The 57,671-nt window shown below is 33.9% G+C and carries 51 protein-coding genes and 1 riboswitch (2 of these 52 running past the window's edge); of the genes, 34 read left to right on the forward strand and 17 right to left on the reverse strand.

The features are described from left to right. A protein-coding gene (locus KHA90_RS02590; protein WP_213294891.1) for a sulfite exporter TauE/SafE family protein crosses the window boundary here: on the reverse strand, positions 1 to 708 show its 5' portion. It extends 75 nt beyond the left edge of the window; 708 of the gene's 783 nt are visible here — the first part of the coding sequence; the start codon lies at positions 706 to 708; its stop codon lies beyond the left edge, outside the window. 308 nt (positions 709 to 1,016) lie between these two features. Between KHA90_RS02590 and KHA90_RS02595 the strand changes: the two genes are divergently transcribed. The 18 genes from KHA90_RS02595 (at position 1,017) to KHA90_RS02680 (ending at position 21,950) form a co-directional block, all read left to right on the forward strand. After that, positions 1,017 to 1,919 carry a sulfite exporter TauE/SafE family protein gene (locus KHA90_RS02595; RefSeq protein WP_213294894.1) on the forward strand — a complete coding sequence of 301 codons (903 nt, stop codon included), beginning with the start codon at positions 1,017 to 1,019 and terminating at the stop codon, positions 1,917 to 1,919. A gap of 26 nt (positions 1,920 to 1,945) precedes the next feature. Continuing rightward, a complete protein-coding gene (locus KHA90_RS02600; protein WP_213294897.1) occupies positions 1,946 to 2,656 on the forward strand; it encodes a phosphoadenylyl-sulfate reductase in 711 nt (236 codons plus the stop codon). Between the two features lie 317 nt (positions 2,657 to 2,973). Continuing rightward, on the forward strand, positions 2,974 to 3,873 hold the full coding sequence (gene cysD, locus KHA90_RS02605) for a sulfate adenylyltransferase subunit CysD (protein WP_140508018.1): 900 nt from the start codon (positions 2,974 to 2,976) through the stop codon (positions 3,871 to 3,873). 154 nt (positions 3,874 to 4,027) lie between these two features. Continuing rightward, on the forward strand, positions 4,028 to 5,272 hold the full coding sequence (locus tag KHA90_RS02610) for a sulfate adenylyltransferase subunit 1 (protein WP_213294900.1): 1,245 nt from the start codon (positions 4,028 to 4,030) through the stop codon (positions 5,270 to 5,272). Positions 5,273 to 5,423: 151 nt separating this feature from the next. After that, entirely contained in the window at positions 5,424 to 7,577 is a 2,154-nt protein-coding gene (locus KHA90_RS02615; RefSeq protein WP_213294903.1) for a nitrite/sulfite reductase, read from the forward strand. Continuing rightward, entirely contained in the window at positions 7,570 to 8,346 is a 777-nt protein-coding gene (gene cobA / locus KHA90_RS02620; protein WP_213294906.1) for a uroporphyrinogen-III C-methyltransferase, read from the forward strand. The genes KHA90_RS02615 and cobA overlap by 8 nt, the downstream gene beginning before the upstream one ends. A gap of 253 nt (positions 8,347 to 8,599) precedes the next feature. Beyond that, entirely contained in the window at positions 8,600 to 9,181 is a 582-nt protein-coding gene (locus tag KHA90_RS02625) for a precorrin-2 dehydrogenase/sirohydrochlorin ferrochelatase family protein (RefSeq protein WP_213294909.1), read from the forward strand. Positions 9,182 to 9,331: 150 nt separating this feature from the next. Next, positions 9,332 to 10,384: an NAD(P)/FAD-dependent oxidoreductase gene (locus KHA90_RS02630; protein ID WP_213294912.1), complete on the forward strand. Its 1,053-nt coding sequence runs from the start codon at positions 9,332 to 9,334 to the stop codon at positions 10,382 to 10,384. Positions 10,385 to 10,500: 116 nt separating this feature from the next. Further along, positions 10,501 to 10,728 carry a hypothetical protein gene (locus KHA90_RS02635; protein WP_213294915.1) on the forward strand — a complete coding sequence of 76 codons (228 nt, stop codon included), beginning with the start codon at positions 10,501 to 10,503 and terminating at the stop codon, positions 10,726 to 10,728. Further along, positions 10,719 to 11,012: a type II toxin-antitoxin system RelE/ParE family toxin gene (locus tag KHA90_RS02640; RefSeq protein ID WP_213294920.1), complete on the forward strand. Its 294-nt coding sequence runs from the start codon at positions 10,719 to 10,721 to the stop codon at positions 11,010 to 11,012. The genes KHA90_RS02635 and KHA90_RS02640 overlap by 10 nt, the downstream gene beginning before the upstream one ends. Before the next feature lie 108 nt (positions 11,013 to 11,120). Then, a riboswitch (SAM riboswitch) is annotated at positions 11,121 to 11,234 on the forward strand. A 347-nt stretch (positions 11,235 to 11,581) separates the two neighbouring features. Further along, positions 11,582 to 12,586: a homocysteine S-methyltransferase family protein gene (locus tag KHA90_RS02645; protein ID WP_213294926.1), complete on the forward strand. Its 1,005-nt coding sequence runs from the start codon at positions 11,582 to 11,584 to the stop codon at positions 12,584 to 12,586. A gap of 101 nt (positions 12,587 to 12,687) precedes the next feature. Continuing rightward, positions 12,688 to 13,449: a hypothetical protein gene (locus KHA90_RS02650; RefSeq protein WP_213294930.1), complete on the forward strand. Its 762-nt coding sequence runs from the start codon at positions 12,688 to 12,690 to the stop codon at positions 13,447 to 13,449. A gap of 145 nt (positions 13,450 to 13,594) precedes the next feature. Continuing rightward, positions 13,595 to 14,401, forward strand: a complete 807-nt coding sequence (locus KHA90_RS02655; protein WP_213294933.1) for a BRO-N domain-containing protein — start codon at positions 13,595 to 13,597, stop codon at positions 14,399 to 14,401. A 68-nt stretch (positions 14,402 to 14,469) separates the two neighbouring features. Beyond that, positions 14,470 to 17,145: a methionine synthase gene (metH, locus tag KHA90_RS02660; protein WP_213294936.1), complete on the forward strand. Its 2,676-nt coding sequence runs from the start codon at positions 14,470 to 14,472 to the stop codon at positions 17,143 to 17,145. An 81-nt stretch (positions 17,146 to 17,226) separates the two neighbouring features. Further along, positions 17,227 to 18,183, forward strand: coding sequence for a methylenetetrahydrofolate reductase [NAD(P)H] (gene metF / locus KHA90_RS02665; RefSeq protein WP_213294939.1), 957 nt, complete (start codon positions 17,227 to 17,229; stop codon positions 18,181 to 18,183). A gap of 102 nt (positions 18,184 to 18,285) precedes the next feature. After that, entirely contained in the window at positions 18,286 to 18,939 is a 654-nt protein-coding gene (locus tag KHA90_RS02670; protein WP_213294942.1) for a class I SAM-dependent methyltransferase, read from the forward strand. A gap of 257 nt (positions 18,940 to 19,196) precedes the next feature. Continuing rightward, entirely contained in the window at positions 19,197 to 20,420 is a 1,224-nt protein-coding gene (locus tag KHA90_RS02675) for a dicarboxylate/amino acid:cation symporter (RefSeq protein ID WP_213294945.1), read from the forward strand. Positions 20,421 to 20,540: 120 nt separating this feature from the next. Continuing rightward, positions 20,541 to 21,950, forward strand: a complete 1,410-nt coding sequence (locus tag KHA90_RS02680) for a pyridoxal phosphate-dependent decarboxylase family protein (protein WP_213294947.1) — start codon at positions 20,541 to 20,543, stop codon at positions 21,948 to 21,950. A gap of 104 nt (positions 21,951 to 22,054) precedes the next feature. Here the strand turns inward: KHA90_RS02680 and gldA are convergent, their stop codons facing one another. After that, positions 22,055 to 22,951: a gliding motility-associated ABC transporter ATP-binding subunit GldA gene (gene gldA / locus KHA90_RS02685; protein WP_213294949.1), complete on the reverse strand. Its 897-nt coding sequence runs from the start codon at positions 22,949 to 22,951 to the stop codon at positions 22,055 to 22,057. A gap of 145 nt (positions 22,952 to 23,096) precedes the next feature. On the opposite strand from gldA, the gene KHA90_RS02690 reads away from it, so the two are divergent. After that, positions 23,097 to 23,678 carry an outer membrane beta-barrel protein gene (locus tag KHA90_RS02690; protein ID WP_213294952.1) on the forward strand — a complete coding sequence of 194 codons (582 nt, stop codon included), beginning with the start codon at positions 23,097 to 23,099 and terminating at the stop codon, positions 23,676 to 23,678. Positions 23,679 to 23,774: 96 nt separating this feature from the next. Here the strand turns inward: KHA90_RS02690 and KHA90_RS02695 are convergent, their stop codons facing one another. The 5 genes from KHA90_RS02695 to KHA90_RS02715 form a co-directional block, all read right to left on the reverse strand. After that, positions 23,775 to 24,410, reverse strand: coding sequence for a hypothetical protein (locus KHA90_RS02695; RefSeq protein ID WP_213294955.1), 636 nt, complete (start codon positions 24,408 to 24,410; stop codon positions 23,775 to 23,777). A 55-nt stretch (positions 24,411 to 24,465) separates the two neighbouring features. Beyond that, positions 24,466 to 25,275 carry a toxin-antitoxin system YwqK family antitoxin gene (locus KHA90_RS02700; protein WP_213294958.1) on the reverse strand — a complete coding sequence of 270 codons (810 nt, stop codon included), beginning with the start codon at positions 25,273 to 25,275 and terminating at the stop codon, positions 24,466 to 24,468. Further along, complete coding sequence (locus KHA90_RS02705; RefSeq protein ID WP_213294962.1) at positions 25,241 to 25,849, reverse strand: hypothetical protein; 609 nt, start codon at positions 25,847 to 25,849, stop codon at positions 25,241 to 25,243. The genes KHA90_RS02700 and KHA90_RS02705 overlap by 35 nt, the downstream gene beginning before the upstream one ends. Continuing rightward, positions 25,803 to 25,982, reverse strand: coding sequence for a hypothetical protein (locus KHA90_RS02710; protein ID WP_213294967.1), 180 nt, complete (start codon positions 25,980 to 25,982; stop codon positions 25,803 to 25,805). Before KHA90_RS02710 ends, KHA90_RS02705 begins: the two co-directional genes overlap by 47 nt. A gap of 372 nt (positions 25,983 to 26,354) precedes the next feature. Then, positions 26,355 to 26,771: a helix-turn-helix domain-containing protein gene (locus KHA90_RS02715; RefSeq protein WP_213294970.1), complete on the reverse strand. Its 417-nt coding sequence runs from the start codon at positions 26,769 to 26,771 to the stop codon at positions 26,355 to 26,357. Positions 26,772 to 26,945: 174 nt separating this feature from the next. Between KHA90_RS02715 and KHA90_RS02720 the strand changes: the two genes are divergently transcribed. The 4 genes from KHA90_RS02720 to KHA90_RS02735 all read left to right on the forward strand — a co-directional run bounded on the left by KHA90_RS02720 (position 26,946) and on the right by KHA90_RS02735 (position 28,097). Then, complete coding sequence (locus KHA90_RS02720; protein WP_213294972.1) at positions 26,946 to 27,254, forward strand: hypothetical protein; 309 nt, start codon at positions 26,946 to 26,948, stop codon at positions 27,252 to 27,254. A gap of 53 nt (positions 27,255 to 27,307) precedes the next feature. After that, positions 27,308 to 27,493: a hypothetical protein gene (locus KHA90_RS02725; RefSeq protein WP_213294975.1), complete on the forward strand. Its 186-nt coding sequence runs from the start codon at positions 27,308 to 27,310 to the stop codon at positions 27,491 to 27,493. Positions 27,494 to 27,602: 109 nt separating this feature from the next. Continuing rightward, positions 27,603 to 27,800: a hypothetical protein gene (locus KHA90_RS02730; RefSeq protein WP_213294978.1), complete on the forward strand. Its 198-nt coding sequence runs from the start codon at positions 27,603 to 27,605 to the stop codon at positions 27,798 to 27,800. Then, positions 27,801 to 28,097 carry a type II toxin-antitoxin system RelE/ParE family toxin gene (locus tag KHA90_RS02735; protein ID WP_213294981.1) on the forward strand — a complete coding sequence of 99 codons (297 nt, stop codon included), beginning with the start codon at positions 27,801 to 27,803 and terminating at the stop codon, positions 28,095 to 28,097. Positions 28,098 to 28,195: 98 nt separating this feature from the next. On the opposite strand, the gene metE is transcribed toward KHA90_RS02735, so the two are convergent. Continuing rightward, on the reverse strand, positions 28,196 to 30,517 hold the full coding sequence (gene metE, locus KHA90_RS02740) for a 5-methyltetrahydropteroyltriglutamate--homocysteine S-methyltransferase (RefSeq protein WP_213294984.1): 2,322 nt from the start codon (positions 30,515 to 30,517) through the stop codon (positions 28,196 to 28,198). 157 nt (positions 30,518 to 30,674) lie between these two features. Here metE and KHA90_RS02745 point away from each other — a divergent pair, with 157 nt between their 5' ends. Next, entirely contained in the window at positions 30,675 to 31,136 is a 462-nt protein-coding gene (locus KHA90_RS02745; protein ID WP_089477889.1) for an Lrp/AsnC family transcriptional regulator, read from the forward strand. A gap of 299 nt (positions 31,137 to 31,435) precedes the next feature. Next, positions 31,436 to 32,782, forward strand: a complete 1,347-nt coding sequence (locus KHA90_RS02750; RefSeq protein WP_213294986.1) for a deoxyguanosinetriphosphate triphosphohydrolase — start codon at positions 31,436 to 31,438, stop codon at positions 32,780 to 32,782. 94 nt (positions 32,783 to 32,876) lie between these two features. Here the strand turns inward: KHA90_RS02750 and KHA90_RS02755 are convergent, their stop codons facing one another. The 3 genes from KHA90_RS02755 to KHA90_RS02765 form a co-directional block, all read right to left on the reverse strand. Continuing rightward, a complete protein-coding gene (locus tag KHA90_RS02755) occupies positions 32,877 to 33,878 on the reverse strand; it encodes a DUF3078 domain-containing protein (RefSeq protein ID WP_213294988.1) in 1,002 nt (333 codons plus the stop codon). A gap of 34 nt (positions 33,879 to 33,912) precedes the next feature. Next, positions 33,913 to 35,700 (reverse strand): 1-deoxy-D-xylulose-5-phosphate synthase, encoded by a 1,788-nt coding sequence (locus KHA90_RS02760; protein WP_213295016.1) that lies wholly within the window; start codon positions 35,698 to 35,700, stop codon positions 33,913 to 33,915. Between the two features lie 89 nt (positions 35,701 to 35,789). Then, a complete protein-coding gene (locus KHA90_RS02765) occupies positions 35,790 to 36,623 on the reverse strand; it encodes an energy transducer TonB (RefSeq protein ID WP_213295019.1) in 834 nt (277 codons plus the stop codon). 212 nt (positions 36,624 to 36,835) lie between these two features. Between KHA90_RS02765 and KHA90_RS02770 the strand changes: the two genes are divergently transcribed. The 3 genes from KHA90_RS02770 (at position 36,836) to pbpC (ending at position 45,642) form a co-directional block, all read left to right on the forward strand. After that, entirely contained in the window at positions 36,836 to 37,279 is a 444-nt protein-coding gene (locus KHA90_RS02770; RefSeq protein WP_213295022.1) for a nucleoside deaminase, read from the forward strand. Between the two features lie 179 nt (positions 37,280 to 37,458). Further along, on the forward strand, positions 37,459 to 43,140 hold the full coding sequence (locus tag KHA90_RS02775; protein ID WP_213295024.1) for an alpha-2-macroglobulin family protein: 5,682 nt from the start codon (positions 37,459 to 37,461) through the stop codon (positions 43,138 to 43,140). Between the two features lie 126 nt (positions 43,141 to 43,266). Continuing rightward, a complete protein-coding gene (pbpC, locus tag KHA90_RS02780; RefSeq protein WP_213295028.1) occupies positions 43,267 to 45,642 on the forward strand; it encodes a penicillin-binding protein 1C in 2,376 nt (791 codons plus the stop codon). Positions 45,643 to 45,767: 125 nt separating this feature from the next. Here the strand turns inward: pbpC and KHA90_RS02785 are convergent, their stop codons facing one another. The 3 genes from KHA90_RS02785 to KHA90_RS02795 all read right to left on the reverse strand — a co-directional run bounded on the left by KHA90_RS02785 (position 45,768) and on the right by KHA90_RS02795 (position 49,088). Then, the gene (locus KHA90_RS02785; RefSeq protein WP_244860234.1) at positions 45,768 to 46,559 is read right to left on the reverse strand and encodes a hypothetical protein; all 792 of its coding nucleotides are present in this window, start codon (positions 46,557 to 46,559) and stop codon (positions 45,768 to 45,770) included. Between the two features lie 305 nt (positions 46,560 to 46,864). Beyond that, the gene (locus KHA90_RS02790) at positions 46,865 to 48,409 is read right to left on the reverse strand and encodes an Rne/Rng family ribonuclease (RefSeq protein WP_213295031.1); all 1,545 of its coding nucleotides are present in this window, start codon (positions 48,407 to 48,409) and stop codon (positions 46,865 to 46,867) included. 388 nt (positions 48,410 to 48,797) lie between these two features. Continuing rightward, complete coding sequence (locus KHA90_RS02795) at positions 48,798 to 49,088, reverse strand: HU family DNA-binding protein (protein ID WP_007805026.1); 291 nt, start codon at positions 49,086 to 49,088, stop codon at positions 48,798 to 48,800. A 140-nt stretch (positions 49,089 to 49,228) separates the two neighbouring features. Here KHA90_RS02795 and mutY point away from each other — a divergent pair, with 140 nt between their 5' ends. From mutY to gldD, 4 genes are read left to right on the forward strand one after another with little or no spacing between them, the layout of a single operon-like run. Then, on the forward strand, positions 49,229 to 50,275 hold the full coding sequence (gene mutY / locus KHA90_RS02800; protein WP_213295034.1) for an A/G-specific adenine glycosylase: 1,047 nt from the start codon (positions 49,229 to 49,231) through the stop codon (positions 50,273 to 50,275). Positions 50,276 to 50,312: 37 nt separating this feature from the next. Then, the gene (locus KHA90_RS02805) at positions 50,313 to 50,753 is read left to right on the forward strand and encodes a single-stranded DNA-binding protein (RefSeq protein WP_213295037.1); all 441 of its coding nucleotides are present in this window, start codon (positions 50,313 to 50,315) and stop codon (positions 50,751 to 50,753) included. A gap of 23 nt (positions 50,754 to 50,776) precedes the next feature. After that, on the forward strand, positions 50,777 to 52,069 hold the full coding sequence (locus KHA90_RS02810; RefSeq protein WP_213295039.1) for a gliding motility-associated protein GldE: 1,293 nt from the start codon (positions 50,777 to 50,779) through the stop codon (positions 52,067 to 52,069). After that, a complete protein-coding gene (gldD, locus tag KHA90_RS02815; RefSeq protein WP_213295042.1) occupies positions 52,070 to 52,630 on the forward strand; it encodes a gliding motility lipoprotein GldD in 561 nt (186 codons plus the stop codon). 86 nt (positions 52,631 to 52,716) lie between these two features. On the opposite strand, the gene KHA90_RS02820 is transcribed toward gldD, so the two are convergent. Both KHA90_RS02820 and KHA90_RS02825 read right to left on the reverse strand, forming a co-directional pair. After that, on the reverse strand, positions 52,717 to 53,178 hold the full coding sequence (locus KHA90_RS02820) for a VOC family protein (protein ID WP_213295046.1): 462 nt from the start codon (positions 53,176 to 53,178) through the stop codon (positions 52,717 to 52,719). Positions 53,179 to 53,303: 125 nt separating this feature from the next. After that, the gene (locus KHA90_RS02825) at positions 53,304 to 53,681 is read right to left on the reverse strand and encodes a heavy-metal-associated domain-containing protein (RefSeq protein ID WP_213295049.1); all 378 of its coding nucleotides are present in this window, start codon (positions 53,679 to 53,681) and stop codon (positions 53,304 to 53,306) included. A gap of 102 nt (positions 53,682 to 53,783) precedes the next feature. Between KHA90_RS02825 and KHA90_RS02830 the strand changes: the two genes are divergently transcribed. Together KHA90_RS02830 and KHA90_RS02835 are read left to right on the forward strand one after the other, a co-directional pair. Further along, positions 53,784 to 54,650: a DMT family transporter gene (locus KHA90_RS02830; RefSeq protein ID WP_213295052.1), complete on the forward strand. Its 867-nt coding sequence runs from the start codon at positions 53,784 to 53,786 to the stop codon at positions 54,648 to 54,650. Positions 54,651 to 55,308: 658 nt separating this feature from the next. Continuing rightward, complete coding sequence (locus KHA90_RS02835) at positions 55,309 to 55,542, forward strand: hypothetical protein (RefSeq protein ID WP_213295055.1); 234 nt, start codon at positions 55,309 to 55,311, stop codon at positions 55,540 to 55,542. 571 nt (positions 55,543 to 56,113) lie between these two features. On the opposite strand, the gene KHA90_RS02840 is transcribed toward KHA90_RS02835, so the two are convergent. Then, a protein-coding gene (locus KHA90_RS02840; RefSeq protein WP_213295058.1) for a M16 family metallopeptidase crosses the window boundary here: on the reverse strand, positions 56,114 to 57,671 show its 3' portion. 491 nt of this gene lie beyond the right edge of the window; only the last 1,558 of its 2,049 coding nucleotides appear in the window; its start codon lies off the right edge, out of view; its stop codon occupies positions 56,114 to 56,116.

A 57,671-nucleotide genomic window follows, 5' to 3' on the forward strand; every position in this document is an offset into this window, starting at 1 on the left:
TCCGCTTAACATACTTCCTATAAAAATCCCTGGAAGCGATCCCATTAATAATTGGCCTAATAAAAGTAAATCTAAATTTCCCATTGAGGCATGTCCAATTCCCGCAACAAGAGTTAAAGGAACCGCATGAGCAATCTCAGTTCCTACCAAACGTGGCGTTGGCAAAAGCGGATAAAGAAAAAATAAAGTAACGGTACCTAAAGCACCAGCGCCTATAGAAGTCAATGTTACTGTTGCGCCTAATAGCACGCCAATTCCTATAGTTAGCATATTTTGAGTATGGCTCTCACTATGAAATCGATCTCCGGCATGTTTTTGAGAAAGAACTAATAATTTCTTTTTAAATAAAATTGCAATCGAGGTAAAAAGTAATGCCCAGCCCAAACTGTATTTTATTACGGCATTTATAGTCGAAATATCTGTTTTAATACTATTCAAAATCCATAAAGTCAGTAAAGCTGCAGGAACACTTCCTAAAGTAAGCCAGCCTGTGATTTGCCAATTGATATTACCTTTTTTATGGTGTACAAATACACCTCCCATTTTAGTGAACGCAGCATATAATAAGTCTGTACCTACTGCTGTTGTTGGCGGAATTCCAAACCATAATAAAATTGGAGTCATTAAAGAACCACCTCCAACACCTGTCAAACCTACTATAAAACCTACGAGCAAACCTGCAATGACAAGACCTATTTGAAAATCCATGTATAAATATTTGCGGTAAAAATAACAACAATTTTATAATTATCCTATGGATGTGGTAGACATTAAAATTGTATTTTAATAATCAAGACAATTATAAGGTTATGTGGTTGTATTATAGGTATTTACGTATTTTAACTTATTAAAGTAATTTGTGAAATTACTTCAAGTACTTTTTAAGTCAAATGAAAGAGCACCAGAGATGTAAAAAAATTAAATATTACTTTGATATTTAGAAATAAGTAGTAATTTTGCGTAGTAATCTATTAAGCCGATAGGGTAATGGTTTAAAATAAAAGAAACATTATGATATGGAGAAGGAATTAAAAATAAACAGTATTGATTTTAAGTCTGATACAGCACTAAAAGAAAAATTATGGGTGGCAATACCTGTTGTTTTATTGGTGGGCTTGTTGACGGTATTAATATACAATCATTATGCTGATTTTTCCTGGAACGGACTTATTGAAGGTCTTAATGAGGATTTTTTAGCCTTTTTCCTGATAGGTGTTTTTGCGCAATTAGTAGATGGAACATTAGGAATGGGGTACGGAGCAACTTCTACTTCATTTTTATTAGCTTACGGAGTTCCACCGGTTATTAGCAGCACAGGAGTTCACGTTGCTGAAATGTTTACTACAGGTGCATCGGCAATTTCACATCATCGATTTGGGAATATCAATAAAAAACTGGTAAAAAATTTACTAATTCCAGGAGTTTTAGGTTCAATTATTGGAGCTTATTTATTATCTGATGTTATAAGTGGAGATGTTATAAAGCCATTTATTGCAGTTTACATGATTGTTTTGGCAATTATAATTATCAGAAAAGCATTAAAAAAAACAATTGTAAAAAAGAAAACTAAGAAATTAGGAATTCTTGCCACTTTTGGAGGTTTTATGGATGCTGTTGGCGGAGGAGGCTGGGGACCAATCGTAACTTCGACATTATTAGGAAGAGGAAGAAATCCAAGATATACCATAGGTTCTGTAAATGCTGCAGAGTTTGCAGTTTCATTTGCAAGCGGAATCACTTTCATGCTTTTTGGAGGAATCCACGGTTGGCAGGTAATTATAGGATTAATTGTAGGAGGTGTAATTGCAGCGCCGGTTGGAGCTTATTTGGTAAACAAAATCCAAAGAAAACCAATGATGATTGCAGTTGGAATTTTAATTATATTATTGAGTTTAAAAACATTATCTAAATTATTGTAATAGATTTTTTTAGGGAGGAGAATAACATGAATGCAAAAGATATAAAAGTATTATTAGACATAACAAAGGATTTTTCGCTTGACGAAACATTAGTTTTTTTAGCCAATCAATATCCGGGGAAAGTAATTTTTTCTACTTCTTTCGGTCAGGAAGATCAGGTGATTACGGATTTTATTGCAAAGAGTAATACTGATATTACCATATTTACTTTAGATACGGGAAGATTATTTCAGGAGACTTACGATGTTTTTCATAAGACATTAAAAAAATATAAAAAACCAATTGAGGTTTATTTTCCGGAAGCAACAGCTGTAGAAAGTTTACTGAAAGAAAAAGGACCAAATAGCTTTTATGATTCGGTTGAGAATAGAAAAGAATGTTGTTTTATTCGTAAAGTAGTTCCGTTACGTAAAGCTTTAGCAGGAAACTCAGTTTGGATTACCGGTTTAAGAGCCGAACAATCTGAGAACAGAAACGATTTACAATTGTTTGAATACGATGGCGGTTTCGAAATTATAAAGTTCAACCCATTACTAAAATGGACTTTAGAAGAAGTTGAAACGTATTTGTCAGAAAATAATGTTCCTCAAAATGCTTTGCACAAACAAGGCTTCGTAAGTATAGGATGTGCGCCGTGTACAAGAGCAATTTTTCCCGGTGAAGATATCAGAGCCGGAAGATGGTGGTGGGAATCAAGTCATAAAGAATGTGGTTTGCATAGCGCTAAGAAGGAGTAAAGAGTAAAGATTAGAAAAGCAAGAGTGACGAGGCAAGAGAATAGAGTAAAGAATATAGATTCAAGACAATAGATTTAAAGTTCCGGAGGAACGATTTATATTGTAGCGCAGGATTTTAATCCTGGGGATTAAGATTCATATTGTAGCGTCGGGTTTCAACCCGATGATCGCAACGCCGGGATTTAGCGACGGAAATGTTACAAAAACGGATTTCGATCTGTTGACAAAAAATAAAGAGAATAGAATAAATAGTTGAAGTGTTAGAGTAACTCACATAACTTGAAACCTGAAACTAAAAAATATCAAACAAAAAAACAATGAGTTCAGTATTAAAAACAAACGCTTTAGAGAGTGAAGCAATATACATTTTCAGAGAAGTAATTTCACAGTTTGACAAACCGGTTTTGCTTTTTTCTGGAGGAAAAGATTCTATAACATTAGTGCGTTTAGCACAAAAAGCCTTTTTCCCTGCAAAAATTCCGTTTCCTCTTTTGCATGTTGATACAGGACATAATTTTCCTGAGACAATTGCTTTTAGAGACAAATTGGTTGAGGAATTAGGATTAGAGCTAATCGTTCGTAATGTTCAGGATGCTATTGATGAAGGAAAAGTAGTTGAAGAAACTGGGAAATATTCTAGTAGAAACAGCTTGCAAACGATCACACTTTTAGATGCAATTGAAGAATTTAAGTTCGATGCTTGTATTGGTGGTGCGCGTCGTGATGAAGAAAAAGCAAGAGCAAAGGAACGTATTTTTTCAGTTCGTGATGACTTCGGTCAATGGGATGAAAAAAATCAACGTCCTGAGTTATTTGATATTTTGAACGGAAAAATAGAAAATGGTCAAAACGTTCGTGTTTTCCCAATTTCAAACTGGACAGAATTAGATGTTTGGAGTTATATCGAAAAAGAACACATCGAAATTCCATCGATCTATTTTTCACATAAAAGAAAAGTTTTTTTGAGAGACGGTTTAATCTGGTCGCATTCTCCTTTTGTGTATCAGGAAGAAGACGAACAAATCGAAGAAAGAATTGTTCGCTTCAGAACCGTTGGAGATATGACTTGTACTGCTGCAGTTGATTCTTATGCTGAAACCATTCAGGAAGTTGTTGGAGAAATCAGAACTTCGACTATTTCTGAAAGAGGAGCCAGAATAGATGACAAACGTTCTGAAGCAGCAATGGAGAAAAGAAAACAACAGGGGTATTTTTAATTATTAATTGTGGATTGTTAATTATTAATGCAATTCGGAATGTAATTAAAAACGAAATCAGAAAAACAAAAAACATACAGATTTAAACTTTAGTTCAAAGGGAAGCAACTTGAAACCTGAAACTAATTTTTTAAACCTGAAACAAAATAACAGAATGGAAGTTTTAAAAATAGCAACAGCAGGAAGTGTAGATGACGGAAAAAGTACTTTGATTGGAAGATTATTGTACGATACAAAATCATTGACAACTGACAAAATAGAAGCAATCGAAAAAAGCAGCAAACAAAAAGGGTATGATTATCTTGATTTCTCTTTGGCAACTGACGGATTAGTAGCCGAAAGAGAACAAGGAATTACGATTGATGTGGCGCATATTTATTTTTCGACTGCAAAGAAAAGTTACATTATTGCCGATACTCCGGGTCACGTAGAATATACCAGAAACATGGTTACAGGAGCTTCGACTTCTCAGGTTTCTATTATTTTAATTGATGCCAGAAAAGGTGTAATTGAGCAAACATACCGTCACTTTTTTATCAATAATTTATTGCGAGTAAAAGAAGTAATTGTAGCAATCAACAAAATGGATTTAGTTGATTATTCTGAAGAAGTTTACAACAAAATCAAAGCCGATTTCCAGGCATTAAATGCTAAAAGTACATTCAAAGAACAAAATGTAAGTTACATTCCATTAAGTGCAATCAATGGCGGAAACGTAGTGGATCAATCTAAAGATATGCCTTGGTATACAGGTCAAACTGTTTTAGAGCATTTAGAAGGATTACATTCTTCAGATGTTTTCGAAACAGGAAAAGCACGTTTCCCGGTTCAGACCGTAATTCGCCCAAAGACCGAAGAATACCATGATTTTAGAGGTTACGCGGGAAAACTGTATGGAAACTCAATTAAAGTAGGAGATGCTGTAACAGTTCTGCCTTCTTTAACAGAATCCAAAGTGTCAAAAATTCACTTTTTCGATAAAACATTTGATGAAGCCGTTGCAGGTTCTTCTATTACAATCGAATTAGAAAATGACATCAATGTTACGAGAGGCGATATGATTGTAAAATCATCAGAACTTCCAAAAATTGAAAAAGAAATAACCACAACAGTTTGCTGGATGGACAGTAAAAAACTGGTTGCGGGTACAAAATACATTGTACAACACAACACAAACTCGGTTTTGGCAAAAGTAGAAAGTATCAAAAATACGATCTCAACAGATTATTCAGGAACAAAAGAAGCATCACAATTAGCCATAAACGAAATTGGAGAAGTAAACATCAAATTAAGCAAGCCTTTATATTTTGACGCCTACAACGACAATAAATCAAACGGAGCTTTTATCTTAATTGATACCGCAACAAACACAACAGCAGGAGTAGGATTCATTAGATAGTTTCACTGCTGTAAGCAATAAGCTTTAGGCTGTAAGCTTTTAGCAAAAAGTGTATAATCAAGTTATGTAATAAGCTTAAAGCTTAAAGCATGAAAAGACAAAGTTTAAAAAGCTTATAGCCTAAAGCTTAAAGCCTAAAGCGTAAATAAAAATGGAAAGTTTTAGAACAGAAATAGAAAATCCGATCGTTCAGAAAGAGATCATCGATTTAGAAAAAAAGATTCATTTATTCCGTGGAGGAAAAATTGATGAGGAGCGTTTTCGTAGTCTTCGTTTAGCGCGTGGAATCTACGGACAACGTCAGGAAGGCGTTCAAATGATTCGTATTAAATTGCCGTATGGTAAAGTAACCAGCGAGCAATTGGTACGTATTACTAAAGTTTCTGATGAATATTCTACAGGACGTTTGCATATTACAACACGTCAGGATATCCAGATTCACTATGTGAGTTTAGACCGAACTCCGGAACTTTGGGCAAACCTGGCGAAAGACGATGTTACCTTGCGTGAAGCGTGTGGTAACACGGTTAGAAATATTACAGGAAGCGAATTGGCTGGTGTAGATATAAACGAACCATTTGATGTTTCGCCTTATGCACACGCTTTATTTCAATACTTATTAAGAAACCCAATCTGTCAGGAAATGGGGCGTAAATTCAAAATTTCGTTCTCATCATCTGATGAAGATACCGCTTTGAGTTATTTACATGATTTAGGATTTATTCCAAAAATTGTTGACGGCGTTCGTGGTTTCAAAATCATGTTAGGTGGAGGTTTAGGATCTCAACCGGCGCATGCAGAATTGTTAACCGAATTCGTTCCGGCAAATGAAATCATTCCAACCGCAGAAGGTGTGATTCGTATTTTTGATAGATACGGAGAACGTGCAAAAAGAATGAAAGCGCGTTTGAAATTTTTAATCAAAGAAATAGGAAGAGATGTTTTCATGGATTTGGTTGAAAAAGAGAAAAAAGCAATCGCTTTTGAAACATACGAAATTAACACGACAGCATTTGATGCGCCAATTCCAGAGCCATTATTAGAAGTTCCAGCCGTTACTATTGAAGATGCTGCAGCTTATGAAGCGTGGAAAAAATCAAACGTAATTGCTCAAAAGCAAGAAGGTTATTCGGCTATTGGGATCAAAGTTTTATTGGGAGATTTTTATACAGATAAAGCGAGATTATTAGCTGCTTTAATTAAAAATTACGCAGCAAATGAATTACGTTTTACATTACGTCAGAATATTGTAATTCGTCATGTAAAAAATGAAAATTTACCCTTCTTTTACCAAGAATTGGCAAAACTAGGATTTGTAGATTTAGGATATAATTCTACTGCAGATATTACGGCATGTCCCGGTACAGATACTTGTAATTTGGGGATTGCAAGTAGTACCGGAATTGCAGAAGAACTAGAAAAAGTTTTAAATGCAGAATATCCTCAGTATTTAAACAACCGCGAAATCGAAATCAAAATTTCTGGTTGTATGAATGCTTGTGGGCAACATAATATGTCAGCAATTGGTTTTCAGGGAATGTCGATCAATTCAGGAAAATTAGTCGCTCCGGCATTGCAGGTTTTACTTGGTGGAGGAAGATTAGGAAATGGATCAGGACGTTTTGCTGACAAAGTTATCAAAATTCCAAGCCGTAGAGGACCAGATGCTTTGCGTACAATCTTAAATGATTTTGATGCCAATGCAAACGGAGAAAAATTCCTTAATTATTATGATCTAAAAGGAGAGAAATATTTCTATGAAATATTAAAACCTTTCGCAGATGTAACCAATTTAACAGAAGCTGATTTTGTGGATTGGGGAAATGCCGATAATTACGTAAAAGCAGTTGGAGTTGGAGAATGTGCCGGTGTTGTGATCGATTTAGTAGCGACTTTATTATTAGAAGCCAAAGACAAATTGACTTTCGCGCAGGAATCTTTCGACGAAGGAAAATGGTCAGATGCAATTTATCATGCTTACGCAGGATTTGTAAATGGTGCAAAAGCATTGTTGCTATCTGAAAATGAGAAAACAAATAATCATGCAGGAATCGTTGATTTATTTGATACTGTTTTCATCGCAACTGATAAAATTCAATTGGCAACAACATTTACAGAGGTCTCAGATAAAATTAATGGAGCTGTTACTTCTAAAGATTTTTCGCCTGCATCATTTAAAGAATTAGTGTACCAAATTAATCAAAATGATCCTTCAGAAGCATTTGCAAAAGCATACATTCAACAAGGAATTTCATTTTTTGATATCATAGAAAAATACAGAGCTCAAGAATTAGCAAATGCATAATACCATAAAACCCAAAGTAACTTTAGTTGGCGCAGGTCCCGGCGATCCGGATTTGCTTACGCTAAAAGCCGTAAAAGCCCTTGCTGAAGCGAATGTGGTTTTGTACGATGCATTGGCCAATGACGAAATATTAGCACACGCTCCTCAAAATGCCATCAAGATTTTTGTTGGAAAAAAAATAGGAAATCACGCTTATACACAAGATCAAATCAATCAGTTGATTGTTGATAATGCATTGACGTACGGAAATGTCGTGCGTTTAAAAGGTGGAGATCCGTTTATTTTTGGACGTGGAAGCGAAGAAATAGAATTTGTCGAAAGTTTCGGAATCCCAACAGTTGTCGTTCCAGGAATATCCTCAGTAGTTGCAGTTCCGGCAAGTCAGGGAATTTCGATTACAAAAAGAGGAGTTTCGGAAAGCTTTTGGGCGATTACAGGCACAACTTCTGATAGAAAATTATCTTCAGATGTAGCTTTGGCAGCACAATCATCTGCGACAGTCGTAATTTTGATGGGAATGCACAAATTGCCTCAAATTATCGATTTATTTCAAAAAGAAGATAAAGGCAATTTACCCGTAGCGATCATTCAAAACGGAACAACTTCTGATGAAAAAGTAGGCGTTGGAACAGTAGATTCGATTTTAGAAGTTGTAAAACAAAATAAATTGACTTCGCCCGCAATTATTGTTCTAGGAGAAGTTGTTAGAGAAAGCAACAAATTAAAGGGTTTTTACGAAGAATTTCTATCAAACGAAATTACAAGATAAAGTTCCGGAGGAACGATTTATATTGTAGCGTCGGGTTTCAACCCGATGTTGACAAAGATGATCAATAAGTCAATAAAGTTCCGGAGGAAAGATCCATATTGTAGCGCCGGGTTTCAACCCGGGGAACGCGAGATTATGATTCCGGATTTCAATCTAATGATGCAAAGAATTAAATTTATTAGGTTAAAAACGACCGAATTTAATTCGATAAAATAAAAATCATCTAATTTTGATTGGATGAAAATAAATTAAAATGGAACAAAACGAATTATATCCAATATTCTTAAAACTTCACAATCTGAATGTTTTAATTGTTGGAGGAGGAAATGTAGGATTAGAAAAGCTTTCTTTTTTACTAAAGTCGAGTCCAAATGCAAATGTTGAGGTGGTTGCGCCAAATTTCCATTTAGAGATAAAGGTTTTAGCCGAGAAACATCCTTCGATTACATTAACAAAATCGAAGTTCAAAAAGAAAATGCTCAAAAAACGCCATATGGTAATCGCTTGCACCGATGATTTAGAAGTCAACAAAAGAGTATATGATTTGTCCAGAAAGCGTTATTTGATTTGCAATATTGCCGATACGCCAAATTTATGTGATTATTATTTAGGCGGAATTGTAACGAAAGGAAATGTAAAAATTGCCATTTCGACCAACGGAAAATCACCAACAACAGCCAAAAGGCTGCGGGAGTTTTTTGAAGAAGTAATTCCGGAGGATATTAATCAAATGGTTGAGAACCTCAATGAATACAGGAAAACACTGAGAGGCAATTTTGAAGATAAGGTTAAGAAAATGAACGAAATCACCGCTTCATTAAAAAATAAAGAATAACAAAAAGTCCCGGAGGGACGATTCATATTGTAGCGTCGGGTTTAACCCGATGAAAAATTACACAAAGAAATCAATGATAAAAATCATTGGCTATCGAATAAATTATTCGTTTCTTTGTATTATTAAGAATGATTATAAATAAATACCATAATGATTAAAACAGATATACTTATAATTGGAGCAGGACCAACAGGTTTATTTGCCGTTTTCGAGGCAGGATTATTAAAATTAAAATGTCATATTTTAGATGCTTTACCACAAGCAGGAGGACAACTTTCAGAATTGTATCCAAAAAAACCTATTTATGATATTCCTGGTTTCCCAGAAGTTTTAGCAGGAGATTTAGTTGATAACTTACAAGAGCAAATTAAACAATTTGAGCCAGGTTATACATTAGGAGAACGTGCTGAAACAATCGAAAAACAAGAAGACGGAAGTTTCATGGTAACATCAAATAAAGGGACTAAATTTCACGCACCGGTTATTGCTATCGCTGGAGGTTTAGGAAGTTTTGAGCCACGCAAACCACTTATTGAAGATATCGACTTTTATGAAGATAAAGGAGTAAAATATTTTATCAAAAATCCGGAGAAGTTCAGAGACAAAAGAGTTGTAATTGCCGGAGGAGGAGATTCAGCATTAGACTGGAGTATTTTCCTTGCAAATGTAGCTTCAGAAGTAACTTTAATTCACCGTAGAAACGAATTTAGAGGCGCTCTTGATTCGGTAGAAAAAGTACAGGAATTAAAAACATCCGGAAAAATCAAATTGATTACTCCTGCAGAAGTAATCGGAATTAATGGTGCTGAACACGTTGAATCATTAGATATCGAAGAAAACGGAGCACACCGTAAAATCGAGACAGATTTCTTTATTCCACTTTTCGGATTAACGCCAAAATTAGGACCAATTGGAGACTGGGGATTAGATATCGAGAAAAATGCCATTAAAGTAAATAACGCATTAGATTATCAAACCAATATTCCGGGAATCTTCGCCATTGGAGACGTTAATACCTATCCAGGAAAATTAAAACTGATTCTTTGTGGTTTCCACGAAGCAACTTTGATGTGTCAGGCAGCATACCAAATCATCAATCCGGGTAAAAAATATGTCCTTAAATATACAACAGTTTCAGGAGTAGACGGTTTCGACGGAACTCGTAAAGAAGCTCCAAAAGCGGTTGTTAAGGCGATAGTCTAAGTTGCTAAGGTTCTACGATACTAAGTTGCTAAGATTTTTATATATTAAGCTCAAACTTGTAATACAGTTTGAGCTTTTTTTATTTGTATCTTTGTAATATATAAATTTTGAGTATCATGAATTTAGAAGCTAGAAAATATCAATTTATTCAAGAGCTGGTTAAGGTTGAGGATGAAAGCGTTTTAGAAAAACTGGAATTAATTCTGAAAGAAAATCAAAACAATTGGTATGATGAGTTATCCGAATCTGAGAAAGCTGAAATTCAAATTGGACTAGATCAGGCTGAAAAAGGCGAATTTACAAGCCATGAAGATGTTATGAAAAGATTTTCTAAATGGCACTAAAATTTATATGGACAGCGCAAGCAGTTAAAGGTTTTAATAAAGTTGTTGATTATTTGGAAGCAAAATGGACGATAAAGGAAATTTTAAACTTAGAGAATAAAATTCAACAAGTTATTAATCAAATTAGTCTTAATCCAGAACAATTTCCAAAATCTGTAAAAAGCGAATCTTTGTATAAAGCAATTGTAGATAAAAACAATTATTTGGTTTATAGAATAAATAAGGAATCCAATCTTATTGAGATTATCAATTTTAGAGGAACAAAACAAAAGCCGAAACACTAAAGCCAATTTCTAAGTTAGAACATACGACTTAGCACCTTAGAAACTTTAAAAAACACTTGCAATTGTTGAGTCTATGTCTTTACTTTGCACTGTTCTTAAATTTATTGAAAGTTATCACGAAAGGCGGAGGGAAAGACCCAATGAAACCTTAGCAACCCTTTATCATAAAGAAGGTGCTACATTCTACTTTATACTATTCTTAGTATCAAAGATAGATAACACAAATACATAAAACGTATTTCCCTAAACACTTCCTGACAACCATACAATATTATTTTACTGAATTCAGTATCATGAGCGAATCATTGACGCATTTTTGCTGTCAATCGTTCCCGCTTTTCGTTGCAATCTTTTGCTTTTTAAAGAAAAAAGCAAAAGGATTTCCACTTCAATCGGGGCTAGATAGCCATCAATAGTGAATTTTTTGGAATTAATGTGAATAAAAATAGCGTATCCTAACAGGTTTCAAAAACCTGTTAGGTATTATATATTCAAGATAAAGATTATAATTAAATAAAAAACTTAGCATCTCAGCGCCTTAGCGTCTTAGTAGCTAAAAGATGAAAGTCATGGCAATAACAATTCAGGAAGCAATCAAAAAAAATATCCTAATCCTTGACGGAGCAATGGGAACCATGTTGCAGCGCTATAATTTCTCCGAAGAAGATTTTCGGGGAGAGCGTTTCAAAGATTTTCCGCATCCCTTAAAAGGAAACAACGATTTACTATCCATAACACAACCACAGGCAATTCGCGATGTCCACGCCGCTTATTATGAAGCCGGCGCTGACATCGTAGAAACCAACACCTTTTCAGGAACGACAATCGGTATGGCCGATTATTTCCTGGAAGATTTGGTTTACGAATTGAACTACGAATCGGCTAAACTTGCCAGAGAAGTAGCCGATGAATTTACAGCCAAAAACCCCAACAAACCACGTTTTGTAGCTGGGTCAATCGGACCAACAAACCGTACGGCAAGTATGTCACCAGACGTAAACGATCCCGGTTACAGAGCCGTAACGTTTGACGATTTACGAATTGCCTACAAACAACAAGTAGAAGCGTTAATGGACGGCGGATGCGATTTACTTTTGGTAGAAACCATCTTCGATACATTAAATGCCAAAGCAGCACTTTTTGCCATTGAAGAAGTAAAAGACGACCGAAATATCGAAATTCCAATCATGGTTTCAGGAACGATTACAGATGCTTCAGGAAGAACACTTTCTGGGCAAACTGTTGAAGCGTTTTTGATTTCAGTTTCGCATATTCCGCTATTAAGTGTAGGATTCAATTGCGCCCTTGGAGCCGATTTGTTGAAGCCGTACTTGAAAACATTGGCACAACATACGAGTTTTAATGTTTCGGCACATCCAAACGCAGGTTTGCCAAACGCATTCGGACAATATGATGAAACACCGGAACAAACTCAGGCTTTCATTAAAGAATATTTAGATGATAATTTAATCAATATAATAGGTGGTTGTTGCGGAACAACTCCGGATCATATCAGATTAATTGCAGAAGTAGCGAAAGATTATAAGCCACGTGTGGCACCGGTTTTGGTGTAACGTTACGTTTCCTGCAAGGTTTCAAAAACCTTGCAGATTGAATTGAGAAGACAGTTCAATAAGAACGAAAAATATAATAGTTTTAAAGACTAAAATTTAATATGACATTCTTAACTTATCCAATTATAGTACTTGTATTGTTTTTATTAGCGAAAATATTTCCCTATAAAAAGAATGACAACTTGTTACAGATTGATTTTGCGACTCTGAAAAATAAATATCAGAAATGGGATTTATTATCTGTTGTTATGGTTTTTATACTAATTCCTGGTATAACATATTTAGTTGGATCATTGTTTTCAATTGTTTTTTATTCAACTGAAACTAAGGATCCGCAGATTATTTATCATATAGGAACAAGCAGATTAATGTGGTTTATGCCTGCTTTAATTTTGTCTTTTGGATTAATTAGATTTCCAATAACATTAATATATAAACTTATTTTTAAAGATAAGTATAAAGAATTTATGATGTATTCCGATATAAAAACGGGAGCTGATGGTATGAAAATATTAAATTATATGACATGGATATCAGGTGCTGGATCGATTGTGTTTTTGGTTTTTTTATCTGATTATTCAGTTGACATTCATAAAGAAAAAATTGTTCTAAATGATTTTTTAACTTTTTCAGATAAATCATATTCGTTCTCTGAAATTCAATCTATAAATTATATTAGACCTTTAAATCCAAATACGGGAGAACCTGAAAAATCTTCATATTTTATTAAATTTAAGGATGGAGGACATTGGGATACCGCACGAGGTCTTGAAGATGATAATAACAGACAAAGTGAAATAATTAATTTTTTATCTGAAAAGTCTAAGTTAAATATAAACGAATTGCAAAAAAATCCTGAATGATATTTAGTTTCTCCGCTAGCGTGAGCTTCTAGCTCGTGCCCACGATCATTATAATATTTATAGAAATGTGCACAAGGTTAGCGCGCGCGTGTAAAAGGAATATAGGTATAAAAAACCGCAATATTGTTGATCAAAAAAAATAATTATGGACAGTATAAAATTATTTGAGGATAAAAAAGTACGTTCTCTTTGGCATGAGCAGGAAGAGCAATGGTATTTTTCTGTTATTGACGTAATTGAGGTTTTGACAGAAAGTAGTATCCCAAAAAGATATTGGTCAGATTTAAAAAAGAAATTAACAAACGAAGGAAGTCAGTTGTACGATAATATCGTACAACTGAAATTTGTCGCAGCCGATGGGAAAAAATATGGAACGGATTGTTTAAATACAACTCATTTATTCCGATTAATACAATCAGTACCATCTCCAAATGCAGAACCTTTTAAGCTGTGGCTAGCCAAAGTTGGAAGTGAGCGACTGGACGAAATAGCAGACCCGGAATTAGGAATTGACCGATTGATGGAAACATATCTTAAGAAAGGATATTCGAAAGATTGGGTAAGTCAACGTTTGAAAAGTATAGAAGTCCGTAAAGATCTTACTGACGAATGGGAAATTAGAGGAGTAAAAAAAGGTCAGGAGTTTGCTATTCTTACAGATGAAATTACCAAGGCTTGGAGTGGACTTTCAGTTAAAGAATATAAAAACCTGAAGGATTTAAAAAAGGAAAACCTTAGGGACAATATGTCTAATTTAGAATTGGTTTTGAATATGTTAGCGGAGGCTACCACAACAGAAATTAGTAAAGAAAAAAAACCTGAAACATTTCAGGAAAATAAGATTATTGCTAATCAAGGTGGGACTATTGCAGGGAATACCCGAAAAGAAATTGAAGAAAAGACAGGAAAAAAAATAGTAAGTCCAACTAGTGCAAAAAAACTTTTGGAATAAACTTTAAAAACAAAGAATAAAAAACTCAGAACCTAAGCAACCTAGGATCTTAGTAACTTAAAAAGAAAATGGCAGAAAACAGAAGAGACCTTGTATTAGCAGGATTAGAACCGTTAATTATTACGCCAACCAGTGTTTTTGTAAACATTGGAGAGCGTACAAATGTAACAGGCTCAAGAAAATTCCTTCGCCTAATTAAGGAAGAGAAATATGACGAGGCACTTGATATTGCAAGACAACAAGTAGAAGGAGGAGCACAGATTATCGATATAAATATGGATGAAGGAATGCTTGATGGTGTTTACGCCATGACAAAATTCCTGAATTTAATAGCATCAGAACCGGATATTTCGAGAGTGCCGATTATGATCGACAGTTCGAAATGGGAAATCATCGAAGCAGGTCTTAAAGTAGTACAAGGAAAAAGCGTTGTAAACTCGATTTCGTTGAAAGAGGGTGAAGAAGCCTTTATTCATCACGCTAAATTAATCAAACGATACGGAGCTGCGGCCATTATCATGGCTTTTGACGAAGTAGGTCAGGCTGATAATTTTGAGCGTAGAGTCGAAATCTGTCAGCGTTCGTATGATATTTTGGTAGATAAAGTTGGTTTCCCTCCACAAGATATTATTTTCGATTTGAATATTTTCCCGGTTGCAACCGGAATGGAAGAACATCGCTTGAATGCTTTGGATTTTTTTAGAGGTACAAAATGGGTTCGTGAAAACTTGCCTCACGCACATATTAGTGGTGGAGTAAGTAACGTTTCGTTCTCTTTTAGAGGAAATGATCACGTTCGTGAAGCGATGCACTCGGTGTTTTTATACCACGCAATTCAGAACGGAATGACAATGGGAATCGTAAATCCGGAAATGCTTTCGATTTATGATGATATCCCTAAAGATTTATTAGAACACGTTGAAGACGTAATCTTAAACAGACGTGACGACGCAACTGAAAGACTTTTGGATTTTGCTGAGAATGTAAAAGGCGAAGTAAAAAGTGATGAAAAAGCGATTCAGGAATGGCGTTTAGGAACGGTTCAGGAACGTATTACACATTCATTGGTAAAAGGAGTTGATGCTTTTATTGAAGAAGATGTTGAAGAAGCACGTTTGGCTGCCGTAAAACCAATTGAGGTTATCGAAATCAATTTGATGACGGGAATGAATGTCGTAGGAGATTTATTCGGAAGCGGAAAAATGTTCTTGCCTCAGGTTGTAAAATCGGCTCGTGTAATGAAAAAAGCCGTGGCGTATTTATTGCCTTATATTGAAGCAAGCAAACAAGCTGGTGACAAATCCGGAAACGGAAAAATATTGATGGCAACTGTAAAAGGTGACGTTCACGATATTGGTAAAAACATTGTTTCGGTAGTTTTGGCCTGTAACAACTACGAGATTGTAGATCTTGGTGTAATGGTGCCTCCGGAAAAAATTATTGCTGCGGCGATTGAACATAATGTAGACATCATTGGTTTAAGCGGACTGATCACACCTTCGCTTGACGAAATGGTCTATCTGGCAAAAGAATTAGACAAACAAGGAATTAAAATTCCGATTATGATTGGTGGAGCAACGACTTCGCGCGCGCATACAGCCGTGAAAATTGCACCTCAATATAGAGAAACTGTAATTCACGTAAACGATGCTTCTCGTGCCGTTACTGTGGCAGGAAACCTTTTAGATCATAACCGTAAAATATATGCAAGCGATATTCGTGCTGAATATGATGCTTTTAGAGAAACGTTTTTAAATCGTTCAAGAGATAAAAATTTCCTAACGATTGAACAAGCGCGTAAAAACAAATTACAATTGGATTGGGCTGAATATACACCAACTAAACCAAAATTTATTGGCAAACAAATCGTCGAAGTAGAATTGGATGTTTTGGTTCCATATATTGACTGGACGCCATTTTTTAGAACATGGGAATTGTTCGGGAAATATCCGGCAATCCTGACAGATGAAGTTGTGGGAACAGAAGCGACTTCTCTTTTCGCAGATGCTAAGGCAATGTTGAAAGTGATTTTAGAAGAGAAAAAACTGTCTGCAAAAGGCATTTACGGAATCTTTCCTGCGAATCAAATCGATGATGATGATATCGAATTGCGTGATGAAAACGGAAGGGTTTTGGAGAAATTCTTAACGCTTCGTCAGCAATCACAAAAAACAAAAGGAGCGCCAAACATCGCTTTGTCTGATTTTATCTTACCAAAAGATTCTGGAATTACAGATTATATAGGAGCATTTTGTGTAACAACAGGTTTTGGTGTAGATGAATGGGCTGCCGAATTTGAAAAAGATCTTGACGATTACAATTCAATTATGGTAAAAGCATTAGCCGATCGTTTTGCTGAGGCTTTCGCCGAATATCTGCACGAAAAAGTACGTCAGGATTTCTGGGGTTATGATCCTCAAGAATCACTTTCGACAGAAGATTTGATCGAAGAAAATTACAAAGGAATTCGTCCTGCACCAGGATATCCAGCTTGTCCGGATCACTTGGAGAAACCAACAATCTGGAAACTCTTAAATGTAGACCAAGAAATTGGAGTAACCTTAACAGAAAGTATGGCGATGTGGCCAGCTTCTTCAGTATCTGGATATTATTTCGGGAATCCAAAAAGTAAATATTTCGGGCTCGGAAAAATAAAAGAAGATCAGGTTGTAGATTACGCCAAACGCAGAAGCATTTCGACAGATAAAGCCATGAAATGGCTAAACCCTAATATAGCAGACTAAAAAATAGTCATAAAGTCAAAAGTCATAAAGTCTCAAAGGACGTGACTTTCGACTTTTGACATTCAAACTTTAAGACTTAAAATGAAAGTAACACAACATATAGAAAACGCCAAAGGAAAAACATTATTCTCATTTGAAATTATTCCGCCTCAAAAGGGGAAAAGCATTCAGGAATTATACGATAATATCGATCCGTTAATGGAGTTTAATCCACCATTTATTGATGTAACAACTTCTCGCGAGGAATATATTTATATTGATAAAGGCAACGGACTTTTAGATAAAAAGCTAACTCGTATGCGTCCGGGAACACTTGGAATTTGCGCTTCTATAAAACATAAATACAACGTAGATACTGTTCCTCACGTACTTTGCGGAGGATTTACGAAAGAAGAAACCGAATATCTTTTGGTAGATTGTAACTATCTTGGAATCGACAATGTGATGGCTTTGCGTGGTGATGCCATGAAAGACGAACAATATTTCATGCCAAAAGCAGGAGGGAACGATTATGCGATTGATTTGGTGAAACAAATTAGTTTACTGAATCAGGGGAAATACCTTCATGAAGTAATGGATGCTGATAACAGAGCCAATTTCTGTATTGGAGTTGCGGGTTATCCGGAGAAACATTTAGAATCTCCATCATTACAATCAGACTTAAAAAGACTGAAAGAAAAAGTAGATGCCGGAGCTGATTATGTGGTAACCCAAATGTTTTTTGACAATTCAAAATATTTCACTTTTGTAGAAAAAGCCAGAGAAATGGGAATCACAATTCCTATTATTCCTGGAATCAAACCAATTGCGGTCCAAAGACATTTACAGGTTTTGCCACAGATTTTCCGCATTGATTTACCCGAAGATTTGATTCATGCGGTTGATAAATGCAAGAATAATGCAGAAATCAAGCAAGTCGGAATCGAGTGGGCGATTCAGCAATCATTAGAATTAAAAGCTGCCGGAGTTCCTGTTTTACATTATTATTCAATGGGTAAATCAGAGAATATTCGCCAGATTGCGAGTCATTTATTTTAATATAAAATACCTGTTGTAATCTTTGTCTTGGTTTAAAACTTTGACAAAGATATCGCTAGTTTGGAATTTGGAATTTAAATTTTGGAATTTAATTGCACCATTATGAAACAAGAAGAATTGCAAGCAATAGCATCTCAGCTCAAACATCCAACAGGAGAAAAAGGAATTGAAATGGCAAACATGATGCATGAAACCAACATCAACATGACGCGCAATTCGATTCGAAATCTCAATATAGAAAGTAGAAATTCAATTTTAGAATTAGGTCACGGAAACGCGGGACACGTAGAATTTGTATTCGAACAAGCTAAAAATATTAAATATTATGGACTTGAAATGTCTGAATTAATGTTTCAGGAAGCCCGAAAAATCAATAGAAATTATGTTTCTCAAAAAAAAGCTTTCTTCTCACTTTATGATGGCAATGTAATTCCGTTTCAAGATGAATATTTCAATAAAGCATTTACAGTAAACACAATTTATTTCTGGCAGGAACCTGAAAAATTGCTTTCGGAAATCTATAGGGTTTTAAAACCAAAAGGTATTTTTTGTATCACTTTTGCCGATGAAAGCTTCATGAAGCAATTGCCATTTACCCAATTTGATTTTGAACTTTACACCACGCCAAAAGCTGAAAAATTAATGGAGAAAACATCATTTAAAATCATAAACAAAGAAACTTTAACCGAAAAGGTAAAAACCAAAACCGGCGAATTAGTTGATCGGGATTTTACCACTTTAGTTTTAGAAAAATAGTTTATTTGTGCCGTTTAGCATTAAATATTTGCAAAAAATCATAATCAAAATGCCAATACATTTCGAATTTAATGGTCTGCCAACATTTAGTACCTAGCGACACATTTAATTAGTAAAGATTAAAAATCATTTGAAATCCTCTTATTCCGATAGCTATCGGGAGTGGCATTAAAAAACAATTTTGCATTCAATTTTTGATTACTTTAATTGATTTTTATTTCACGTTTGTATTTTCCACATTCTTATACGATTAAATTATGGAGGTTAAAAAAATCAATTTTCTAAAAAGCTACAGCAGTATTTTACTACTTCTTGGTGGCATCACAGTTGGGAGTATATTTGGATTAGTTTTTAAAGAGAAAGTTGAGGTTGTAAAACCTATTGGGGACATATTTCTAAATTTGCTTTTCACGGCTATTATTCCTCTTATTTTCTTTACAATTGCTTCGTCAATTGCAAGTTTAGAAAGAACAGAAAAATTAGGAAAACTATTTGTTATTATGATAGCGGTTTTTTTAAGTACAGTTTTGATCTCAGGAATCGTAATGATTATTGCTGTTTATATTTTTCCAATTCATCAAAACGTTATTATTTCTAAGGTTCCTTTAGAGAATATTCAATCTGGGAGTATTGGCGATCAAATTGCGCAATTACTAACCGTAAATGATTTCTTCGAATTACTTTCCCGAAAAAGTATGTTGGCATTAATTATATTTTCTTTTTTAATAGGTTTTGCAAGTTTACAATCCGGTGAAAAAGGAAGTGCTTTTAGAAGTTTTCTCGATTCCGGAAACGAAGTTATGAAGCAGCTTTTGAATATGATTATGAAATTAGCTCCAATAGGTTTAGGCGCTTATTTTGCTTATCAGGTTGGTGTTTTTGGACCCCAATTATTTGGGATTTATGCTAAACCATTAGGAGTTTATTATGGAGCTTGTGTTTTTTATTTCTTTGTGTTTTTTAGTTTGTACGCTTTTGTAGCTGGAGGAAAAAGAGCTTTCAAAGTTTTCTGGACCAATAATATTACACCGTCCTTAACAGCAGTTGGAACTTGTTCAAGTATTGCAACAATACCGGCAAATCTGGATGCAGCCGAAAAAATGGGAATACCCAAACACGTTCGCAATCTGGTAATTCCGTTAGGAGCGCCATTGCATAAAGACGGTTCGAGTATGTCATCCATTTTAAAAATTACGTTTCTTTTTGCTATGTTCGGAAAAGATTTTACATCTCCGTCAACCATACTTTTAGCATTAGGAATTACAGTAATCGTTTCGATTGTAGAAGGCGGAATCCCAAACGGAGGTTATATAGGAGAAGTTTTGGCAATCACCGTTTACGGATTACCAATGGAGCAGGCTTTGCCGGTTGCCATGATTTTGGGAACTCTTGTTGATCCAATAGCTACATTATTAAATGCAAATGGTGATGTGATTTCCTCAATGTTAGTCTCGCGGTTTGCAGAAAAAACTAAATGGTAAAAGAGTTTTTTCCAGAATAAACTTCAATCAAATAAAATCAGTGTTAATCCGCTTAATCAGTATAATCTATGGGCAATTTTACAGCAATTGATTATACAATAAGCAAGTAAATAATATATAATGAATTCAGTACTTCAACACGATCTTCATGATCTGGAAAATATACTTAATCAGGCAAAACAACAGGGAATAGATTTTTTGAACAATCTCGAACACATTCCAACTTCAAATAAAAATACAATTGATCCAACAAGACATTTAAACGAATTAGGTTTAGGATCTTTAGCTACTTTAAAGGAATTTAATGAAAGATTAGCACCGTTAATGGTTGCTTCGCCCGGACCAAGATATTTAGGATTTGTAACAGGAGGTTCAACACCGGCTTCGATTGTGGGCGATTGGCTGGCAACAATTTACGATCAAAATACACAAGCAGTAAAAGCGCAGGGAGGAACTTCGGCTTTAATCGAGTTTGAAACCATCCATTTATTATTGCAATTATTAGACTTGCCAAATACATTTTTAGGCGGATTTGTAACGGGAGCAACCATGTCAAACTTTACCTGTTTAGGAGTTGCAAGACAATGGTTTGGAGTGCAATCAGGAAAAGATTTTGCCAAGAACGGAATATCTGAAACGATTAATATATTAACGTCAACACCGCATTCTTCTTCTGTAAAAACATTGTCAATGTTAGGTATAGGAAGTAATAATTACACGACAATTAAAACCATTGAAGGCAATCGTGAAGCAATTGATATAGATGATTTAGAAAAAAGCATTCAAAGTTTAAATGGCAAACCTTTCATTCTGATTTCAAGTGCGGGAACGGTAAACACGGCAGATTTTGACGATTTTAAAGCTATTTCAAGACTAAGAGAAAAATACAATTTCTGGTGGCATATTGATGCTGCTTTTGGCGGATTTGCAGCTGTTTCAGAAAAATTTAAACATCTTGTTGAAGGATGGGAAGGAGCAGATAGTATCACTATTGATTGTCATAAGTGGCTAAATGTGCCTTATGAAAGTGCTTTTTATTTAATTAAAGAAAAGCACATGAGCCTTCAGGTAGAAACTTTTCAAAATTCTAATGCACCTTATTTAGGAAACCCTTTAGAGAATTTTAATTACTTAAACGTATTACCGGAAAATTCACGGCGTTTACGCGCTTTGCCAGTTTGGTTCTCATTATTGGCTTACGGAAAAGAAGGTTTTCAGGATATTGTAGAAAATAGCACAGCATTAGCATTGCATTTTGCAAACGCAATTATAGAAAATGATAATTTTGAACTTCTTGCACCAATCCGATTAAATAATGTTTGTTTCACATTAAAAGGAGATCATAATCAGGAAAATGTAAGTCAGTTTTTAACTCATTTAAACGACAGAGGAAAAGTATTTATGACGCCAACAGTTTATGAAGGACGTAAAGGAATCAGAGCGTCGTTTGTAAACTGGCGCACAACCGAAAATGACATTAAAATTATAATAGAAGAGATGAAAGAATCTATTTTAGTTTTAGAAATATAATCTTAATAGAAAGAACTGAAAGCATATAAAAAAAGCCAATTCATCTATGTTAGAAGAATTGGCTTTATGTGTAAACTGTAAACTGAGAATGTAAACTGAAAAACTTACTTAGTAATTTCTCTAAAAACAGCTTCAAGATTTTTATTTTTCTGATTGAGTTGTAACGTTTTTAAACCGTTTGCATTGGCGAAATCAAAAATAGACGGACGCATATCTTTTTCGGCAACAAAAGTTAGTTCCCAAGTCATATCATGAATATTTCTATAAGAAGTAATATTTTCGAGTTTGGCTAAAAGTTGTTCTTCGATTTGATAATCAAATTCTACTTCAATTACTTGTTCTTTATTTTCGGATACCAGATGATCTAATTTTTTATCGGCAACGATTTCACCTTTGTCAATAATTATGACACGATCACAAATGGCTTCAACTTCCTGCATAATGTGAGTGGATAAAAAAACTGTTTTATCTTTTCCAACATTTTTGATAACGTTACGAATTTCCATTAACTGATTAGGGTCCAGTCCGGTAGTTGGCTCATCCAAAATTAAAACATCAGGATTGTGCAGTAAAGCATTGGCAAGTCCTACACGCTGGCGGTATCCTTTTGATAGCTGTCCAATTTTTTTATGACTTTCAGCTGTCAGTCCTGTCAGTTGAATAACCTCTTCAATTCTTGATTTTTCAACCTTATAAACATCGGCATTAAAAGCCAAATACTCACGAACATACAAATCCAAATACAACGGATTATGCTCCGGCAAGTAACCAATAGAAAGTTGAACAGATTTTGCATTTGTCATGACATCATGACCATTTACAAGGGCTGAGCCATCATCTGCCAATAAATATGTGGTCAAAATTTTCATCAATGTGGATTTTCCTGCTCCGTTAGGTCCTAGAAATCCTACGATTTCTCCTTTTTGAATAGAGAACGAAATTGAGTTAAGCGCTTTTTGCGTTCCGTAACTTTTTGATATGTTGTTTACTTCTATCGACATGAATATTTATTTGCTACAAAAGTAAACAGAAATAGTGTTCATTTCTAAATTTTTGTCTTTTAAAGAAATCATAAAAAAATCACAAAGCCCAACTGCAACGGCACCGTTATTGTTAAAGCAGTAGTAATTAAAAAAATAATTTATAATGAAAAAAATTTTACTTATTCTGGCTTTAGCTATGTTTAGCTTTGCAAATGCACAAAAAGGAACAATCTTAGTTGGTGGAAACATTGGATTTACTTCTGAAAAATCAGAATTTCAATTTGGTGAAGCAACAACAAATACCTTTAGCTTTTCTCCTAAAGTTGGTTACCAATTTAATGACAACTGGACTGTTGGGGGTGAATTCACAGTAGCTTCATCTAATGATGACAACGCAACTAGAGAAATTAAAGACAATAATTTCAAAATTGGAGCATTTGTACGTTATGCAGTGCCTTTGAGCCAAACTTTCTCTATTTTTGCTGATATGGGTGCAGGTTTTCAAAATGCAAAATCTAAAGTATACGGTCCTGGAAATGCTTACTCAAAATCTAAAGCAGATGGTATGTATGTAGGTGTTACTCCAGCTCTTTTTATCAACATGAAAAAAGGTTTTGGTTTAAACTTTAGTATTGGTGGTTTAGGATATGAAACACTTAGTTATGATAATAACGGTGCTGATTACAGTAAATTCTACTTCAACTTTGGACAAACATTTAACATTGGAGTTTCTAAAAACTTCTAATCTTAGTTATATTCAATTTCATAAAGCACTCCAATTGGAGTGCTTTTTTGTTTTTAATATTGAACCGTTCTAATGACTATGAGATCTGATGCTTGCTTAATTGACAATCACCTCAAAAATTTCTGTATAAGTAACAGAAGTTTTTTCTTTATCAGTAAATTCATAAGTAAGAACTGCTTCTATCGTATTAATTCCTTTTTTGACTAATACTTCTTTTACATCAATACCTATTTGAGACGTATTTTTTAATGTTCGTTTAGCTTTTTTATTATTTTCATTTTCAATCTTAAAAATACGTTTAGCATTAGGTACATTTGCTATTAAATAATGATATTTTAAGGTGTCTCCAACTTTCAAATATTGATTGACTTCTTGTTTAAGCCGTCTTTTTTTTGATATATTATTTTGATACGTTTCTATTAATGGATAACCTTTAAAGTTTACCACATTTTCATTTTCATCAAATAGAATAGTATAAGCTTGCACTCCTAAATCATCGTATGATGTATAACGCATAATTTTTCCTGATGGAAAATTATCGATCTTTTCTTCAAGAAGTTTATTTTCTTGGTGATTAGAAAGTAATAATTTATCATCAAAAACAGAATCTCCATTTTTAGGAACATATTCAGATGCATCTTTTTTTTGTTTTATATCAGAAGAATAAAAAAACAAGCCAATCAATCCAACTATCAAAGCGAATGCTATTGTTATAATATATTTATTTTTCATTAATTTTTTTTGTTAAGATTTGTAAATGCTATTCAATACTGATTATGAGATCGGGTTAATGAACCTCAACCTCAAAAGAAATCGTATCATTAATAACCGACTTTCCTTTATCATTAAATTCATATTTAACGATAGTTCTTATTTTATTGATTCCCTTTTTGATTAGTATTTCTTTTATTTCAAGACCAGTTTGAGATATTTTTTTGATTGTTCGGTGCACTTTTGTATTGTCAACGCCTTGATTTTCTATTTTAAGAGTACGTTTGGCATTTGGGATATTTGCTATTAAATAATGCTGTTTTAAAGTATCACCAACTTTAAGATATTGTTTAATTTTTGTCTTAAATTCTTCTTTGTTTGCGATTTTGTATTGATAAATTTCTAATATTGGGTAGCCTTCATAACTTTTCACATTGCTTTGTTCATCAAACCGAATGATAAAACCCGACATATCAAAATCATCATAAAATACATATCGTTCTATTTTTCCACTTTCATAATTGAAAATTGTTTCCGTAGATTTATTATTATTTTTATAATCGATACTTTCGATATTACCATTATTAAAAAAAAACGTTATTGGTCCTACAGACTTTCCATTTTTATATAATCCCGTTTTGATTTTTATTCCATTATAATTGCAAAGTTTATATTTTCCATCGACAATTGTATCGCCATTTTTTATGATATATTCCGTAAACAGTATTTCTTTGTCTTTTGGGAAATATGTTTTAAGTACGCCTTTTTTATCTTGTTTTTCGCAAGAATAAAACACAATTCCAAAGACTAAAAATAAAATAGGGTATTTATATATACTGGTTTTGAATGTTTTAGTCAATTTTTTCAATTTTAACAATTTTTCCATTTACTGATTTTTCTATCTTTTGAAGTGTGTTATTTTTACCGCCATAATGAAGAATGTCGGTAGTGTCACTTTTTAATCGTTTCGGTTCTTCTTTTTGCCCTTTCAAGACTTCTTTAAACGACTTTACACTATTCGCACCATTATCAAAAGTATTCATCACATCATCGTTTTTACTGTCTATTGTTCGTTTTCCTCCGTTTGTTCCTTTTCCTTTTGGGGTAGTAGTACTGCCGTTCTTTTCAAAAGCCAGCACAGTAATAAGATATTCAAATAAACCTCCAAAATCAATCCATGTCACATTTCTTCCGCCCTTGGGCAATAAGCCTGGATTTTGAAATGCCCCTCCGTCAGAAATTGCATATCCTCCACTAAAAAAAGATGATTTCTTTTTCTGGAAGTTATGGATGACTTCTCCGTTATAATATATTTTTTTCGTGTCTCTGTCGAGTAATATTCTGTTATTGTTACTAAAGGTTTTGCCCCATGTGTGTCCTAAATTAGAATAATGGTCAATTTGAGCTTTTCCGTCAAGCCAAATTATTTCCCCCGTTTTTTTTATTTCTATACCAATCAAATGGAGTTCGTCCGTAAAAATCAACTAAACGTAATAAATCGCTGTTATAAGATGAATATGAAGAATATTGTCCGAGATCTTCATCTATCTTAAAATCGTCAAAAGTGTGAAAGTTATCAAAGTTTTTAAACATGGCTAATAATTTTTTGTAAGCTATTACTTATTTTAAGTAATGATACATGGAAAACGATTCACCTGCAATACCCTGTTTTAGTGATTAACATAATTTTAAATAAAATAAAAAGAGACTCGTGATTTTCTTTTTTTTAAGCTTTAAAAAGGTTATTCTAGTTTTATTAAATTTTTTAAATGTTCAATTTCGCCTTTACCAGCGGGCGATAAAATTTTGTAAAGCATTTAATTATTAAGTTCATGATTCTTTTAAGCATATACGCAATAAAGTGGTATTATACAATACCGTGTTTTAGGGATTAACATAATTGCTGTAAAACAAAAAAGAGACTCGAAAGTCTCTTTTTTAAAATTAATATATATCTTATATCGTTTATTTATCTTTTAGAAAATTTTCTAAATATTCGATTTTATCTTTGTCAGCTTGTAACAAACGTTCGTATAATTTTTTGTTTTCTTCGTAGGCATCGATTAATTTATCCAACGGATTGAAGTTGCAAATATTTTGAGCGCCTATTGGTCCCTGATTAATACTATGATCGTTAAAACTATTGAAATAGTTAATAACACCTTCGTCACTATAATTTTTAATAGCATCAACACTAACACCTAAAACTTCGGCAATAGCATTTAATTTTTCGTCATCAACATTTTCGCTTCCTTCAATGTTAGAAACAGATTGTTGGCTTACACCAATTGCGACTGCAAGGGATTCTTGTTTCATTCCACGAAGTTCTCTGATTCGGCTAATATTTCTGCCAATGTGTTTTGGTTTTGTTGCTGTGCTCATAATTCAAAGATATTTAAAAATTCTGTAAAACTTTTCTGTTTTGGTAAAATACAATATGTATTTGTGGCATACAATTCTTGATAGTTCGTTACCTCAAAATCTATTGATTAGTTTTGGATCGTTAAACAAAAGTACGATTTTACTTATATATTAAATCAAAAAAAAGATACAATTATGGAAATCAATGAAATCAAAAAATTACAGCATCTTAGAAAAATACTTTCTTCGTATTTCAATACTTTACAAACTGTTAGTGATAAAGCGGAAGTTGATGAAACTCAAATAAAAAAGGTCGATTATTATGAGCTTGGTTGTTTAATTACCAATATGCTAAAAATGTGTGTTTTGGCGTTGGAGCAAGATGCAAACAAAAGTCAGTTAATAAATGTGTCTCTTATTTTAGAAATGATAATCGAAATGTTTCCTCTGGATGAATTTGAACTTTTAGGCGAACTCAATCAAATGTTGATAACAGATTCTTAAAATCGTGTTGTGTCGACATGATTTAATAAGTATATGCATTAAAATTAGTCAATATGAAAACTAAAGAAATTAAAACAGAGGATATTTGGAATGATAAAAAAATGGAAAATGCTAAAAAAGCAATATTATCTCATTCTGCGACTCAATCTAAAGAAAGATTGTTAGCTAATCAATTACTTTCTATTCAATATAAGTTAGCAGATTGCTCAAAAAAATATCATCCATTACTTAAAAAATAAAATTATGAGTATTTCAACATTTAGTAAAACACGAAATAAAAATATGAAACAAAATAATTACCTTTGAAAGACAAAAATATAATATGCTATGAACTTACAATTGACAAAAATGGAACTTATAGAAATGCTTCTAAGTACTAAAAAAGTGACAGTCTTGAAAAAAGTTAAAGCTATTTTAGAAGAAGAGCAAGACAGACTTACAGAGGCCGATTATAAAATTATAGATTCGAGAAGAGAAAAGCATTTAACCGGTGAAAGTAAATCTTTTACTTGGGAAGAAGCCAAAAAAATCATACAGAAGCTATAGATGAGGTATGAATTTGAAATTAAAGAAGAAGCAGTTTTTGACATTAGGCAAGCTTATCTTTATTATGAAGAACAAAGAATAGGTTTAGGAAATCGCTTTTTAGATACTTTGGAGACTTATTTTGAAAGAATTCAAAAATATCCGGAACATTACCAAATAAAAAGGAAACCTTATAGAGAAGCTTTTGTAAAGGATTTTCCATATCTTATTATTTATGAATTCGAGCTAAATAAAATAATTATTTATGCAATTTTCAATACATGGAGAAATCCAAATAAAAAACCGATAAAAAAATAAAATGCCAACAAAGGTGAAGTCGAAACTAATTCATAACTACAAGAACTTCGACTCCACCAGTTGACACTAAAAAACAAAAATATATCTAAAAAAAAGTATTAAGTAACAGGGTTTTCAACAGCTGCTCTCATTTCCTGAGCGGCGGCAACCATTTCGATTAACGCTTTTTTGGTTTCATCCCAATGACGTGTTTTTAAACCACAATCAGGATTTACCCATAATTGATCCACCGGAATTACTGCCGAAGCCTTTTCTAACAAACGCACCATTTCGGCACTTGAAGGAACACGCGGCGAGTGAATGTCGTAAACTCCGGGGCCAATTTCGTTAGGATATTTAAAGTTCGCAAAAGCATCTAAAAGTTCCATTTGTGAGCGTGAACATTCAATTGTGATTACATCAGCATCCATATCGGCAATATTCTGGATAATGTCGTTGAATTCGCTGTAACACATATGGGTGTGAATTTGCGTATCGTCGTTAACTCCACTTGCCGAAATTCTAAACGCTTTTACAGCCCAATCAAGGTAGTTTGCCCATTCTTCTTTTCGCAATGGCAATCCTTCGCGAATCGCTGGTTCATCGATTTGGATGATTTTGATTCCTGCTTTTTCAAGATCGACAACTTCATCACGAATTGCAAGAGCAATTTGCGTACAAGTCTCAGAACGAGGCTGATCGTTACGAACAAACGACCATTGCAAAATAGTTACAGGACCTGTAAGCATTCCTTTTACCCATTTTGAGGTTAGAGACTGTGCATATTTCGACCATTTTACGGTCATTGGGTTGGGTCTTGAAACATCGCCATAAATAACCGGAGGTTTCACGCAGCGGCTTCCGTAACTTTGAACCCATCCATTTTTTGTAAAGGTAAAACCAGACAATTGTTCTCCAAAATATTCGACCATATCGTTACGTTCAAACTCACCATGAACTAAAACATCAATCCCGGTTTCTTCCTGAAAACGAATTGTCGCTTCGGTTTCTTTTTCGATTAATTCGTTGTATTCTTCAGTTGTTAATTCTCCTTTTTTAAATTTTGCTCTCCAGCTTCTCACTTCGGCAGTTTGAGGGAATGATCCAATTGTGGTTGTTGGAAATAACGGAAGATTTAAAGCTTCGATTTGGCTTTTTCTTCGGGTTGCAAAATTACTTTTACGTTGATCGTCGGTTGCTGTAATTCCTGCAACACGAGCTTTAACGTCATTATTATGAATTAACGTTGAGGTTTTACGGTTGTCATTTGCAATTGTATTTCGTTCAAAAGCTACTGAGTTTTGAGCGATAACTTCGTTTGAAGCTAATTGTTTCAATACTACAATTTCGTTTACTTTTTGTTTTGCAAAAGCCAGCCATTGTTTGATTTCGGGAGTAAGCGTTTCGTCATTTGTTTCTAAATCCAAATCGCACGGACTGTGAATTAAAGAACATGATGGTGCTACCAGAATTCGGTTTTCTCCCAATGCATCAGTTGCTTTTTTGATTAATGTCAAAGAATTTTTGTAATCGTTTTTCCAGATATTTCTTCCATCAACAACTCCTAAAGAAAGATTTACGTTTGCCGCCAATTTTCCAGATTCTAAAATATCATCTAGTTGAGATGGACAACGTACTAAATCTAAATGGAATGTATCAACAGGCAAAGCCAATGCCGTTGCAAGATTTTCTCCAAAACAATCGAAATAATTTGCCAGAACGATTTTAATTTTCGGGAAACGAATGTTGATTTCATTATATACTTGTGTGAAAGTATTACGTTCTTTATCTGTTAAATTTAAAGCCAGGAAAGGTTCGTCAAGCTGAATGTATTCGACTTTTTCGGCTTGTAGCTTTTCGAAAATTTCAAAATAAACAGGCAATAATTTATCGATAAGATCAATTCGGTGAAAACCTTCTTCTTTTTCTTTTCCTAAAAGTAAATAAGATATTGGTCCAATTAAAACTGGTTTTGTAGCAATTTTTAAAGCGTTTGCTTCTTTGAATTCATTGATTATTTTTTCTGAAAACAATTCGAATTTTTGGTTCTTCGTAAATTCTGGAACAATATAATGGTAATTGGTGTCAAACCATTTTGTCATTTCCATCGCCACAACATCCTGTCCGTCTTTTTGCGCGCCTCTTGCCATTGCAAAATACAAATCGATAGGGGAATTTGTTTTTGCCAGTTCGTGGTATCGTTGCGGAATTGCGCCTAATGTTAAAGTCAAATCTAATACCTGATCATAAAATGAAAAATCATTAGACGGAATCAAATCTACTCCGGCTTCGGCTTGTAAATGCCAGTTTTTGCGACGAATTTCTTTTCCGTTCTGAATCAATTCATCAACCGAAATTTTTCCTGCCCAATACAATTCACAGGCTTTTTTTAATTCTCTGTTGCTACCAATTCTTGGGTAACCTAAATTATTTGTTTTCATTTTTGTTTCAGTATTTTTTACTGAACAAATTTATTGTTTTAGGTTTTATAACTTATATTTGATGATTATTTAAGTAAATAGTGTTTTAAAATGTATGTTTTGGAGATTATATTACTGATGAAACCTTTTTAAGAGAACTTTAGCCGTAAAAAAAACTATGGAAAACCTGGATAAAACCGATTTGCTGATATTAAAATACCTTCAGGAAAACTCAAATATCAACACAAAAGACCTTGCAAGTAAATTATTTCTGACTGTTACGCCAGTTTACGAACGTATAAAAAGGCTAGAAAGAGACGGATATATTACAAAATATGTGGCGTTGCTGGACAAGAAAAAAATGAATCGCGGCATGATCGTTTTTTGTAATGTGAGGTTAAAAGAACACGCAAAAAATGTGGGAAGCAATTTTGTAAAAGATATTGTAGCACTTCCTGAAATTATTGAATGCTATAATATTGCCGGCGATTATGATTTTATGCTTAAAATCCTAGTTCAGGATATGGCTAGTTATCAGGATTTTGTAATGAATAAATTATCTACGATTGAAAACATCGGGAATACGAACAGTATTTTTGTGATGGGGGAAATTAAACACAGTACGGCGTTAGAGTTTTAATGGTTTCAAGTCTGTTGCGTTTAATTTTGAACACATAGAGACATAGCTAATCTGGTGTCAAAAGATGTTTCACTCAAAATAAATCGCATAGTGCTATGTGAAAAAAGCATGATTTTTTAAAACTCTCAAACTTCGATTTAAAATCTATGTTTCTATGTGTTAAATAATTTTTTCAGCAAGTTTTACTTATAATTATTAGTGTTAGAGTGTATTTTGTTTTGATAAAATACTAAAATAAAACGTATTTTTGACAGCTTAGATCATCAATCTAAAATCTAAAATCACAAATCTAAAATTAAATGAACTGGGAACAACTTTTATCACTTAAGCGCCAAGGCGATACGAGCAAAAGATTACGTGTAGAACAAGATGATACCCGATTGGGTTTTGAGGTTGATTATGACAGAATTATCTTTTCATCTGCATTTCGATCGCTACAAGATAAAACACAGGTTATTCCGCTTTCAAAAATAGATTTCGTTCATACGAGATTAACGCATAGTTTAGAAGTTTCGGTTGTAGGACGTTCTTTAGGGCGTTTGGTTGGAAAAAAAATCATTGAGAAATATCCGCATTTAAAAGAAATTCACGGTTATCACATGAACGATTTTGGTGCAATTGTGGCTGCAGCTTCTTTGGCACACGATATTGGGAATCCACCTTTTGGACATTCCGGTGAAAAAGCGATTGGAGAATATTTTTCGATAGGAAACGGATTAAAATATAAAGATCAGCTAAAAGCCAAACAATGGCAGGATTTGATAGATTTTGAAGGAAATGCAAATGGATTTTCGGTTCTTACCGCAAGTCGCCCGGGAATCGAAGGCGGAATTAGAATTTCGTACGCGACTTTAGGCGCTTTTATGAAATATCCAAAAGAAAGTTTGCCTAAAAAACCAACAAATAGTATCGCCGATAAAAAATATGGTTTCTTCCAGACTGATAAATCATTTTTTGAAGAAGTAGCAAAAGATATGGGAATGATAGCCAATAAATCCGGAGATGATATTGGTTTTGAAAGACATCCTTTGGCTTATTTGGTTGAAGCTGCCGATGATATTTGCTACACAATTATAGATTTTGAAGATGGTATCAATTTAGGTTTAGTATCTGAAGATTATGCTTTAGAATATTTGATAAAACTGGTAAAAGATAATATTGGTGTTGCTAAATACAAGACTTTAACCACTAAAGAGGATAGAATTAGTTATTTGCGCGCTCTTGCAATAGGAACTTTAATCAATGATGCCGTAAATGTTTTTATTGAAAACGAAGAAGCGATTTTGGCGGGTAAATTTCCTTTTGCTTTAACAGATAAAAGCAAGTACAAAGCGCAAATGGATGATATTATCAAATTAAGCGTTGATAAAATTTATCAGAGCCGCGAGGTTATCGAAAAAGAAATTGTAGGGTATCAAATCATCCAGACTTTACTTGATAAATTTATAACTGCTTTTAATAATTCATACGAAGGAACGGCTTCAAACTATGATAAATTGATTTTGAAAATGTTGCCAGAAAAACATCATTTAGAGAAGACCAATTTATACGAACGTTTATTGCATATTTGTCATTATGTTTCTCTTTTAACAGATGGAAATGCGCTCGAACTATTTGAAACGATAAACGGACGAAAAAAGAATTAAAATCTTTAGAATGGTTTACAATAAAAATACCACATAAAAACATTGTTTTTATGTGGTATTTTTATTGTCTTAAATGTTTGAGCAATACGATTTTCTATTGGAAAGTATATACCAAGCCAACACCCAGAACTTGTCTTAACTGTGCTCGTGGTCCGTCATTTACCTGAGAGGTTGATCCTGTAACCGGATCAATAACATCTACTTTTGTTTTGATATCATCGTCATAAACTAAATGAACACCTACATTTGCCTTTACATATGCATTAACTACAAGGTCTAAGCGGGTATCATAATCAACATCGACGTTCCCAAATTTATGCAGATAATCAGTATATAAACTCAATCTGTTTTCGTAAAAAATGTTTTTATAAATCTCATTTTTCATATATCCGGTTAATAAAATACCAAATTCAGCTTTTACTTTCTGTCCGTTTTCGATAAGAATTTTATTGTCAGGATTATCAGGATCTGTCATGTAAACAGCTTTCTTTACACCAAAAGATCCTTGATCTGCCAAGGTTTGATCTAAAACTAAGGTTGTTTTTAAAGTAATAGGAGAGAAATAAAACACTCTGTTTTTTTCTTTATTTGAGTTTTCAGCTCCAGCTCCTAAAAACACATAAGCTGGTGCGAAAGGCTTGGAAATCGCAATATCTCTATTAGGATAATTATATCCATCTGTAAACTGAGTATTGAAATTGAATTTAGCAGAGTAATACCAGTCTGAAAGTGTGTCTTTTCTGAATCCGTAAGTAGAATTCAGCATAAGAGCGTCATCTGTTTTTCTAAGTTCAGTGCCATCTTGTTTATTTAAACCGTATTTTACAATAAGTTCATTTACCCATTTATGATTTCCTTTCACATAAGTTCTATTAAACTCACCTTTAAAAAGACCTGAAATTGAACTTGTTCCCCCGGCACTCCAGTTTACGAAAGCAATTTCGGAAATATCAAAACCTACCTGATTTTTTTTCGTCCAGTTAGATGGAGGCGGCGGTAATTCATTTGGAGCTAAAGTGGTTTGTATGATCTGGGCAAAGTTATGTGAGGTACACAAAAGCAATAGAAGCAAAAGGGTAGAACGCAATAATTTCATTATGATTTCAGTTTTTTTAGGTAGTGCAAAATAATTATTTTGTCTCGTTTGAAAAAAGATTTATCAAACTTTTAACGTCTATTTTGCACAATTGTTGTAGCTGACTTACAGTTCCATGCTCAATAAATACATCCGGCACACCTAAAATTCTTACTTTATTCTTATAATCATTTGATGCTGCATACTCTAAAATAGCGCTTCCAAAACCTCCATTTATTGTTCCGTCTTCGATAGTAATTATGCTGTCGAAATTAGAAAAAATGTAATTTAATAAATTGATATCTAGTGGTTTAATGAATGGAAAATCGTAATGAGCAATTGCTTCAGAATTCTTGGTTTTATTAATGGCTAAAGTGACATTATTTGCTATTGTTCCCGTAGATAAAACAGCTGTTTTTGTTCCTTCTTTTAAAAGATGTGCTTCTCCGATTTTTATTTCTTCATAATGTCCGAAATTTTCTACTTCCCAATTTGGTAATACGCCGCGACCTCTTGGATATCGAATTGCGATAGGATGATTTAAACCTAATTGAGCCGTATATAAAATATTTTGAAGCGCAATTTCATTAATTGGAGCGTAGATAATCATGTTAGGAATTGCCCGTAAATAAGCAATATCAAAAACACCGTGATGTGTTGCGCCATCTTCACCAACTAAACCTGCTCTGTCTAAACAAAAAATAACCGGTAAATTTTGTAAAGCCACATCATGAATCACCTGATCGTAGGCACGTTGCAGGAAAGTCGAATAAATATTACAATACACAATCATTTCCTGAGTAGCCATTCCGGCGGCAAGAGTTACAGCATGTTGTTCTGCAATTCCAACATCAAAGGCACGTTCCGGAATTTCATCCATCATGAACTTCAATGAACTTCCAGATGGCATTGCAGGTGTGATTCCGATAATTTTATTGTTTTTTCGGGCTAAATCCAAAATGGTTAAACCAAAAACATCCTGATATTTAGGAGGAAGATTTTCTTCAGATTTTAAATGAATTTCTCCGGTCGAAGCATCGAATTTTCCGGGAGCATGATATTTTACCTGATTTTCTTCTGCTTGTTGTAAACCTTTTCCTTTTGTGGTTACAATGTGTAGAAATTTAGGTCCTTTTATATTTTTTAATCTCTTTAATTCTTTGATTAAAGTAGGAAGATCATGTCCGTCAATTGGTCCCGAATAATCAAAGTTCAAGGATTTGATCATGTTATTCTGTTTCGGATTTTTTCCGTTTTTAACAGCGGTCAGGTATTTTTTTAATGCGCCAACACTTGGATCAATTCCAATAGCATTATCATTTAAAATCACTAAAATATTCGCATCAGTCACACCAGCGTGATTCAAACCTTCAAAAGCCATTCCGGATGCAATCGAAGCATCACCAATTACAGCAATATGTTGTTTGTCAAAATCACCTTTTAGTTGAGAAGCAATCGCCATTCCTAATGCGGCAGAAATAGAAGTCGAGGAATGTCCTACACCAAATGTATCATAAATACTTTCGCTTCTTTTAGGGAAACCTGAAATACCGTCTATCTGTCTGTTGGTATGAAAGTTCCCTCTTCTTTCGGTCAGGATTTTATGTCCGTAAGCCTGATGTCCCACATCCCAAACCAATAAATCTTCGGGAGTATTAAAAACGTAATGTAAAGCAATTGTCAATTCAATTACGCCTAAACTGGATCCCAAATGTCCTTCCTTAACAGAAACGACATCAATAATAAATTGCCTTAATTCTTGTGCAACTTCAGGAAGTTGCGCCTCAGAAAGTAAGCGTAAATCAGCGGGATTGTTTATGTTTGAAAGTAAGTTGCTTTTCATTGTATAGTAAAAAGCAAATTTACGGTTTTAAATTTAAATGCTTTGAACGCATGATTCAAATTATTACGTTTTACATTTTAAAACTTTTACTATTTAATTGTAATAGGCAAAACGTAAGATGATCGAACGATACGATTATTTAATTTTCCGGGAATCCAGTTTGAAGACATTTTCAAAACTTTAATAGCTTCTTCTCCTATTTCTTTTGGTGTATTTTTGACTACATTGAAATTACTTAAACTACCATCTTTTTCTATAACAAATAAGATAAATATTTCTCCCTGAAACTTTTCTGTTTTGTTTGGGGCGACATAATTTTTGGTAAAAAACTTATAGAAGTTTTGCATCCCATTTTCTGGAACTGGTAAAACATCTAAATCATTTGAATTATATATAATGTTATAGTTAAAACTTCCTGTTTCAATAGAATTGGGAGGAAGCACCATTCCCACTGTAATTCCGCTACTAATTTCTTTTGTTTTTACTTTTTTAGATTCGATCTTATGTCCATAACATGAGGAATGAGCTTCACTTTTATCTTGATTTTGCGCTGAATTGTCAACAATTTCGATTTTATCAATTCTGTTTTTGTTCCCGTTTTTATCCTGACAACTAAACAAAGTAGTTCCCATAGCAATAAACAAAGCCAGTAAAAACATTTTATGATAATTGGTTTGCGTTTGTAAAACCTGACTCGGAATTTGAATAATTAAACTTTCTAATTGTTCATTTTTAAACCTTCCACAAATTCTATTGTCTTGATTTTGGATGAAAAAATGCTGAACTTCATCAGGTAACATGGTCGTAAAATCGACAACAGTTTTAGAACAACTCATACAAAAACGACCATTATCTTTAGGCGTCATTGTGTCCCAGTTTTCGTGACAAGGTTTGGGAATGGTTATTTTAAAATCTCTTTCCATGTTAGAATATCAGGATTTAAATGTAATGAAAAATATATACCAAAGTAAGTCTTTGGCAAAATGATTTTGTTTTAAAGATGAGGCGATTAAATTCATTAATTGCCTCAAAAAATCAATTATTTCAGGTAATTAATTTTATTGACTTGACTCAAAGATAAAAGTTGATATATTAATTCCCGCAAAAATTATTTCAAAACCTTATTTTTGCAACTATGATAAATCCCTTCACCGACGAATATTTTATGAAAAAAGCTTTGCAGGAAGCTGAAATGGCTTTTGATAAAGGCGAAATTCCTGTTGGCGCTATAATTGTCGTGGCTGACAGAATAATTGCAAGCAGCCATAATTTAACCGAATTACTAAATGATGTTACGGCTCATGCCGAAATGCAATCCATAACCGCCGCCGCAAATTTCCTTGGAGGAAAATACCTGAAAGATTGTACGCTTTACGTTACGCTTGAACCGTGCCAGATGTGTGCAGGCGCTTTGTATTGGAGTCAGATTTCGAAAATTGTTTTTGGCGCTCGCGATGAACAACGCGGTTTCATGACAATGGGAACAAAATTACATCCTAAAACTACAGTGGTTTCCGGTATTATGGCAAATGAAGCTGCTGATTTGATGAAGCGATTTTTTGTTGAAAGAAGAAAATAATCCTTTATTTCTCAATCTCAAAAAATAATTTCATTTAGCGAATTTTCCTCTTAAACTATTTAGAAAAATACTTTACATTTACTACAACATAATTGACAAACCACTAGTTATGAATTTGACTTTGAAAAGTTAAACATGCTGTCAATTTTGAATTTGTAACCTAATAACTCTAAATAAAAGTGAAAGCAAAAGGATTAGTTCTCGTGTTTTGTGTGTTTTTTATTTTTCAATCTTGCGGTAGAAAATCAGCTGCTGATTTCAATTCGGATTTTTCACTATTTAAAGAGTATATCGTCAGTTTTACGGGGGGAATTGTCTCTTCGGAATCTGATATTCGGGTGGTTTTGGCTTTCGATAAAAAAGACTGGAAGGTCAATCAGGAGCTGGATGACGATTTATTTGATATTTCACCAAATGTTCATGGAAAAGTTGTGGCACTTTCCGGTAATACGCTTGCTTTTATTCCTGACGAAAAGTTAAAACCCGGGACAGAATATCAGGTTACTTTACACTTAGATAAACTAATCACGATCCCGAAAGAGAAAGAGGCGGCACTTTCAAAATTCAACTTTACGGTTAAAACAATCAAACAGGATTTTACAATCAATACGGTAGACATTCAGTCGTATAGCAAACAATACCAATACTTGAATTGTGTATTGAAAACGGCAGATAATATTGATCTTGAAACAGCTATAAAACTTGTTTCGGCAAATCAAAAAGGGAGTAATCTTAAAATAAAATTCGAAAAAAAATCAGGTTCTTCCAAAGAGTTCAATTTTATAATTGATAGTATTCAGCGTTATGACGAAGCTTCAAATATTGAAATTGAATACGACGGAAGTGATTTTGATATCGATCAAAAAGGTGAAATAGATTATGCGATTACAAGTATAAATGAATTTAAAATTGTAAAAGTTGATGTTCCGGAAGGGAGCAATCAGTCGGTTTTAATTAATTTCTCAGAACCATTAGAAAAAGGACAGGATTTTAAAGGATTAGTTTCGATTCAGAACACGAATAACCTAAAATTTTCGACTCAGGGAAATGTGTTAAAAGTCTATTTTACTAATGAAGCTGTAGCCAAAAAAGAAGTTCCTGCTCCAGTTGTAGTGCAAGAAGAAACGGCATCGATTACGCCGGATTCGATTAGTATTTCAGTAGATTCGGCTGCTGTTGCAGTAGATACTGTTTATGAGGAAGCCGTTGAAGTTGTTCCGGATCCAGAACCTGCAACAGTTATAACGGGCGAATTACTGCTGGAAGTTTTTGAAGGAATCGAAAGTCAGTATGGTAAAAAAATGGATGCGAATTACACCGAAAAAATTACTTTTGACCAGATAAAACCAAGTGTTCGCTTTATTAAAAACGGAACAATTCTGCCAAGTTCAAACAATTTAAAACTGAATTTTGAAGCGGTAAACTTAAGTGCCGTTGATGTAAAAGTATATAAAATTTATAAAAATAATATTCTTCAGTTTCTTCAATATAACCAATTAAACGGAAGTCAGAATCTTAAAAAAGTCGGTCAGCCAATTGCTAAAACAACACTTAAATTAAATGAAAGCAGTTTAATAAATCCGGGTAAATGGAACACCTTTGCTTTGGATTTATCTAAAATAATTACGCCGGAACCTGGAGCAATTTACAGAGTAGAATTTGTATATAAAAAGAAATATTCATTGTACAAATGTGAAACATCTGAAGCAAATGAAAATGAAGAGGAGGAAGAGGTCGATGAAAATGATGTAAACTACAGCGGAAACTCTTATGATGATTACGAGTCTGATTACGGAGATTATGACTGGAGAGAAAGTGAAGATCCTTGTTCAGGTTCGTATTATTACAATGCAAAAATTGGAACAAATATTTTAGCAACAGATTTAGGCGTTATTGCAAAAAGAGGAGAAAATAAATCATACTTATTTGCAGTAAATAATATCGTTACCACAGAACCAGTTTCAAATGCAAGAGTGGATTTGTACACCTATCAGCAACAAAAAATAACTACTGCGGCTACAAATAGCGAAGGAATTGCTACTTTTCAATTAGATAAATTCGCCTATTTTGCAATTGTTACTTTAGGGGATCAATCGACTTATGTGAAGCTTGATGATGGACTTTCATTATCGGTAAGTAACTTTGATGTTTCGGGCGAGACTTTACAAAAAGGACTTAAAGGATTTATTTATGGAGAACGTGGCGTTTGGCGTCCGGGTGATAATTTGTATTTGTCCTTTATATTAAATGATGCGTCGAATAAACTTCCAAAATCTCATCCAATTAAATTTCGATTGAATGATCCAAACGGAAAAACAGCCTATCAGACAATCCAAAAGACGAACGATTTAAATCATTATTCCTTTATAGTTCCAACAAGTGCAGATGCGCCAACAGGAAATTGGGAAGCCATGATAAGCGTGGGCGGTGCTAAGTTTTACAAAAGTATTAAAATCGAAACGATCAAACCGAACCGTTTAAAAATCAAAAACAATTTTTCAAGAAAAACACTTTCATCCTCTTATCCTAATACAAGTAATCTTGAAGTGACGTGGCTTCACGGCGCAATTGCTAAAAATTTGAATGTAGAAATGCAGGCAAAATTTTCACAGCAAACCACAACTTTTAAAGGATATGAGAAATTTACTTTTGATGATTTGGTACGCAAATTTAGTACAGAGGAAATCAATATTTTCTCAGGAAAATTAAACGAAAATGGAAAAGCAACCGTAAATATTGAACCTAGATTACAAGGTCAGGCACCGGGAATGCTTCGAGCGGCATTTATCACAAAAGTATATGAAGAAGGAGGAGATTTTAGTACAGATGTTATTTCGACTACTTATTCGCCTTATAAAACATACGTAGGTATAAAAGCTCCGGAACCTAATAAATACGGAATGCTGGAAACCAGAACGAACAATCGTTTTGATATTGTTACGGTTGATGAAAACGGAAGACCAAAATCTGTTAGAAATCTGGAAGTAAAAGTCTTTAAAGTTGATTGGCGCTGGTGGTGGGATTCATCAAGTGATAATTTATCAAATTATAATTCTTCGGATGCCACTACTTCGTATAAAACTTATGTGATCAACACAGATTCAAACGGAAAAGGAAGTATTCAGTTTAACCTGTCAGATGAAGAATGGGGACGTTATTTAGTTCGCGTTGCAGATGGTACAGATGGTCATGCAACGGCATTAACCGTAAATATCGATTGGCCAATCTGGTCCGGAAAAACGCGTAACAGAGATGCTTCGACAGCCAATATGTTAGTATTCTCAACAGATAAGAAAAATTATGCTGTTGGAGAAAAAGCACAAATATCTTTTCCTTCCAGTGAAGGCGGACGCGCTTTGATTTCTATCGAAAACGGATCAAAAGTAGTACAAACGCTTTGGGCTAAAACGAAACAAGGAGAAACTAAAGTTGAGATTCCTATTACTGCGGCAATGGCGCCAAATGTGTATTTTAATATTACGCTTTTGCAGCCTCACGCTTCGACTAAAAACGATTCGCCAATTCGTATGTACGGAATTGTTCCAATAGAAGTGGTAGACAAAAATACTATTCTTGCACCAACGCTTTCAATGCCGGATGTTCTAAAACCAGAGCAGACTTTTACTGTAAAAGTAGGCGAGAAAACAGGCAAAGAAATGACGTATACAATTGCGGTTGTTGATGAAGGTTTATTAGATTTAACCCGATTTAAAACACCAAACGCCTGGGATAGTTTTTATGTTCGGGAAGCTTTGGGCGTTAAAACATGGGACATTTATGATGATGTAATTGGAGCTTATGGCGGAAAAATAAATCAGATTTTCAGTATTGGTGGAGATCAGGATTTAGGCGGTGGAAAAGCCAAAAAAGCGAATCGTTTTAAACCTATTGTATTGTATTACGGGCCTTATAAATTAGAAAAAGGACAAACGAAATCACATCAGTTAAAACTGCCAAAATACATTGGTTCAGTCAGAACTATGATTGTTGCAGGAGACGCAGAAACAAGTGCGTACGGAAGTGTAGAAAAAGCTACCCCAGTTCGTAGTCCGCTGATGGTATTGGCTTCATTGCCGAGAAAAATTTCACCATCAGAAAAAGTAACGATTCCTGTTACGGTTTTTGCAACTGAAAAGAATATCAAAAATGTTTCGATTCAGATAAAAACAAGTGCCGGACTAAAAGTAATGGGAAGCGCAACTCAAAGATTGACATTCACAGAGCCTGATGAAAAAATGGCGTATTTCAATTTAGTTGTCGGTTCCGCAACCGGACTTGCAAAAGTTCAGGTAATTGCCACATCTGGAAGTGAAAAATCAGTTTATGATGTCGAAATTGATATGACGAATCCTAATCCGGTTACGAATACTTATACAGATGTTATTTTACCTCCAAACAGCACAAAAACAATTTCATGGAAAACTTTTGGAGTTTCAGGAAGTAATAAGGCAAGACTAGAGGTTTCATCAATGCCAACAATCAATTTGAACGGACGATTACAATTCCTGATTCAATATCCGCATGGATGCGTGGAGCAGACGACTTCATCTGTATTTCCACAATTATTTTTAAATGATGTGGTTGATTTAGATTCAAACAGAAAAGCACTTATTCAAAAGAATATTAGTGCAGGAATTACCAGATTAGGTAGTTTTCAGTTATCAAATGGAGGATTATCTTACTGGCAGGGAAATACAATTGCTGATGATTGGGGAACTTCATATGCAGGACATTTCCTGATTGAAGCAGAGAAAAAAGGGTATGTTTTACCAATTAACTTCAAATCAAAATGGGTTTCGTACCAACAAAAAGAATCAAAACAATGGCGTTTTGAACCAAAATACGGAAATGATCTTGCTCAGGCATATAGATTGTATACATTGGCTTTAGCCGGAAATGCTGATTTATCATCGATGAACAGATTACGCGAAACAAAAGGTATTTCTAACGAAAGTAAGCTTCGTTTGGCTGCCGCGTATGTTTTGGCAGGACAAAAATCAGCAGGGCAAAATTTATTATTGCGCACCAGCATTGATAATGAATCCAGCGAATACAACTATTACTATTATGGTTCAAGTGAAAGAAACAGAGCAATGGCTTTAGAAACGATGTTGCTTTTAGGACAGAAACAAAAAGCATTTTCAACGGCTTCAAAATTAGCCAAAGAAATGTCTAATAATCAGTGGATGAGTACGCAGACAACTGCGTATTGTTTATATGCTATGTCTAAATTTGCGGTGAGTAATGGTCCTAAAGGAATTAATATTCAGTTTAGTAAAAACGGAAAAGGCGAAACGATAAGTACTCAAAAAACCATTGCCGACAGAAGTTTGGTTGTTCAGACTGGTTCGAATAATGTGACTTTGAAAAACCTGAAAAACAACACTATTTATGTTCGTGTTCTAAATACCGGAATATTACCAATCGGACAGGAAAATGTGATTCAGAGTGATGTTTCTGCTGATATTGTTTTCAAAAACAGAAAAGGAAGCACGATCAATGTTTCGAAAATAAGTCAGGGAACTGAATTTATTGCAGAAGTTACAATTAGAAACCAAAGAAACGAAAGTGTTCAAAATGTAGCATTATCACAAATTCTGCCTTCAGGATTCGAAATCGTAAATACTCGTTTCACGGATTATGGAGACGCAACAAACAACATCGCAGATTATATTGATATCCGTGACGATAGAACTAATTTCTATTTTGGAATGAAATCCGGAGAAACAAAAGTTTTCAGGATTTTACTAAACGCATCTTATTTAGGGAATTATTACTTGCCGGGATTACAATGTGAGGCAATGTATGACAATACATTTCTGGCAAGAACAAAAGGATTCTGGGTTGAGGTTGTAAAATAAAAAAGGGCCCACGGGTTTTGCGGATTAAACTGATTCGCACGGATTTTATTTAACTGATCCAGCTAATAAAAAAGATTCGCGAAAACCCGTCTAATCCGTAAAACCCGTGGGCTAAAATTAAAAGCTTTGAAAAATAAATTAATAGCGTTCTTTCAACGCATTACAAATTGGATAAAAAAGAATAAAATAAAATCAGCAATTGCATTTTTGCTCTTGCTGATTTATTATTTCTCCATACCCCGAACGTTATTTCAGGAACCATATTCTACGGTTATTGAGAGTAAAGAAGGCGAATTATTAGGAGCTAAAATTGCCAGAGACGGACAATGGCGTTTTCCTGCCCAAGACAGCGTGCCTGATAAATTCAAGAAATGTATTATTTATTTTGAAGACGAATATTTCTATAAACACCCGGGTTTTAATCCGGTGGCGATGGTAAATGCTATCAAGCAAAACAGGAAAGCGGGAAAAGTAGTAAGAGGCGGAAGTACATTGACACAACAAGTGATTCGGTTATCCCGAAAAGGAAAAGGAAGAACTTATTTTGAGAAATTAATCGAAATTATTCTCGCAACACGATTAGAATTAGGATATTCTAAAGATGAAATTCTTGAATTATTTGCTGCTCATGCTCCGTTTGGAGGAAATGTCGTTGGACTCGAAATGGCTGCATGGCGTTATTTTGGCGTACAATCCAATCAATTGTCCTGGGCGGAAAATGCGACTTTGGCTGTTTTGCCTAATGCGCCGAGTTTGATCTATCCCGGTAAAAATCAGATTAAATTACTCAGCAAACGAAACCGACTTTTACTGAAACTTCATAATGAAGGAATAATCGATCAGCAAACGTACGAACTTGCTATCGAGGAACCATTGCCTCAAAAACCGTATGATTTACCTCAAATTGCACCCCATCTATTGCAAAGAGTCGCGAAAGAAGATGAAGGAACACGTGTAAAAACTACGATTGATTATGCTTTGCAAAATAGAGTAAACCAAATTGCCAAATATTACTACAATCAGTACAAACAGAATGAAGTCAATAACTTAGCTATTTTAGTAATTGATGTTTCAAATAGAAACGTAATGAGTTATGTAGGCAACGCGCCAACAGATAAAGACCATCAAAAAGATGTTGATATTATTGATGCACCGAGAAGTACAGGAAGTATTTTAAAACCGCTTTTATATGCGGCAATGTTAGATGATGGAGAACTATTACCCAATACTTTAGTGGCTGATATTCCTACTCAAATTTCAGGCTATACTCCACAAAATTTTAATCTGACTTTTGATGGCGCTGTTCCTGCACATCGTGCTTTGTCGCGTTCGTTAAATATTCCGGCAGTTTTGATGTTGCAGGATTTTGGAGTGAATAAATTTTATGAAGAATTGCAAAAATTCAAATTAAGGGATATCAATAAAACGCCGGATCATTACGGATTATCACTTATTTTGGGCGGAGCCGAAAGCAATTTGTGGGATTTGTGCAGAACCTACGCTAATCTATCTTCAACAGTAAATTATTACACTAAAAATAATGCAAAATATCGGACCAATGAATTCACGGAATTAAATTATAAAAACGATTTTGAGCCTGATTTTGGTTCTGAAAGTGATCAGAAAAATATATTAGGCGCGGGATCAATTTGGTTGACATATAATGCAATGGAAGAAGTAAACCGACCTGAAGGAGATGAAGCCTGGAAGTTTTACGACAGCTCATTGAAAATTGCATGGAAAACCGGAACCAGTTTTGGGAACAGGGATGCATGGGCGATTGGAACAAACTCGAAATATGTAGTGGGAATTTGGGTAGGGAATGCAACAGGCGAGGGAAGACCAACTTTAACTGGAGTTACAAGTGCTGCGCCTATTTTGTTTGATGTTTTTAATTTATTGCCAAGGCAAAGATGGTTTCAAACGCCTTATAAAGATATGGATGAGGTTGAGGTTTGTCGTTTAAGTGGTTATCTGGCAAAAGAAGGTTGCCCAAAAATCAAGCAATGGGTTCCGAAAAAAGGAAAATCTACAGCAGTTTGTCCCTATCATAAAACGGTTCATTTAGATAAAACAGAACAATTTCAGGTCAACAGCAGTTGTGAAAATATTGATAATATAGTAACTAAAAATTGGTTTGTTTTACCTCCCGTGATGGCTTGGTATTACAAAGGTCAGCATATTGAATATTTGCCTTTGCCGCCCTTTAAAGAAGACTGTCAGGGAACACAAACCGCAAGTATGGATTTTATTTACCCGAAAGCGAATAGTAAAATCTATTTAACGAAGAATTTTAATAGCGAAGTTCAGCCAGTAATTCTTAAAGTAGCCTATTCAGAACGTGATCGTGAATTATTTTGGTATGTTGATGATGTTTATAAAGCAACAACAAAAACGTTTCATGAACTGCCTATTACGCCAACTTCCGGAATACATTATATTACGGTTGTGGATGCTTTTGGTAATGAAATAAGAAGAAAAATAGAAATTGTTAGGGAATAGGGGTAAAAGCAAACTCCAATTTTTTAAATTGCTTCACCTGTTCGCTAACGCACGGATCCAAATTCCAAAACCTTATTGTTTCTTAAAATAGAAATTGTAATAGATATAATTAACGAGGGTTTTTATTACATGATTTTGATTTGAGTATATACTTTCTGATTGGTTGAAAATCTGAAAGTAGCTCCAAAAGTAAAACCTTTAATTACCGGAATTTTATCATTATTAAATGGTTGTGAATAACCGAAACCTAAATCTAAAAGATTCAAAACTGTCATTCCTGCTAAACCATACGCATGTTTGTCTGATATTCCGCCTTTTACAAATAAAAACTTTGCTGTATTGTAGGATAAATGCAAATCAGGTAAACCGTAATAAGTATCGTTATAAGATGTTACTCCAAAACCTAATCCTAGAAATAGTTTGTTTTTGTTTTCACAATCTAAACAGAATTCTAACCCTCCGATAAATTGGCTTTTTGTTGCAATTTTATAATCTAAATATAAAATAGGCCATTTTGGGAATACCAATTTACTCTTATTGTTTTCTTTATAGTTGAAATCTCTTGAATCCAAAATAGTATTATTTTCATTGTACCATTTTGCATTTCCTACTAGATATTCCGCTTCTTTATCTTCAGAAAACCCTTCAAACTGGAGTTTATTAGTTTTTGTATAATAATCATTTATAACGTAAACAGAATCTAAGCGTGTGATATTATATCCAACTGCTTTTTTTGTTTTTATTTTTAAAGGTTTGATTCTGTAATAAGTGGCAGAATTTTTTACGGCGTTTTTCCAATTTTGATCAAAATAAATAGTGTCATTTTGAGCCGAGGATTTAATTGTAAAGAAGGTTAAAACAAGAAGTAAATAATAATATTTTTTTTGAAAATAAGGCTGAGATATATTTAATAGCATTTTTACTGGTATATAATTTTTATCAAATGTAAGAAAGTATTTAGGAACAAAGTTTATATAATTTAATTTTGAAAACTGATGTCTAGCCCAGATAGAAGTGGAAATCCTTTTGTTTTTTTCTTTAAAAAACAAAAGATTGAAACGGATAGCTGGAAATTGCTCCTAAATAAAACAAATTCCAATATTTTAAATTCCAAATTCCAAAAATTAAAAATGTAAAGTGAGATTGTTTCTTTTCTCACAATGAAGCACAAAAAAACCGCCAATCTCCAGATTGTTATCGGGACGAGAGGCGGTTTTGATTTTTATTCTGAAATAACATTTCCTTTTTTATCGTAGAAATGGTATTCTAAGTACGTGTAAGCGTCACGAGGTATGATTTTCACCCATTTCTTATGCTCAAAAAACCATTTTGAACGTAATGATGGAAAACCTTGACTGAGGTATGCAGCCACAAATGGATGTACATTAAGTACAACACCCATGTGGGTTTTTAAAAGTCTGTCCAGATCAGATTTGATTCTGTCAATGATTAAAATTGGCGCTTCAATTTCGCCATGTTCATTGTTTGGATCTTCTTCTCTGGTTTTAATATTTACTTCTGGTCTTACACGTTGTCTGGTAATTTGAACCAAGCCAAATTTACTAGGCGGTAAGATTTTATGCTTTGCTTTATCGTCGCTCATTTCTTCTCGCAAGAAGTCGAACAAGACTTTCCTGTTTTCAGGATTAGACATATCGATAAAATCAACTACAATTATTCCGCCCATATCACGCAAACGAAGTTGTCTGGCAATTTCAGCAGCAGCAATCATATTCACCTCCATGGCTGTATCTTCCTGGTTGGTCGCCTTATTTGAACGGTTTCCGCTATTTACGTCTATAACGTGAAGAGCTTCAGTATGTTCAATAATAAGATATGCGCCTTTACTCATGGAAACTGTACGTCCAAATGAAGTTTTGATTTGTCTCTCTATATTGTATTTCTCGAAAATTGGAGTGTCATTTGATTGATAAAACTTTACAATCGATTGTTTTGAAGGTGCAATTTCTTGCAGATATTCCTTCGTTTGGTGGAACAACTCTTCGTCATCTATCTGGATACCACTAAAGGTATCATTGAATACATCTCTTAATATTGAGGAAGCTCTGTTGAGTTCTCCCAATACTTTTGAAGGATGATGAGCAGTTGGTAATTTTTTACACATTGCAGTCCATCTGCTAAGCAGGTTCTGCAAATCTTTTTCTAATTCGGCTACGTTTTTGCCTTCGGCTACTGTGCGAACAATAACACCAAATCCTTTAGGTTTGATTGATAGAACAAGTTTTTTTAGACGATCCTTTTCCTTTTTGTCTTCTATTTTTTGAGAAATAGAAACGCGGTCAGAAAACGGAACGAGAACAATAAATCTTCCTGCCAATGAAAGCTCAGCGCTTATTCTTGGACCTTTGGTAGATATAGGTTCTTTTACAACTTGAACTAAAACAGATTGATTGGCACTTAAAATATCAGTAATGATGCCATCTTTGTCAATCTCTTTTTCAAACTGAAAGGTTTTTAGGGAGAAATCTTTTATTTTACCTGCGCTTACAAGTTTTATGAATTTCAGTTGGGAAGCTAAGTTAGGTCCTAAATCGTGATAATGTAAAAAAGCATCTTTTTCGAAGCCTACATTTACAAAAGCAGCATTAAGTCCAGCAACGGGTTTTCGTATTTTGGCAATAAAAATATCACCAACCTGAAAGTTGCTTTTCTCTTCTTCCTTGTGTAATTCAATTAGTTTTCCATCTTTTAATAAGGCAAAATCTACGGCTTCAGAACTAGATCTAATGATTAATTCTTTATTCACACTGTAAATTTTTATCTGTTTTTTCAGAAAATAGAGTATAGAGAAAAGAATATAGATTATAAAAATCTAAAATCTAAAATCCAAAATCTAAAATCTTATCTACAGATGGATTAAACAATATTTTTAACAGGTATTGAACCCGGGGGATTTTAGTTAGCAGTTTTTCAGTATCAGTTGGCAGTTCTTACGCTGCAGACTGTGACTGGGCACTGAGACTAAATTCCAATTTCAATGAACGTTTAAAAAGAAAAAAGTAGTTTAAAACTACTTTTTCTTTTTGTGACGGTTAGCTCTCGCTCTTTTTTTTCTTTTGTGCGTAGCTACCTTATGTCTCTTTCTTTTTTTACCACTTGGCATATCGTGTCGATTTTATGATTAATTAATAGTATTATTTTGCTTCGTTATTCGTTTTTACTCCTTCTACAAAAACTTTTGCAGGTTTGAATGCAGGAATGTTGTGTGCTGGAATTTTGATAGTGGTGTTTTTAGAAATGTTTCTACCTGTTTTTTCAGCTCTGGTTTTTACGATAAAACTTCCAAATCCTCTTAGGTAAACATTGTCTCCAGTTTCTAATGAAGTTTTAACTTCTTCCATAAAAGTTTCTACTGTTGCTTGAACATCTCCTTTTTCAAGACCTAGTTTCTCTGAAATTTTCGCTACGATATCTGCTTTCGTCATTTTCTTTCCTATTTTATTTTATAAATGGTGTACTATTTTTTTGAGTTTGCAAATATAGGAATTAAAAAAATAATTAATCAAGCTAATTCGTTAAATTTTAATTACATAAACATTTACTTTTGTATTCTAAGTATTTTGCAATGAATTTTCCTAACATATTGATAAAATGGTATTTACAAAACAAACGTGATTTACCATGGCGAAAAACCACCAATCCTTACCATATTTGGCTATCAGAAATAATGTTGCAACAGACTAGAGTTGCGCAGGGAACGCCTTATTTTTTCTCTTTTACAAAGGAATTTCCTACTGTATTTGATCTGGCAAATGCATCAGAAGAGCAGGTTTTGAAACTTTGGCAGGGATTAGGATACTATTCCCGAGCCAGAAATTTGCATAAAACGTCTCAATATGTAGCAAATGAGTTAAACGGAATTTTTCCTGACTCCTATAAAGAGTTATTAAAATTAAAAGGAGTTGGTGAATACACCGCCGCCGCAATTGCTTCTTTTTCATATAATGAAGCAGTTCCGGTTGTTGACGGAAATGTGTTTCGTGTACTTTCCCGTTATTTTGATATTGAATCTGATATTTCTTTGCCCGCAACTAAAAAAGAATTTATCGAGATTGCACATGAATTAATGCCAAAAGATAACCCTGCGATTTTTAATCAGGCAATTATGGAGTTTGGCGCTTTGCAATGTGTTCCTAAAAGTCCTGATTGTACCATTTGTGTTTTTAATGATAGTTGCCTGGCGCTTCAAAAAAAGAAAGTTTCGGTTTTGCCCGTGAAGTCTAAAAAGTTGAAAGTGACAAATCGTTTCTTTAATTATTTGATTTTAGAAGATCCTTCAGGAAATACTCTAATTCAAAAAAGAACTTCAAAGGGAATTTGGCACAACTTATATGAGTTTCCACTTTTTGAAACTACTGAAATAGTGGGTTTTGATGTGGTTTCGGATGCGGTTAAAAATCAATTTTTTACATCTTATACTGTATTAAGTATAGAAGAATGTACTGAAACGACTGTAATTCATAAGCTTTCACATCAACATCTTCATATTCAGTTTTGGAAAGTTAAAATTGCAGAGATAATAGAAAATGGATTGAATGCCAGTAAATTAAAGACTTTTCCGTTTCCTATTGTGATTTATAATTTTATAGAAAAGCAGGAAATAATTTGCTAAAAAAATGTATCTTTGAGATAAATCCATATAATAAACTATGAACGGAACATTAAATAAGGTTATGCTAATTGGGCATTTGGGCGACGATGTAAAAATGCACTATTTTGATGGTGGAAATTGCATTGGGCGTTTTCAGTTGGCTACAAATGAGGTTTATATCAATAAAACGACGAATGAAAAAATAACTTCTACAGAATGGCACAATTTAGTTGTACGTAACAAAGCAGCAGAAATTTGTGAAAAATACCTTTCTAAAGGAGATAAAATATATATTGAAGGACGTATAAAATCCCGTCAATGGCAGGCAGAAGACGGAACTACAAAATATACAACCGAAATTCAGGTTACCGAATTTACTTTCCTGACTACCAAAAAAGAAACTGGAAATCATAAACCACATCAGGAACCAGAACCAGCAAAAAACACTAACTTTGATGCCACAAACGAAGGTTTACCAATAAATGATTTACCTTTTTGATTGTTTAACTAATCTTTTTTAATTTGGACCCGGAGCCCAGTTTATTTCTTAAAACATTAGACATCAATTTAATAATTGGTTTTGTCGGAATATTTATCCTGCTGTTTTTATCGGCAATTGTTTCAGGTGCCGAAGTTGCACTTTTTTCTTTATCCCAAAAAGACATTGATGAAACTTTACAGAATAATAATCCGAAAGGAAAAATTATTTCCAATCTTTTAGACAAACCAAAAAAACTTTTAGCCACCTTATTAGTAGCCAATAATTTCTTTAATATAGGAGTTGTAATTTTATTCTCCTTTATAGGACAAAATATTTTTGCCCATATAAGTTCTCCGGTTTTTAAGTTTATCCTCGAAATAATCGTGGTTACTTTCCTGATTTTATTATTTGGTGAAGTTTTGCCAAAAGTTTACGCCAGCCGTAACAATATAAAATTCGCAAAACGCGTTGCATACCCTATCGCTGTTCTGGATACATTACTCTCGCCAATAAGTTTGCCTATGCGTAGCGTTACGCTATATTTGCACAACAAATTGGGGAAACAAAAAAACAGCTTTTCAATAAATCAGCTTTCACAAGCCTTAGAACTTACAGATTCTGAAGGAACATCAAGCGAAGAACAAAAAATACTGGAAGGAATTGTTTCTTTTGGGAACACAGATACAAAACAAGTAATGAGTCCGAGGATTGATATTTTTGCATTAGAAATATCAGAATCATTTAAGACAATTTGCCCGAAAATAATCGAAAAAGGATTTTCAAGAATTCCTGTTTATCGCGATAATATAGATCAGATTGAAGGCGTTTTGTTTGTTAAAGATTTATTGCCCTATATTGATAACGAAGAGTTTGATTGGTCATCATTAATAAGAGAAGCTTTTTTTGTTCCTGAAAATAAAAAGCTGGATAATTTATTAAAGGATTTTCAAAGCCTTAAAAGTCATCTTGCAATTGTGGTTGATGAATATGGCGGCACTTCCGGATTAGTATCTTTAGAGGACGTTATTGAAGAAATAGTAGGAGATATAAGCGATGAGTTTGATGATGAAAATTTGAATTATTCTCAAATAGATGAAAAGAATTTTCTGTTTGAAGGAAAAATAAACATGAAGGATTTTTACCGAATCGTTGATGTTAACGAAGATATTTTTGAATCTCACAAAGGCGAAGCCGAAACATTAGCCGGTTTTATTTTAGAAATTCTGGGTAATTTCCCTAAAAAAGATCAAAAAGTAGCTTTCGAAAACTGCATTTTTACTATAGAAACGGTTGATAAAAAGCGTGTAAAACAAATAAAAGTAACAATAGATTAAATGTTAAAAAAAACAATTTCAATAGCAACAATTTTACTGGCATTGACTGTTTTAAGTTGTAAAGATGATGTAGTGCCAAAGCCGGCAAGTTTTCTGCGTTTAGATTATCCGGAAGCAAAATATGTTAGTTTTGAAAATAATTGTCCGTTTGCTTTTGAAATGAACGAAGCAGCGGTTATTAAAGGTGAAAAAGATTGCGGATTTGCAATTACATATCCTAAAATGAAAGCCACAATTTACCTGACATACAAACCTGTAAATGGCAATATCGAAAAATTGCTTAAAGATGCACAAAAACTTACCTATGAGCATGTTATAAAAGCCGATGATATATTAGAACAGCCGTATTTAAACCCGCAAAAAAAGGTTTACGGTATGTTTTATCAAGTTGACGGAAACGCAGCCACAAACTCTCAATTTTATGTAACAGATAGTACAAAACATTTTATAACCGGATCTGTTTATTTTTATGCAAAACCTAACTTTGATTCGATTATGCCGGCAGCAAGTTACATCAAAAATGATATGCAAAGATTGATGGAGACTTTGAAGTGGAAATAAAAAAATAAAAAGTATAAAAAAGGACGTTCAAAGTGAGTGTCCTTTTTTTATATGTTTAATAGACGATTAAATCCTCTTTTTTTACTTTAAGAAGCCGAAAAAGCGTCGGTAATAAAATCCTGAAGCCCTGCTTCTTCAAGTATTTCAATCGAGAATTCTCCAAAACGTTTTGGAAGCCAAATAATTCTCACTCCGCTTGGAGAATTAAGGCTTTTTTTTGACAAAGGATTTCCGTTTTCATCTTCTGGCTGAACGTCTGAATTTATCAATTCGTCAAAAGCAACTTCGATATCAGGAGTAGAGTAGCAGTGACGGTAAATAGTTCCTTCGCCTTTTGTATCTAATAGTGTTTTTAAATTTCCGGAAAAGGGCTGAACAAGCATAAATCTTTCCTGACCAATTCTCACAACTGCATAGGTAACGTGTAGTTCGTCTCTCTCCCAAATGAATTTTTTTGAGATTTCAGCTCCAAGGATTTTTGCGTAATAGTCGCAAGCTTCCTGGAGATCCTTTACCAGAATATCTATATGGCTAAATTTAAGTTCCATTATTTTATTTATCTGTGTTGATATAAGCTAAAGTATAATTTTGCAAAACATTCACAAAAAAAAACAGTAGTAAAGCTAAATTTACTACTGTCTAAATTGTATTTTTTTTGAAATCCTTTTTAGAACTACGATTTAGTATTCAAAACTTTATAAGTTTTTCCGTCTCCTGTTGCCTGAACAACTTTTGTGAAATTATCTTGATTTTGAACCGTTTTATCAAATACAACAGTCGCCGTTTTTTTATCAAAATCCACAGTTGCTTTTTCTACGCCGTCTAAATCAGCTAATTCTTTTTCGATTGTTTTTGCACAACCCATTGCACAAGTCATTCCTTCGATCTTGAAACTTGCAGTTTGAACATTTTCAGCAGCAATTGCTTTGTGTTCTTTAGTGGTTGTTTCTACTGCTTTTATATTTGCAAGATTTTTATCTTCTTCTTTTTTGCAGCTAACTAATACTAAACTCGCGATGGCGAAAGTGGCTATGATTTTTGTAAATTTCATTATATATGATTTTTAATTGATTAGTTGTGTTCCTTGCAAAATTAATAAAAAGGAAGTGGTCAGTCCATAAAATTATTACAAATTTGCATCAAAATACTATTTATGGATGCAAAGCAATTAAAGTGGGCTTATTTATTTGTCCTTTCCCTAATTTGGGGAAGTTCTTTTATATTAATAAAAAGAGGTTTAGTTGGTTTGACAGCCGTTCAGGTAGGTTCGTTCCGTATTATTTTTGCAGCTTTATTTCTATTGATTGTAGGTTTTAAAAGCCTGAAGAAAATTTCGCGCCGACAATGGAAATTTGTTGCCATAACATCCCTTTTTGGGACTTTTACGCCCGCATATCTTTTCGCCATTGCCGAAACCGAAGTTGATAGTTCAATTGTAGCTATTTTAAATTCGCTTACACCATTAAATACTTTAGTTCTTGGTATAATCGCTTTTGGGATTCAGTTTCAAAAACGACAAGTTTTGGGCGTTTTTGTAGGTTTGATAGGTTGTTTGCTTTTGGTTTTAAGCGGCGCATCGGCTCATCCCGGGCAAAATTATTATTATGTAGTTTTGGTTGTAATTGCCACGATTTGTTATGCAATCAATGTCAATTTAATCAAGAAATATTTATCCGATTTAAATTCTTTGAGTATTACAACAGGAAACTTTGCAGTTTTGCTATTGCCTGCATTAATTATTTTAAGTACAACCGATATTTCGCAACGAATAAATATTGATATCACGCAACATTCCATTTATTTTGTAATGATTCTGGGTGTTTTAGGAACCGGAATAGCAAATGTTGTGTTTTTTAAATTGATCCAAATGTCATCGCCCGTATTTGCAACATCGGTAACCTATTTGATTCCGATAGTAGCATTTTTCTGGGGATTATTAGATAACGAAATGCTAACGCCAATTCAGTTTTTTGGAGCGTTTATTATTTTAATTGGTGTTTATTTATCGGCTAAGAAATAAAGTTTTTTTGAAATGCTATTTAGTGTTTTTAATATTTTTTAGGAGCTAATCCCGCTATCCGTTTCAATCTTTTATTTTTTAAAGAAAAAAATAAAAGGATTTCCACTTCTATCGGGGCTATGACAATCATTTTCATAAGGATATTTTTGTTAAGTTTGTCATCTCGACGAACATGTAGTTTTTCATTTCGACGGACATGGATTTGTTTCATCTCGACGAACATGTAGTTTGTTTCATTTCGATGGACATGTAGTTTTGTCATTTCGACGGAGGAGAAATCACATCAGATATTCGACAAAGATTGGCGATTTTTGGCGCGGAGTTTCTAGTGTGATTTCTCCTTCGTCTAAATGACATACTTTGTGTATAAAAAAATTACCCGCATTGTAGTTGGCGGTATTGGAAACAATCGCAACGCTCTGAAAGGCGTAGGACAGCTTAGCGATGCGGTTTTTATAATTTTATAATTATTGATTGAAAATTCCTACTTATTTAAAAGTTTTAGGTATCTTCGTAATCCTAAATAGTCAATAATTATGAGTTCAAAGAAATTTTGCCCGTGTGGTATGGTGGCGGTATTGGAAACAACTGTAACGCGCTTTGACGGCGTAGGAACATCTAAGCCATGCGGGTTTTTTACTCCTTAACCGTCAAAATTATGAGTACAAACACGCTTTCAAAGGAAATGGAATTAAGATTGGCTGATTTTTTCAAAAATTCAATTGATCCTCAACTTATGGCAAAAACAATTCGAAAAGTGAATTACATTCTAGCTTTAAGTATTATGCGAGATTGTGAAACTCTGGAAACAGAAAAAACAAGTCTCGAAAATGGTTTTTATTGGTTAAACGAATTAGCCGAAATTTTAAATCCTTATTTAGATGTTGAGTAATTAAACAAGAAAGGCTGTCGTAATTGACAGCCTTTCTTGCTTTTTAAAAAATTTAGTTTGTAATTAAAAAAAAATCCTTTTTTATCAGCGTTTTTGCTTTAGCGAATCAGTAAAATCAGCGTCTAATTTTGACGCGGATAAAACAGATTTACTTCGTAAAAACACTGATAAAAACGGATTTGATTTGCAATAATTTTATTTTCGTTTTCATTTTTTTCTACCAATATTTTCTACCAACATTAAACTCCTAAAGGAGTAAAAATATGGATTTTGCTAAATAATTAATTTATTGTTCTATCTCGGAGAGATTACATATTGGTAGAAAATATAATTAAACCACAAAATTTTTATCCCGTAGGGATTATACCTGCGCGATCAAATTGGAAACGGGCTTCGAATCCGCTCAGCATGACAATTATATTTTATTGTAAAATATCGTTTAGTCCCTACGGGACATTTTCTTATTTCGTTTTAATTTTTTCTACCAATATTAAACTCCTAACGGAGTAGAAAAAGGATTTTTTCAATATTTAAACCTTTCTACCTTGAACCTCTGCGCCTTTGAACCTTCTTAAAGAAAATCTTTCTCAGAAACTCCTTCGTTTATTTTAATATCAGACATTTTAATATCCAATTCAAAACCAACATTCTGAACTAAGTTAAAAGGAACTTTAATGCCTTTTACATCTTTATAATCGTTGAAGTTTGTTATTTGTGCCGATGATTTTCCGCCTTGTTCACGAACTTTAGATTCTGCCACTTTTAAGCCTGATTTTACATCGTAGAAATACGTTGTTTTGCCATCGATTATCGCATAAGCATCGCTTCCGTTAATAGGTTCGATTCTGTCAACTTTTAAGTCTGTTCTTTTTTGTAATTGTAATTCTTCAAAAGGAGCAGCGTTTGCTTTCATGTCTGCAAGATCAGCACCTTCAAGATTTTTGCGTTGTCCTTGTTGTTCGATATAAGCACCTTTTTCATTTACAACCTGTTTCATTAAATTCATCGTTCCCATTGCCAGGGAAACCATCATTTTACCTTTAGAATCTAATTTAGAGGTAAAAGTTAAAGGTCCCGGAGCTTGAGGAACCGTTGTAGTTCCTGTCATTGCCAGCGTTTTTACAGCTAAAACTGCTTTTTCTCCGCCAATTGCCTTAAGGTAATTCTCGAAAACCGTTTTTGCAGTAATTCCAGCCGGAGCTTCTTTATTAGCAACAGGTTTTTCAACAGGATTTCCGTATTTGTCAAAATAGTAAATCGGAATCTGTAATTTTTCTAAACCTGCGATTACATCAGAACCTTTTCCTGCAATTACAATTCGGATATTATCTAATAAAAAGTATTTATTGGCAACACGATAAATATCGTCAGCCGTAACATTGTTTATAGTCTGAATATATTTTTCGTAGAAATCTGCCGGAAGTTTTTCTGTTTCAATGTTTAAGGCATATCGGGCGACAGTTTGCGGTTTTTCAACCTGCATTACAAATCGGCCAATGTATCCTGCTTTTACGTTTCTTAAAACTTCCTGAGGAACTCTTTCTGTTCTGATTCTTTTCACTTCTTTTATAAATTGAACGACGGCACTATCTGTAACCGTATTTCTAACGGCAGACGATGCTTTGAATTTCGTTACATATTTTCCGGCTCCAATGCTTGAACTTGCGCCGTATGTCCAGGCGTTTTCCTCGCGTAAATTCATGTTTAGGTAACTATTGAAATCTCCTCCTAAAATTTGATTTGCAATTACGGCAGGAAAAAAATCAGGATCGCTCATTTTTAAATTCACGGTATTGACCAATGAAATTTCAGATTGAACGGCGTTTGGAACATCTACAAAATCAATTTGAAGATTAGCAACATTCTCCGGATTTGGATAGGTATTTTTTGGCGCAGCTTGTTTTTTCCATCCGCTAAAAAGTTTTTCAACAGCGGCTTTGGTTTCCTTAAATTTAATATCGCCAATGATGACTAAATAAGCATTTTCAGGTACAAAATAAGTGGCGTAATTTGCCTGAACATCGGCAAGAGTTACGTTTTTTACTGTTTCTTCTGAGATATATTCTCCTGAAGGATGATTTTTTCCAAAAGCTAAAACATCAACAACACGGCTTGCAATTGCCGGAACG

Source organism: Flavobacterium psychroterrae (genome assembly GCF_018380615.1).
GTDB lineage: Bacteria > Bacteroidota > Bacteroidia > Flavobacteriales > Flavobacteriaceae > Flavobacterium > Flavobacterium psychroterrae.

Coding starts and splice junctions, on each gene's coding strand:
- KHA90_RS02595 (WP_213294894.1), top strand. CDS start 1,017: ATGGAGAAGGAATTAAAAATAAACAGTATTGATTTTAAGTCTGATACA.
- KHA90_RS02600 (WP_213294897.1), top strand. CDS start 1,946: ATGAATGCAAAAGATATAAAAGTATTATTAGACATAACAAAGGATTTT.
- cysD (WP_140508018.1), top strand. CDS start 2,974: ATGAGTTCAGTATTAAAAACAAACGCTTTAGAGAGTGAAGCAATATAC.
- KHA90_RS02610 (WP_213294900.1), top strand. CDS start 4,028: ATGGAAGTTTTAAAAATAGCAACAGCAGGAAGTGTAGATGACGGAAAA.
- KHA90_RS02615 (WP_213294903.1), top strand. CDS start 5,424: ATGGAAAGTTTTAGAACAGAAATAGAAAATCCGATCGTTCAGAAAGAG.
- cobA (WP_213294906.1), top strand. CDS start 7,570: ATGCATAATACCATAAAACCCAAAGTAACTTTAGTTGGCGCAGGTCCC.
- KHA90_RS02625 (WP_213294909.1), top strand. CDS start 8,600: ATGGAACAAAACGAATTATATCCAATATTCTTAAAACTTCACAATCTG.
- KHA90_RS02630 (WP_213294912.1), top strand. CDS start 9,332: ATGATTAAAACAGATATACTTATAATTGGAGCAGGACCAACAGGTTTA.
- KHA90_RS02635 (WP_213294915.1), top strand. CDS start 10,501: ATGAATTTAGAAGCTAGAAAATATCAATTTATTCAAGAGCTGGTTAAG.
- KHA90_RS02640 (WP_213294920.1), top strand. CDS start 10,719: ATGGCACTAAAATTTATATGGACAGCGCAAGCAGTTAAAGGTTTTAAT.
- KHA90_RS02645 (WP_213294926.1), top strand. CDS start 11,582: ATGGCAATAACAATTCAGGAAGCAATCAAAAAAAATATCCTAATCCTT.
- KHA90_RS02650 (WP_213294930.1), top strand. CDS start 12,688: ATGACATTCTTAACTTATCCAATTATAGTACTTGTATTGTTTTTATTA.
- KHA90_RS02655 (WP_213294933.1), top strand. CDS start 13,595: ATGGACAGTATAAAATTATTTGAGGATAAAAAAGTACGTTCTCTTTGG.
- metH (WP_213294936.1), top strand. CDS start 14,470: ATGGCAGAAAACAGAAGAGACCTTGTATTAGCAGGATTAGAACCGTTA.
- metF (WP_213294939.1), top strand. CDS start 17,227: ATGAAAGTAACACAACATATAGAAAACGCCAAAGGAAAAACATTATTC.
- KHA90_RS02670 (WP_213294942.1), top strand. CDS start 18,286: ATGAAACAAGAAGAATTGCAAGCAATAGCATCTCAGCTCAAACATCCA.
- KHA90_RS02675 (WP_213294945.1), top strand. CDS start 19,197: ATGGAGGTTAAAAAAATCAATTTTCTAAAAAGCTACAGCAGTATTTTA.
- KHA90_RS02680 (WP_213294947.1), top strand. CDS start 20,541: ATGAATTCAGTACTTCAACACGATCTTCATGATCTGGAAAATATACTT.
- gldA (WP_213294949.1), bottom strand. CDS start 22,951: ATGTCGATAGAAGTAAACAACATATCAAAAAGTTACGGAACGCAAAAA.
- KHA90_RS02690 (WP_213294952.1), top strand. CDS start 23,097: ATGAAAAAAATTTTACTTATTCTGGCTTTAGCTATGTTTAGCTTTGCA.
- KHA90_RS02695 (WP_213294955.1), bottom strand. CDS start 24,410: ATGAAAAATAAATATATTATAACAATAGCATTCGCTTTGATAGTTGGA.
- KHA90_RS02700 (WP_213294958.1), bottom strand. CDS start 25,275: ATGGAAAAATTGTTAAAATTGAAAAAATTGACTAAAACATTCAAAACC.
- KHA90_RS02710 (WP_213294967.1), bottom strand. CDS start 25,982: ATGTTTAAAAACTTTGATAACTTTCACACTTTTGACGATTTTAAGATA.
- KHA90_RS02715 (WP_213294970.1), bottom strand. CDS start 26,771: ATGAGCACAGCAACAAAACCAAAACACATTGGCAGAAATATTAGCCGA.
- KHA90_RS02720 (WP_213294972.1), top strand. CDS start 26,946: ATGGAAATCAATGAAATCAAAAAATTACAGCATCTTAGAAAAATACTT.
- KHA90_RS02725 (WP_213294975.1), top strand. CDS start 27,308: ATGAAAACTAAAGAAATTAAAACAGAGGATATTTGGAATGATAAAAAA.
- KHA90_RS02730 (WP_213294978.1), top strand. CDS start 27,603: ATGGAACTTATAGAAATGCTTCTAAGTACTAAAAAAGTGACAGTCTTG.
- KHA90_RS02735 (WP_213294981.1), top strand. CDS start 27,801: ATGAGGTATGAATTTGAAATTAAAGAAGAAGCAGTTTTTGACATTAGG.
- metE (WP_213294984.1), bottom strand. CDS start 30,517: ATGAAAACAAATAATTTAGGTTACCCAAGAATTGGTAGCAACAGAGAA.
- KHA90_RS02745 (WP_089477889.1), top strand. CDS start 30,675: ATGGAAAACCTGGATAAAACCGATTTGCTGATATTAAAATACCTTCAG.
- KHA90_RS02750 (WP_213294986.1), top strand. CDS start 31,436: ATGAACTGGGAACAACTTTTATCACTTAAGCGCCAAGGCGATACGAGC.
- KHA90_RS02755 (WP_213294988.1), bottom strand. CDS start 33,878: ATGAAATTATTGCGTTCTACCCTTTTGCTTCTATTGCTTTTGTGTACC.
- KHA90_RS02760 (WP_213295016.1), bottom strand. CDS start 35,700: ATGAAAAGCAACTTACTTTCAAACATAAACAATCCCGCTGATTTACGC.
- KHA90_RS02765 (WP_213295019.1), bottom strand. CDS start 36,623: ATGGAAAGAGATTTTAAAATAACCATTCCCAAACCTTGTCACGAAAAC.
- KHA90_RS02770 (WP_213295022.1), top strand. CDS start 36,836: ATGATAAATCCCTTCACCGACGAATATTTTATGAAAAAAGCTTTGCAG.
- KHA90_RS02785 (WP_244860234.1), bottom strand. CDS start 46,559: ATGCTATTAAATATATCTCAGCCTTATTTTCAAAAAAAATATTATTAT.
- KHA90_RS02795 (WP_007805026.1), bottom strand. CDS start 49,088: ATGACGAAAGCAGATATCGTAGCGAAAATTTCAGAGAAACTAGGTCTT.
- mutY (WP_213295034.1), top strand. CDS start 49,229: ATGAATTTTCCTAACATATTGATAAAATGGTATTTACAAAACAAACGT.
- KHA90_RS02805 (WP_213295037.1), top strand. CDS start 50,313: ATGAACGGAACATTAAATAAGGTTATGCTAATTGGGCATTTGGGCGAC.
- gldD (WP_213295042.1), top strand. CDS start 52,070: ATGTTAAAAAAAACAATTTCAATAGCAACAATTTTACTGGCATTGACT.
- KHA90_RS02820 (WP_213295046.1), bottom strand. CDS start 53,178: ATGGAACTTAAATTTAGCCATATAGATATTCTGGTAAAGGATCTCCAG.
- KHA90_RS02825 (WP_213295049.1), bottom strand. CDS start 53,681: ATGAAATTTACAAAAATCATAGCCACTTTCGCCATCGCGAGTTTAGTA.
- KHA90_RS02830 (WP_213295052.1), top strand. CDS start 53,784: ATGGATGCAAAGCAATTAAAGTGGGCTTATTTATTTGTCCTTTCCCTA.
- KHA90_RS02835 (WP_213295055.1), top strand. CDS start 55,309: ATGAGTACAAACACGCTTTCAAAGGAAATGGAATTAAGATTGGCTGAT.